The 56733-nt window shown below is 49.0% G+C and carries 55 protein-coding genes (1 of these 55 only partly in view); 16 read left to right on the top strand and 39 right to left on the bottom strand.

The genetic code is table 11. The features are described from left to right. Positions 1-413: 413 nt before the first annotated feature. On the bottom strand, positions 414-989 hold the full coding sequence (locus tag H6F90_RS22070; protein WP_199296100.1) for a GGDEF domain-containing protein: 576 nt from the start codon (positions 987-989) through the stop codon (positions 414-416). A 172-nt stretch (positions 990-1161) separates the two neighbouring features. Here H6F90_RS22070 and ilvC point away from each other — a divergent pair, with 172 nt between their 5' ends. Next, positions 1162-2157 (top strand): ketol-acid reductoisomerase, encoded by a 996-nt coding sequence (gene ilvC, locus H6F90_RS22075; protein WP_190431142.1) that lies wholly within the window; start codon positions 1162-1164, stop codon positions 2155-2157. A gap of 132 nt (positions 2158-2289) precedes the next feature. On the opposite strand, the gene H6F90_RS22080 is transcribed toward ilvC, so the two are convergent. The 3 genes from H6F90_RS22080 to H6F90_RS22090 all read right to left on the bottom strand — a co-directional run bounded on the left by H6F90_RS22080 (position 2290) and on the right by H6F90_RS22090 (position 4663). Then, entirely contained in the window at positions 2290-2508 is a 219-nt protein-coding gene (locus H6F90_RS22080) for a hypothetical protein (RefSeq protein ID WP_190554332.1), read from the bottom strand. A 143-nt stretch (positions 2509-2651) separates the two neighbouring features. Next, a complete protein-coding gene (locus tag H6F90_RS22085; RefSeq protein WP_199296101.1) occupies positions 2652-3371 on the bottom strand; it encodes an ABC transporter ATP-binding protein in 720 nt (239 codons plus the stop codon). Between the two features lie 74 nt (positions 3372-3445). Then, positions 3446-4663, bottom strand: coding sequence for an ABC transporter permease (locus H6F90_RS22090; protein ID WP_190554333.1), 1218 nt, complete (start codon positions 4661-4663; stop codon positions 3446-3448). A gap of 308 nt (positions 4664-4971) precedes the next feature. Between H6F90_RS22090 and msrB the strand changes: the two genes are divergently transcribed. Further along, positions 4972-5388, top strand: a complete 417-nt coding sequence (gene msrB / locus H6F90_RS22095; RefSeq protein ID WP_370527421.1) for a peptide-methionine (R)-S-oxide reductase MsrB — start codon at positions 4972-4974, stop codon at positions 5386-5388. A gap of 91 nt (positions 5389-5479) precedes the next feature. Here msrB and H6F90_RS22100 read toward each other — a convergent pair whose 3' ends face one another. Next, the gene (locus H6F90_RS22100; protein ID WP_190554334.1) at positions 5480-6547 is read right to left on the bottom strand and encodes an alpha/beta fold hydrolase; all 1068 of its coding nucleotides are present in this window, start codon (positions 6545-6547) and stop codon (positions 5480-5482) included. A gap of 333 nt (positions 6548-6880) precedes the next feature. Between H6F90_RS22100 and H6F90_RS22105 the strand changes: the two genes are divergently transcribed. Beyond that, positions 6881-7309, top strand: a complete 429-nt coding sequence (locus H6F90_RS22105) for a VOC family protein (protein WP_190554335.1) — start codon at positions 6881-6883, stop codon at positions 7307-7309. On the opposite strand, the gene H6F90_RS22110 is transcribed toward H6F90_RS22105, so the two are convergent. Beyond that, positions 7242-7910: a triacylglycerol lipase gene (locus tag H6F90_RS22110; RefSeq protein WP_190554336.1), complete on the bottom strand. Its 669-nt coding sequence runs from the start codon at positions 7908-7910 to the stop codon at positions 7242-7244. The two genes, H6F90_RS22105 and H6F90_RS22110, sit on opposite strands and share 68 nt — an antisense overlap. 372 nt (positions 7911-8282) lie before the next feature. Between H6F90_RS22110 and H6F90_RS22115 the strand changes: the two genes are divergently transcribed. Further along, complete coding sequence (locus H6F90_RS22115) at positions 8283-8771, top strand: hypothetical protein (protein ID WP_190554337.1); 489 nt, start codon at positions 8283-8285, stop codon at positions 8769-8771. A gap of 51 nt (positions 8772-8822) precedes the next feature. Here H6F90_RS22115 and H6F90_RS22120 read toward each other — a convergent pair whose 3' ends face one another. Together H6F90_RS22120 and H6F90_RS22125 are read right to left on the bottom strand one after the other, a co-directional pair. Further along, positions 8823-9902 carry a tetratricopeptide repeat protein gene (locus tag H6F90_RS22120; protein WP_190554338.1) on the bottom strand — a complete coding sequence of 360 codons (1080 nt, stop codon included), beginning with the start codon at positions 9900-9902 and terminating at the stop codon, positions 8823-8825. 13 nt (positions 9903-9915) lie between these two features. Next, entirely contained in the window at positions 9916-10728 is an 813-nt protein-coding gene (locus H6F90_RS22125) for a 16S rRNA (uracil(1498)-N(3))-methyltransferase (RefSeq protein ID WP_190554339.1), read from the bottom strand. Positions 10729-11175: 447 nt separating this feature from the next. On the opposite strand from H6F90_RS22125, the gene H6F90_RS22130 reads away from it, so the two are divergent. After that, the gene (locus H6F90_RS22130; protein ID WP_190554340.1) at positions 11176-13119 is read left to right on the top strand and encodes a PAS domain S-box protein; all 1944 of its coding nucleotides are present in this window, start codon (positions 11176-11178) and stop codon (positions 13117-13119) included. 15 nt (positions 13120-13134) lie between these two features. Next, on the top strand, positions 13135-14688 hold the full coding sequence (locus tag H6F90_RS22135) for a response regulator (protein WP_190554341.1): 1554 nt from the start codon (positions 13135-13137) through the stop codon (positions 14686-14688). Positions 14689-14702: 14 nt separating this feature from the next. Here H6F90_RS22135 and H6F90_RS22140 read toward each other — a convergent pair whose 3' ends face one another. The 4 genes from H6F90_RS22140 to H6F90_RS22155 form a co-directional block, all read right to left on the bottom strand. Continuing rightward, positions 14703-15104: a BON domain-containing protein gene (locus tag H6F90_RS22140; protein WP_190431154.1), complete on the bottom strand. Its 402-nt coding sequence runs from the start codon at positions 15102-15104 to the stop codon at positions 14703-14705. 258 nt (positions 15105-15362) lie between these two features. After that, positions 15363-17357, bottom strand: coding sequence for a sulfite reductase, ferredoxin dependent (sir, locus tag H6F90_RS22145; protein WP_190554342.1), 1995 nt, complete (start codon positions 17355-17357; stop codon positions 15363-15365). Positions 17358-18123: 766 nt separating this feature from the next. Further along, on the bottom strand, positions 18124-18654 hold the full coding sequence (locus H6F90_RS22150) for a hypothetical protein (RefSeq protein ID WP_190431156.1): 531 nt from the start codon (positions 18652-18654) through the stop codon (positions 18124-18126). A 456-nt stretch (positions 18655-19110) separates the two neighbouring features. After that, entirely contained in the window at positions 19111-20112 is a 1002-nt protein-coding gene (locus H6F90_RS22155) for a YegS/Rv2252/BmrU family lipid kinase (RefSeq protein ID WP_190554343.1), read from the bottom strand. A gap of 158 nt (positions 20113-20270) precedes the next feature. Between H6F90_RS22155 and H6F90_RS22160 the strand changes: the two genes are divergently transcribed. Next, on the top strand, positions 20271-20528 hold the full coding sequence (locus H6F90_RS22160; RefSeq protein WP_190431158.1) for a chlororespiratory reduction protein 7: 258 nt from the start codon (positions 20271-20273) through the stop codon (positions 20526-20528). 22 nt (positions 20529-20550) lie between these two features. Here H6F90_RS22160 and H6F90_RS22165 read toward each other — a convergent pair whose 3' ends face one another. Then, complete coding sequence (locus H6F90_RS22165) at positions 20551-21120, bottom strand: DUF2854 domain-containing protein (RefSeq protein WP_190554344.1); 570 nt, start codon at positions 21118-21120, stop codon at positions 20551-20553. Positions 21121-21250: 130 nt separating this feature from the next. Beyond that, entirely contained in the window at positions 21251-21403 is a 153-nt protein-coding gene (locus tag H6F90_RS22170) for a hypothetical protein (protein ID WP_190431160.1), read from the bottom strand. A 72-nt stretch (positions 21404-21475) separates the two neighbouring features. On the opposite strand from H6F90_RS22170, the gene H6F90_RS22175 reads away from it, so the two are divergent. Next, positions 21476-21733, top strand: coding sequence for a hypothetical protein (locus H6F90_RS22175; RefSeq protein ID WP_190554345.1), 258 nt, complete (start codon positions 21476-21478; stop codon positions 21731-21733). A gap of 193 nt (positions 21734-21926) precedes the next feature. After that, on the top strand, positions 21927-22109 hold the full coding sequence (locus tag H6F90_RS22180) for a hypothetical protein (protein WP_190431162.1): 183 nt from the start codon (positions 21927-21929) through the stop codon (positions 22107-22109). 65 nt (positions 22110-22174) lie between these two features. Here H6F90_RS22180 and H6F90_RS22185 read toward each other — a convergent pair whose 3' ends face one another. The 4 genes from H6F90_RS22185 to H6F90_RS22200 all read right to left on the bottom strand — a co-directional run bounded on the left by H6F90_RS22185 (position 22175) and on the right by H6F90_RS22200 (position 26056). Continuing rightward, entirely contained in the window at positions 22175-22579 is a 405-nt protein-coding gene (locus tag H6F90_RS22185; RefSeq protein ID WP_190431163.1) for a response regulator transcription factor, read from the bottom strand. A gap of 262 nt (positions 22580-22841) precedes the next feature. After that, on the bottom strand, positions 22842-25001 hold the full coding sequence (gene ppk1, locus H6F90_RS22190; protein WP_190554346.1) for a polyphosphate kinase 1: 2160 nt from the start codon (positions 24999-25001) through the stop codon (positions 22842-22844). Between the two features lie 66 nt (positions 25002-25067). After that, positions 25068-25274 (bottom strand): hypothetical protein, encoded by a 207-nt coding sequence (locus H6F90_RS22195; protein WP_190431165.1) that lies wholly within the window; start codon positions 25272-25274, stop codon positions 25068-25070. A 179-nt stretch (positions 25275-25453) separates the two neighbouring features. Next, on the bottom strand, positions 25454-26056 hold the full coding sequence (locus H6F90_RS22200) for a superoxide dismutase (RefSeq protein ID WP_190431166.1): 603 nt from the start codon (positions 26054-26056) through the stop codon (positions 25454-25456). On the opposite strand from H6F90_RS22200, the gene H6F90_RS22205 reads away from it, so the two are divergent. Beyond that, a complete protein-coding gene (locus tag H6F90_RS22205; RefSeq protein ID WP_190431167.1) occupies positions 26055-26207 on the top strand; it encodes a hypothetical protein in 153 nt (50 codons plus the stop codon). The genes H6F90_RS22200 and H6F90_RS22205 overlap by 2 nt on opposite strands. Positions 26208-26260: 53 nt before the next feature. Here H6F90_RS22205 and crtH read toward each other — a convergent pair whose 3' ends face one another. Continuing rightward, the gene (gene crtH / locus H6F90_RS22210; protein WP_190554347.1) at positions 26261-27808 is read right to left on the bottom strand and encodes a carotenoid isomerase; all 1548 of its coding nucleotides are present in this window, start codon (positions 27806-27808) and stop codon (positions 26261-26263) included. A 480-nt stretch (positions 27809-28288) separates the two neighbouring features. Here crtH and upp point away from each other — a divergent pair, with 480 nt between their 5' ends. The 3 genes from upp (at position 28289) to H6F90_RS22225 (ending at position 29796) form a co-directional block, all read left to right on the top strand. Beyond that, positions 28289-28939 carry a uracil phosphoribosyltransferase gene (gene upp / locus H6F90_RS22215; RefSeq protein WP_190431170.1) on the top strand — a complete coding sequence of 217 codons (651 nt, stop codon included), beginning with the start codon at positions 28289-28291 and terminating at the stop codon, positions 28937-28939. 67 nt (positions 28940-29006) lie between these two features. Continuing rightward, positions 29007-29336, top strand: coding sequence for a hypothetical protein (locus H6F90_RS22220; RefSeq protein WP_190431171.1), 330 nt, complete (start codon positions 29007-29009; stop codon positions 29334-29336). Between the two features lie 175 nt (positions 29337-29511). Continuing rightward, positions 29512-29796, top strand: coding sequence for a YggT family protein (locus H6F90_RS22225; RefSeq protein WP_190431172.1), 285 nt, complete (start codon positions 29512-29514; stop codon positions 29794-29796). A 51-nt stretch (positions 29797-29847) separates the two neighbouring features. Here the strand turns inward: H6F90_RS22225 and H6F90_RS22230 are convergent, their stop codons facing one another. Then, positions 29848-30282, bottom strand: coding sequence for a hypothetical protein (locus tag H6F90_RS22230; protein WP_190554430.1), 435 nt, complete (start codon positions 30280-30282; stop codon positions 29848-29850). Between the two features lie 170 nt (positions 30283-30452). Then, on the bottom strand, positions 30453-30596 hold the full coding sequence (locus H6F90_RS22235) for a hypothetical protein (RefSeq protein WP_190554348.1): 144 nt from the start codon (positions 30594-30596) through the stop codon (positions 30453-30455). A gap of 21 nt (positions 30597-30617) precedes the next feature. Between H6F90_RS22235 and H6F90_RS22240 the strand changes: the two genes are divergently transcribed. After that, the gene (locus tag H6F90_RS22240; RefSeq protein WP_190554349.1) at positions 30618-31247 is read left to right on the top strand and encodes a hypothetical protein; all 630 of its coding nucleotides are present in this window, start codon (positions 30618-30620) and stop codon (positions 31245-31247) included. An 89-nt stretch (positions 31248-31336) separates the two neighbouring features. Here the strand turns inward: H6F90_RS22240 and H6F90_RS22245 are convergent, their stop codons facing one another. From H6F90_RS22245 to H6F90_RS22255, 3 genes are all read right to left on the bottom strand, one after another. Then, positions 31337-32203 carry a shikimate dehydrogenase gene (locus H6F90_RS22245; RefSeq protein ID WP_190554350.1) on the bottom strand — a complete coding sequence of 289 codons (867 nt, stop codon included), beginning with the start codon at positions 32201-32203 and terminating at the stop codon, positions 31337-31339. A gap of 10 nt (positions 32204-32213) precedes the next feature. Beyond that, the gene (locus H6F90_RS22250) at positions 32214-32693 is read right to left on the bottom strand and encodes a DUF4332 domain-containing protein (protein WP_190554351.1); all 480 of its coding nucleotides are present in this window, start codon (positions 32691-32693) and stop codon (positions 32214-32216) included. A gap of 64 nt (positions 32694-32757) precedes the next feature. After that, a complete protein-coding gene (locus tag H6F90_RS22255; protein ID WP_190554352.1) occupies positions 32758-33186 on the bottom strand; it encodes a hypothetical protein in 429 nt (142 codons plus the stop codon). A gap of 113 nt (positions 33187-33299) precedes the next feature. On the opposite strand from H6F90_RS22255, the gene H6F90_RS22260 reads away from it, so the two are divergent. Next, positions 33300-33941 (top strand): MarC family protein, encoded by a 642-nt coding sequence (locus H6F90_RS22260; protein WP_190431179.1) that lies wholly within the window; start codon positions 33300-33302, stop codon positions 33939-33941. 7 nt (positions 33942-33948) lie between these two features. Here the strand turns inward: H6F90_RS22260 and H6F90_RS22265 are convergent, their stop codons facing one another. Both H6F90_RS22265 and H6F90_RS22270 read right to left on the bottom strand, forming a co-directional pair. After that, positions 33949-35940 carry an FHA domain-containing protein gene (locus H6F90_RS22265; RefSeq protein ID WP_242024590.1) on the bottom strand — a complete coding sequence of 664 codons (1992 nt, stop codon included), beginning with the start codon at positions 35938-35940 and terminating at the stop codon, positions 33949-33951. A 23-nt stretch (positions 35941-35963) separates the two neighbouring features. Further along, on the bottom strand, positions 35964-36536 hold the full coding sequence (locus tag H6F90_RS22270) for an FHA domain-containing protein (RefSeq protein ID WP_190554353.1): 573 nt from the start codon (positions 36534-36536) through the stop codon (positions 35964-35966). Between the two features lie 426 nt (positions 36537-36962). Between H6F90_RS22270 and H6F90_RS22275 the strand changes: the two genes are divergently transcribed. Then, a complete protein-coding gene (locus tag H6F90_RS22275) occupies positions 36963-37163 on the top strand; it encodes a hypothetical protein (protein ID WP_190554354.1) in 201 nt (66 codons plus the stop codon). Here the strand turns inward: H6F90_RS22275 and H6F90_RS22280 are convergent. The 13 genes from H6F90_RS22280 to H6F90_RS22340 form a co-directional block, all read right to left on the bottom strand. After that, positions 37126-38763: an acetolactate synthase large subunit gene (locus tag H6F90_RS22280; RefSeq protein WP_313930017.1), complete on the bottom strand. Its 1638-nt coding sequence runs from the start codon at positions 38761-38763 to the stop codon at positions 37126-37128. The genes H6F90_RS22275 and H6F90_RS22280 overlap by 38 nt on opposite strands. Before the next feature lie 22 nt (positions 38764-38785). Next, the gene (locus H6F90_RS22285) at positions 38786-40153 is read right to left on the bottom strand and encodes an NAD-dependent succinate-semialdehyde dehydrogenase (RefSeq protein ID WP_190554355.1); all 1368 of its coding nucleotides are present in this window, start codon (positions 40151-40153) and stop codon (positions 38786-38788) included. Between the two features lie 461 nt (positions 40154-40614). Continuing rightward, complete coding sequence (locus H6F90_RS22290) at positions 40615-41034, bottom strand: hypothetical protein (protein WP_190554356.1); 420 nt, start codon at positions 41032-41034, stop codon at positions 40615-40617. A 377-nt stretch (positions 41035-41411) separates the two neighbouring features. Beyond that, positions 41412-41624, bottom strand: a complete 213-nt coding sequence (locus H6F90_RS22295; protein WP_190554357.1) for a hypothetical protein — start codon at positions 41622-41624, stop codon at positions 41412-41414. A 186-nt stretch (positions 41625-41810) separates the two neighbouring features. Further along, positions 41811-44825: a zinc-dependent metalloprotease gene (locus tag H6F90_RS22300; protein ID WP_242024591.1), complete on the bottom strand. Its 3015-nt coding sequence runs from the start codon at positions 44823-44825 to the stop codon at positions 41811-41813. 69 nt (positions 44826-44894) lie between these two features. Then, on the bottom strand, positions 44895-47324 hold the full coding sequence (locus tag H6F90_RS22305; RefSeq protein ID WP_190554358.1) for a GH116 family glycosyl hydrolase: 2430 nt from the start codon (positions 47322-47324) through the stop codon (positions 44895-44897). A gap of 84 nt (positions 47325-47408) precedes the next feature. Beyond that, positions 47409-48995 carry a hypothetical protein gene (locus tag H6F90_RS22310; RefSeq protein WP_190554359.1) on the bottom strand — a complete coding sequence of 529 codons (1587 nt, stop codon included), beginning with the start codon at positions 48993-48995 and terminating at the stop codon, positions 47409-47411. Positions 48996-49063: 68 nt separating this feature from the next. Further along, a complete protein-coding gene (locus H6F90_RS22315) occupies positions 49064-50713 on the bottom strand; it encodes a hypothetical protein (RefSeq protein ID WP_242024592.1) in 1650 nt (549 codons plus the stop codon). Between the two features lie 114 nt (positions 50714-50827). Continuing rightward, complete coding sequence (locus H6F90_RS22320; protein ID WP_190554360.1) at positions 50828-51814, bottom strand: glycosyltransferase family 2 protein; 987 nt, start codon at positions 51812-51814, stop codon at positions 50828-50830. A gap of 35 nt (positions 51815-51849) precedes the next feature. Then, the gene (locus tag H6F90_RS22325; RefSeq protein ID WP_190554361.1) at positions 51850-53667 is read right to left on the bottom strand and encodes a DCC1-like thiol-disulfide oxidoreductase family protein; all 1818 of its coding nucleotides are present in this window, start codon (positions 53665-53667) and stop codon (positions 51850-51852) included. A 54-nt stretch (positions 53668-53721) separates the two neighbouring features. Then, a complete protein-coding gene (locus H6F90_RS22330; RefSeq protein ID WP_370588071.1) occupies positions 53722-54990 on the bottom strand; it encodes an NAD(P)/FAD-dependent oxidoreductase in 1269 nt (422 codons plus the stop codon). 160 nt (positions 54991-55150) lie between these two features. Further along, positions 55151-56113 (bottom strand): hypothetical protein, encoded by a 963-nt coding sequence (locus H6F90_RS22335; RefSeq protein WP_190554362.1) that lies wholly within the window; start codon positions 56111-56113, stop codon positions 55151-55153. After that, on the bottom strand, positions 56113-56733 hold the 3' portion of the coding sequence (locus tag H6F90_RS22340) for an MBOAT family protein (protein ID WP_190554363.1). It continues 843 nt past the right edge of the window; 621 of the gene's 1464 nt are visible here — the last part of the coding sequence; its start codon lies off the right edge, out of view; its stop codon occupies positions 56113-56115. Before H6F90_RS22340 ends, H6F90_RS22335 begins: the two co-directional genes overlap by 1 nt.

The raw sequence follows: 56733 nt of genomic DNA on the forward strand, positions 1-56733 counted from the left end.
GCAAAGCTTGCAGGCTTTGACGTTGGTAGGGAGTCGGCATCCCATCGAGCAAGTGATAGATTAGTTCTTGGGCGTGGGCAAGAATGTCCATTGTTCTTGCGGTCTATTAGTTTCACGCCCTTTCTGCCACCTTTTAAGCCTTGGTGCAAGATCTGAGTTGAGAGAAAACGGCGATCGCCTGAGCTTGTTGGTCTGCATTTGCCTCAACTCCCAGGAGCTTCAGCGTTCTAGGCAGTTCTGCTTCTAGCACCTGTTTGCGTGGGCAGTTCCCACCTGCATGCGAGAATGCAAACGCAGCCCTGAGAGTTTGAGTAAACCAAAGTTCCAGCCCTTGATGTGGTGCTCAATTCTCTGCTTCAGCCTCGATACAAAGTTAGAAAAGTTATCTGGTTGCAACTGGTTGACTAGATTAATTAGCAGCAATTATCTTCAAACTCTGCTACAACCAGCACCCCCCCATGCAACCGCTTACTGCCTTGCCACATTGCTGTTGATGCTGCTTCGTGTAGAGCAACAAAATTTTTGCCATGTGTTGGATAAAAAGCAAGTCCGCATGAAACTGTGAAAGCAGCTTGAATCTTGAGATAGCTTCTGTCGGGAAAACAGTAGGAGCGTTCCGCTGGGGGTATGAATGAAAAGTGCTGTCTGACCATGCCACAAACTTTCATTCCGATTGAGGCAACTTCTGCCATCTGTCTTCTATCTAGAAAAACTACAAACTCATCTCCACCAGAACGAAAAACGCTTGCATCTTCCGGCGTGACCTGGCAGATCAGATGGGCAAGCTGTCTGAGCTTGTTATCCCCTGCTTGATGACCATAGCGATCGTTAAGGAGGATAAATCCATCAATGTCTAACAAAAGCATTCCAAACTGATCCTGCTCACCCACCAAATGGGCAAAGTGCTCCTGCATTAACTTCAGAGTAGGTAAGCCAGTTAAAGGATCATGGTCTGGATGGTCCATTTTTGCTCTAGCAATGTATTTCAAGCTCAAATAACAACGTAACTCTGGAGCTGGTTTTGACGGGCGACAGGGAGTGCCTTGTTTTGCGATTTGATTAGAATTTAACCTTACTTGCTTGCAACGACCCTGAGACAGAAGTCTGATAAGATTAAGAGTTTGCAGAGAATCACGCGCATGCGGTCAGGAGACACCCGATATGGCTCGAATGTATTACGACGCTGATGCCAATTTAGACTTATTAGCTGGAAAAACCATTGCAATCATTGGCTATGGCTCTCAAGGTCATGCCCACGCTCTCAATCTCAAAGATAGTGGCATGAACGTCATCGTCGGGCTGTATCCAGGGAGCAAATCTGCTGCAAAGGCCCAAGAATCAGGCTTGACGGTTAAAAGCGTAGCTGATGCTGCGGCTGCGGCTGACTTCATCATGATCTTGTTACCTGATGAAGTGCAAAAGACCGTTTACAAAGAAGAGATTGAACCCAACCTGAAGGCAGGCAAAGTTCTCGCTTTTGCTCACGGCTTCAACATTCACTACGGCCAGATTGTGCCTCCTAGTGATGTAGACGTGGTGATGGCTGCGCCCAAAGGCCCTGGTCACTTGGTGCGTCGGACTTATGAGCAAGGCCAAGGGGTGCCTGCTCTATTTGCGGTGTATCAAGATGCGTCTGGTCAAGCTCGCGATCTCGCGATGGCTTATGCCAAAGGCATTGGTGGCACCCGTGGTGGCATTCTGGAAACTACCTTCCGCGAAGAAACTGAAACTGACTTATTTGGTGAGCAGGTGGTTCTGTGCGGTGGCTTGAGTGCGCTAATTAAGGCTGGCTTTGAGACCTTGGTGAATGCTGGCTATCAACCTGAATTAGCTTACTTTGAGTGCTTGCACGAAGTGAAGCTGATTGTGGATCTGATTGTGGAAGGTGGTTTGGCGAAGATGCGCGACAGCATCTCCAACACGGCTGAGTATGGTGACTTGACTCGTGGTCCCCGGATTGTCACCGATAGCACTCGCGCTGAGATGAAGAAGGTGCTGAGTGAAATTCAGTCGGGTCAGTTTGCCCGTGAGTTTGTGCTAGAAAACCAGTCGGGTAAGGCTGGGTTTACAGCGATGCGTCGTCAGGAAGCAGAACATCCCATCGAAGACGTGGGTAAGGATCTGCGGGCGATGTTTAGCTGGTTGAAGGAAGCCTAAGTGTAGGAGGACTTGGGGGCACCTGCCCCTAAATCCCCATTGAGGCCCCCGCTGAGGGACGGTTGCGTCCCCCAGACCCCCTCCAAAAGGGTTTGGTTTTCTTTCAGTTTTTCTATGGATAGGTTTTAGAGCTTAGGGAGCGCTTTGTTCTTGTTCTAGGGCTTTTTCGGTGCGTTCGTAGGGTTTGGTTTTGGGTCGCCAGGAAGGAAAGATACCTGCGATCGCGGAGTTCAGCGCCGTACGGGTGCTGAGGCTGGCTCCACTCAGGGGCTGAGGTAAAAAGCTGTTGCCCAGCGCTACGAATAAAATGGCGACTAGCAAAATAAAGGGGATTGGCAGTTTGCGAAACATGGTGGAACTTACCTAAAGGGAACGCGCATCCTCAATTTCAGTTTTCCCTTAAACTTCAAGCCATCCGTCTCATTAAGAGCGGCGTAATAATTATTTAAATTGCTGAGTCTGCTAGCAACTCAATTACGAATTGCGAATTAGGGTTATGCGGCTGCCACTTGGCCGAGTTCTTCAGGGTGCAGGTGGGAGTGCAGTACTTGACCGTCGCGGAACCAGACGATGCGCTTGGTGAGTCGGGCAACATCGGGTTCGTGGGTGACGATGACGATGGTGATGTCACTGGCGTTGAGTTCGGTGAAGATGTCCATCACTTCTTTGGTGGTGCGGGTGTCGAGTGCCCCTGTAGGTTCGTCTGCGAGTAATAGTACGGGGCGATTGACGATCGCACGGGCAATGGCGACCCGTTGTTGTTGTCCACCAGAGAGTTGGTTGGGCTTGTTGTTCATGCGATTCCCTAAGCCGACTCGTTTTAGGGCTTCTACGGCGCGATCGCGGCGTTCGTCGTTTGGGACGTTGGCGTAAACCATTGGCAGCATCACATTCTCTAAAGCGCTGAGTTGTTGCAATAAATGGAATTGTTGGAAGACAAACCCAATCTTGCGATTGCGGATATGGGCGAGTTCGGCATCTCCGAGGCGAGCAACATCGACACCATCCAGGTAGTAGCTGCCAGATGTGGGGCGATCTAGGCAGCCAATCATGTTCATCATGGTGGATTTCCCGGAACCGGAAGCGCCCATGATGGAGCAATATTCTCCTTTTTCAATCACCAAGTCTACATCTGCGAGCGCTCGGACTTCGGTTTCACCGGAGCCGTAGGTTTTTGCAATATCTTCTAGTCGGATAATCACAGAGTTTGGCATGGCGATCGCTCCTACAACTCCTTAAGCAATTCGTTTTATGTATTTCTTTTATGCGCTTCTGAGCGCCGTCACTCCTATGCGCTTCTAAGCGCCACAATGGGGTCTAGTTTAGCGGCTTGACGCGCAGGCACAACTCCGAAGAATAAGCCAATGCCACCCGAAACGCCCACTGCAACCAGAATCGCGACCGGGGAAACGCCTGCTTTTAAGGGAGTGACTGCACCCACTAACCCAATACCACCAACTCCGATAAAGGTACCGATCGCGCCTCCTAACGCAGCCAAAATTACTGACTCAATCATGAACTGAATTAAGATGTCTTGCTGGGTTGCGCCAATAGCTTTGCGGAGGCCAATTTCATGGGTGCGTTCTCGCACTGACACCAGCATGATGTTCATAATGCCCACGCCACCCACAAAGAGGGAAATTCCCGCGATCGCCGCTAGCATAATGGTCAGCGCTCCAGTGACGTTGTCCACTACCTCCAAGGCATCTTTTTGCGATCGCACCGTGAAGTCATCATCTCCGGCGATTTTATGTCGCAGTCTCAGCAAATTGGTGATTTGAAACTGAGCGGCTTCGACACTTTTCTCGTTTTTGGCCGAGGCGACAATGAAGGTTAAGTCGATGCCATAGGGAGACGTGCGCCCGACAATGCGGCTGGACATGGTGGTGAGTGGGATATAAAGCGTGTCGTCTTGGTTGTTGCCCAGAAAGGCTCCTTTCGCCTCCATGACCCCAACGACTTGAAAACTGACATCTTTAATTCGAATCTGTTTACCGACAGGTTCTTCACTGCCAAACAGCTTTTCGGCAATTTCAGCGCCCAGTGCAACGACTTGGTTATTGCGTTCTAAATCCAGCTCGCTGATAAAGCGGCCTTGGCCAACTTCAAAGTCACGGGCCGTGAGAAATTCTGGTGTGGTGCCAATGATGATGGAGTTGCTGTTCTTGTTGCGGTAGGTGATTAGTTGCTGACTGTTGATTTGGGGAGCAACGGCATTGACAGATGGAACTTGAGTCGCGATCGCCTGAGCATCAGCTAGAACCAGCGTTTTGGGAACTTCGAAGGTGGAGCGCTGGGCTTCTCTAGAACCAGGCACAATGAACAACACGTTCGGCCCTAAGGATTCAAACTGCTCGGCAGCGTACTTCTGGGCTCCTTGCCCGATTCCTACCATCGCAATCACGGAAGCGTTGCCAATAATGATGCCGAGCATGGTCAGGCTACTTCGCAGTTTGTTGGCAGTAAGGGTAGTAACGGCCATCTTGACGCTTTCTAGCGGATCCATGCTGTGACCTCACAAAGGGCTTGGTAGAACTTGAGCTGGCTACAACCTCACCCTAGCGTACAGGCGAGATGTCTTGTTCATTAGACTTGAATCAAGATCTTGGGGGCGCTTGCTCCCAAACCTCCGCTGAGGGACGGTTGCGTCCCCCAAACCCCCTCCAAAAAGTTGCTAGCTGAATTTAGCTAGCTGATCAGCCGCTTCATAGACTTCATAATGGAGGAATGCAGAGACGAAACTTTATCTGGGCGGGTGCAGCAATTGTTGGCTCGGCCTGGGGCTTATCTTATTTACGTGGGAACTCAAGCGCTATGACGACTACCAACGAAAATTTTGAAATTACTAAAACAGAAGCAGAGTGGCGGCAGATTTTGACGCCGGAACAGTTTCAAGTGCTGCGTCAGCATGGAACAGAACGGGCTGGCACTAGCCCACTAGACAAGCAATATGGTCAGGGCACTTATATCTGTGCTGGTTGTGAATTGCCACTATTTACTTCCGAAACTAAATTCGATAGCCGTACGGGTTGGCCTAGCTTCTATGCTCCGATTGAGGACGCGATCGCGACTACCACTGACAAGTCTTGGTTCATGACACGAGTGGAGGTACATTGCCGCCGTTGCGGGGGGCATCTCGGTCACGTGTTTGACGACGGTCCTCGGCCTACAGGGCAGCGCTACTGCATGAATGGAGTTTCCCTGAAATTTCTTCCTAGTCAGGCAACTTGAGATCTAACCCCCAGTCCCTTCCCTACTAGGGAAGGGGAGACAGATTTATAATTCTTTTTGGCTTGGGAGAGTGGATTGGGGGAGATTGGTCTTAGCGATTTTGGGGGTCGAGTCCCATGAGCAACCGATAGCGATTGGTTTCAGGGATATAGCGTCGCCCCCGGATTTCATCTGGGATTTGATTACGAATCACCTGTCGCATGTCAGTCACGACTCGCGGCACAGTCGTAAAATAGCCATGCTCGGTGGGATCGGTAATGCGGGAGATGATATCGGTGCAGTCGATTGGGTAGACGTTGCGAGGCAGTTGTTGTGGTTGCATAGGGCCATCGCTGCCCAAGCGGGGAGAGTTCCCTTTTAAGGTGTCGCTAGCCCACAAAGCTAAGTCGTTCCGGTTGAAGTAGACGCTAGTGCGACGAGTAATGCGAGGCAAGGAAAATAGCTTGTAATCGAAATCGAAGGCATCATCGTCTTCATCGGCTGCCGTCAGCAACACTTGATCAAAGATCCTAGGTAACTGAACGACTTGCTTTTTGACTTCTTGCAACGCAGCTCGCAACACATAAGCCCCCATACTATGAGCGATCAGGTGCAATCGTTGGTTGCAGCGGGGCTGAGAGTTCTGATTAATATCATTAATAAAATCAGCCATTTTTAAGAAGGCACGCGCAAAGGCGACCCCAGAGGCCGCAGCATCTAGGCGATCGTTTTTGTAGGCGACAGCATCGCGCGATCGCGGATTGGTCAACAGCAAGGAACCATCCGACGGCCAGGAAAAGACACACATGTTCAGCCGCAGGGGACGTGTCGGCTCAATGGGGTCGTTAGCTGTCAAGACTTGGTGTAGCCGAGCTGCCTGACTTAAAGCTCCGCGAAAGGAAGTATTGAAGCCATGAATAAAGATAATGGTATCTTCACCTGTCTGAGCCATGTGTTGACGTACCTGCTCAAAGATGGCTTGGCTACCCAACACAGGTGGGTCTGCCAATAAATCCTCAGAAGCGACTCGAATCTGAATTTGATCAAAGTTGCTGCCTGACACCTCGGCTCGACCAAAGCGTAAATTTGCTAAACCATCGTCGCTAAAGTTACTACCAAAGTCATCAGGGTCTACGGCTCGATTAGGACGGCGGTTAGTAGCAAAGTAAATTCTAGTCATAGACCAACTTTGAGTGACTGTTTTTTAGCGGTAACACTGTCTGCAATCATGTGGTTAAGTTAAGCAGAATTGAGCAGTCTACCTGTAAAAAATCAGACCATAATCTAGGGTGGCCTGGGAGAGATTGCACGCAGTTCTTAATACTTCTGTAGAGTTTGATGTAGTATCTGAAGCAGTGGTTTGAATATGTATTCCTAATTAATTCTTTTGTGTCTCACTTAACGAATTAATATTTTCTGGCACCATTCCAGGCCTGATTCAAACTCTAAATTCTAAAGAATATCTGGATCGCAAACTATCTTTAAGAAGGGTAGTTTGCTGAAATTAGAGTTTATGAATCCTGTCTTGTTTCACTTGGCTTTTCCAGTAACTGACATTGCTCAAACTAAAGCCTTTTATGCGGAAGGATTGGGATGTACGGTAGGGCGCGAAAATGCCACCTCCGTGATCCTTAACCTATACGGGCATCAACTGGTAGCTCACACGACTTCAGAACCACTCATGCCGCAACGGGGCATTTATCCCAGACATTTTGGGCTGGTGTTTACCTCAGAATCCGACTGGGAAGAACTGCTAGAGCGATCGCAACAACGGCAACTGCGCTTTTACCAAGAACCAAAACGCCGCTTCACAGGTTTGCCTTTAGAGCACCGTACCTTCTTTCTTGAAGATCCCTTTCACAATCTGTTGGAGTTTAAGTTCTACTGCCATCCAGCGGCAATCTTTGGCGATCGAGACTTTGCTCAGGTGGGCGATCGTTAGAGCCGGAACCCTTGAGTGGCGTTTGGAGACAGGAAGCAACTGCCTGCAAACTCTGGGGATGGGACACCATCCAAGCATGGCTCGGCACCCAAACTGGCACACTTTGACCCACAGGCATCAGCGAACTATTCGCAGGCACAATCATCAAGTCCAGAGGGGTCCAAATGGAGGTGAAATGGAGCTGTTTCAAGATCTCAGCGTCTTGATTCAAGTCTTGTAAAAAAGCACTTCCAGGCCGCATTTGGACACAACCAGGCCGCTCAGAGCCGTAGGCGAGCCAGGTACCTTGATGGGGTGAAGCAATGGTGACGAAGCGCTTGACTTGAGCGATGCCACCTAAGCGCTGCACGTAATAACGGCTAACGATGCCACCCATACTGAAGCCAACTAAGTCAAAGTGTTGCTCTGGTGCAAAAGTTCTAGCTACATAATTAGAAACTTGAGCTGCCAGATGTTCCAAGCCTAAATGACCGTTGTTAGGCGTTAAGCTAAGACTGTAGACTGAGTAACCTAATCGAGTTAAGTGACGAGACATGGAGTGAAAAACAGCTTCGGTGTCGTTAATGCCGTGAATTAGCAACACTGGATGGCGAAAACCCATGCAACTCCTTAATGTGTTCTGTTTACACTTCTAGCTTAGACAGTGGCGATCGCAATTTTGAGCTTGATTTAGGACAGCTAATAGACTGGCTAAAGACAAAAGCTAAAACCAAATAATTGATTCTGGGCAGCAACCCAAAAATCTGAAAAGCAGTTTGGCTTAATCTAGCTCTTGGAAAATAAGTATTTGTACTCCTTATGCTTTCAATAAACTTTTGTAAATTAATGTTGAGTAATCTTGTGCTTTTGAATCAGAAAATTTCATAATTTTCATAATTAGATGAATTCAGATGAAGTAGCTCTAAGTCTCAGCTAGCTTCAATCTTTCAGGTTTTCATTCAACTCATCAGGACCAACGGTAGGAGCGGGTATCATGTTCGGTTTTATTAAGAAACTAATCAATGGAATTTTGGCCTTTGTAACTAGCTTCTTTAACAAGAAGTCATCCGCAGATGCACCGAGTGCTGTGCCACAGCCTAAGCGGAAGTCAGGCTATTTCATGGAATTTGATGACTCCTCAGCGAATGGGCAACCTGCCAAGATTGAAGCTGCGAAAGCTGAACCCGTGAAAACTCAACCTGCCAAGGTTGAAGCTACCAAGGTCGAAGCTCCCAAAGCGCCAGAGCCCGCTGCTCAACCTGGGAAGGCTGAAGCCAGAAAGGCTGCCAAGGCTGAGGCTGCGAAAACTGAAGCAACGCCACCCGCTCCTGCTCAGCCCGCTCCTGTCGCTACTAACAACCAGAACGGTCAAAAGCAGTCTGAACCTGCGATCGCATTTTCTAGCTTTGGCGATCGCCGTCGTCCTGGCCCTAACATGAGTTCCTTCTTGGATATGGCTCGCCAAGTTAAAGTTCCTACCTAGTTGCTAGGTTTTGAGGCTCTCCTCTCCTAACTTGCCTCTTTTAAGTCTTTTTCAACTTGACTGCAAAAATACCAGAGCGCTATAAAGCTGAAAGGCAGGGTCCCAATGGGTCTCTGCTTTTCTTTCTATGTCAATTTGCGGTTTGATGCGGCTTAAGGGGGGAATATGGTCTGCGGTGGTTTCAGCAAAGCCTGTGAAGTCTGACCAAGTTTCTAAATTGGGCAATTTTTGATTCAGAAACGCGATCAGGTGGTTCCAGTTAATTCGAGTGGTGGTCTGGGGCGTTACCTGGTCAGCGATCGCAGCATCTTCTTGAAACAGATAGTTACTGTCGCAGAATCGTAGGATGGACTGGCGGCCCGGAATATGCAAGTCCCAAACATGCGCGTAGTCTTGGGTCTGTTCTTTCCATTGCAGCTTGCCCCAAGCTCCTTGATCAATCACATCACCAAAAATAGGCAGGAGTCCTTCAACCCGCCGCGTCACCTCTGACCACTCAAAGGTTAGCGACCCGACTTGATCAAATTCGTTGTGGCAAACGACAGTAATTTGGGGGGCAACTGATTGAAAATGTAGGACGCGAAAGACGCGCAACTTTTCGATTTCAGCTAAACCCGCCCAATACACAGGAATCTGAGCGTTACGTAGCTCTTGGCCATAGACTTGCAGTTCCCCAATGGGGCCAGTGCGGTACAGTTGCCAACTGCGACTGGGTAGTTGCATCCGGGCGGTATAGGCATCCAGCTTCATGATGCGAGCAAAATTCTGGGTGGCGGTGTTTCTGGTTTCCCCCGTCACTGGGGCCAGCATCAAAAATCCGAGTTCGGTGTTGGCAGGGTCAGCTGTTGCTTCAGCGATCGCTTGTTGCCGTTGCGCTTTTACAATCGCTTCCACTCGTTGTATCCCTTGTCGAGCTTGCGTCGCCACTTTGGGATGCAGTGAGTTGCGGAGGAGTTGCCGATAAACTGTCTCAGCCGCTTCTAGCTTCCCCGATACTTCATGCATGCGCCCTAGATACAACTGCACCCAAGGATTCTCAGGCATGCGCTGTAGCAAGGTTTTCAGCAATTGGGCGGCAGTGCGATAATCCTTGCTGTCAAAGGCAGCCGCTACTTGTTCCAGCTCAGTCATATATTTCTTCAGCTCACCCTGGCAATGTGGTGGAGATGGAACTCGGAGTGGCCTCAGCCACCGCAGCGACTAGAGAGAGGGCTACTAAAGGAGCGGTGACAGCTTTGAGAATGCGCTGTCCCAAAGACACAGGTTGATATCCTAGCGCGATCGCTTGCTCAACTTCCGCCTCTGTCCAGCCGCCCTCTGGCCCAGTCACAATTACCATTGAGGATAGCGCAGACAGCGACGCTTGCTGATTTCCAAACCCTAAATCTCTCTGTAAGCAGTGCAATAAATGAGGGGCATCGTAGCGAGTGACGCAGAAGTAGCCAACAACCTTAGGTGTGCCCGGAGTTGCCGCTAGCAATTGCTGAAGTTGGGGCAGTAGTGGGACGGGTTCCAGAATCGTAGGCACCACTTGTCGCTTGGACTGCTCTGCTGCCTCTTGAGCAATGCGCCGCCAACGTTCTAGCTTTTGGGGGCTGGGATGCAGCAAAGTGCGATCGCTAATCACAGGCGCGATACAGCTAATGCCTAGTTGGGTGGCTTGTCGCACCACCTCATCAAATCCACTGCCTTTCGGTAAAGCCACGACCAATGTGGTTGCTACAGGCAACTCAGTATCAACCGTTAAGGTTTGAATAATCTGCGCCTGTAGTGATTGATCTGGGCTCGCCAATAGCTCTGCCAGCCACCACTGGCCTTGTCCGTTCATAGCAATAAAGCGATCGCCAGAGCGGAGCCGCAAAACTCGGCTCAAGTAATGTTGCTGCTCTGCGGTTAAGCAAATTTGTTCTTGATGCAGTTGAGTGGGCGCGATCGCCAATCGTTGCAACTCAGCCAAGCGATACTCCTAAGCCAACTTTTCTATCCTGCCACTTAGTGTTCTGATTTATCTATTTTTCGGCCTATTTTAAGGTTCAAAAGGTTTCTGGAACTGAGGTAGGTTCTGACCAGTGCTTAAGCTCGCTTTACATTCGCGTGAATCTACATAAGCTTTTTGCCAGAGCAGGGAAGTGAATCCAAAACATAAAAAAGAATGAAGTGGTTGATTACTCAATGACTTCCGTACGATTACGGCTGTACTGGGGCGGTTGATAGAACAAAGTTTGAGATAGAACAACCTCTCTAATCCCTAGAATTCAAACTTTATAATTTAGATTTCTTGGTTCAGGAAAACTACTAAAGATCCCTTTGCTTTTAGATAAAGTCAATCCTGGTAATGCCCATCATGAAGCAAACCAACTGATGATTCAAAAGCTGAATTCATGAAAATAAGATAATAGATTTTATGTGGGAATTTTTTGGCAATTTTTTGTATTCGGATCAATTTATTCCACATGGGCATTGCTATCTATGGCAACCTCACTTAGTTTGGCTGCATGTGATTTCAGATTTAGCGATCGCCCTAGCTTATTACTCAATTCCTGTTTTGTTGCTTTACTTTATCCACAAGCGCCGCGACATTCCTTTTCCGTGGATTTTTCTGCTCTTTTGCGCTTTCATTATTGCTTGTGGCACCACCCATATCTTAGAGGTCTGGACCCTCTGGTATCCGATTTATTGGGTGTCTGGCACAATCAAGGCTTTCACCGCCATAGTGTCTCTCTTCACCGCTCTGGAACTAGGCCCACTAATGCCGAAACTCCTGGCCTTACCGAGTTCTGCCCAGTTAGAAAAAACTAATCGGGAATTAGAGCAACAGATTCTAGAACGTCAACAAGCGGAATTAGCACTTCAATCCACTCATAGCCAACTAGAGATTCGGGTGACAGAACGCACTGCAGCGCTCGCTCAGGTCAACAAGGAACTGAGATTAGAAATTGCTGAGCGGCAACACATGGAAGCCACGCTGAGAGAGAGTGAGCAACGGTTTCGGGCAACTTTTGAACAAGCTGCGGTCGGGATCGGCCATGTTGGTTTGGATGGGCAATGGTTGCGGGTTAATCAAAAGCTCTGTGACATTGTTGGTTATAGCCGCTCAGAGCTACTCAATCTGACCTTTCAAGACATTACTCACCCCGATGACTTAGCCGCCGATTTGGGACATGTTCACCAAATTTTAGCTGGGACAATTTCGACTTTCTCGATGGAAAAGCGGTACATCTGCAAAGATGGCTCTACAAATTGGGTTAATTTAACTGTTTCACTGATGCGGGAAGCGACTCAGCCCAAATATTTCATTTCTGTGATTGAAGATATTTCTGAGCGGCGGCAGGCTGAGGCAAAACTACAAAAGTCTTTGAAAGAATTATCAGATATTAAGTTTGCTTTAGACCAAGCGGCGATCGTGGCTGCCACTGACCAAAAAGGTACGATTAATTATGTTAATGACACGTTCTGTGAACTATCCCAATACAGCAGAGAGGAACTGATTGGGAAAAACCATCGCCTGATTAACTCTAGTTATCATGACTTGGATTTCTTCCAAAACTTTTGGGCCACGATCTCCAAGGGCAAAGTCTGGAAAGGGGAAATTAAGAACCGTGCTAAGGATGGTAGTTACTACTGGGTTGATACGACCATCGTGCCTTTCCTTAATGAACAGAGTCAGCCGTTTCAGTATCTTTCGATTCGTTTTGACATTACTAATCGTAAGCAAATTGAAGAAGATATGAGAACGTCGCTCCGAGAAAAAGAAGTTTTACTAAAGGAAATTCATCATCGGGTTAAAAATAACTTGCAAATTATTTCCAGTTTGTTGAACTTGCAAGCTCAGTATCTGAACGATAGTGCGGCGCTGGCTATTTTTAGGGAAAGCCAAAACCGAATTGAGTCAATGGCACTAATTCACGAGAAGTTATATCAGTCAAAAGATATGGCTCGAATTAATGCTTCTGAGTATATTTATGATCTTGTGACTAATTTGTTTTACACCTATGAAATTAATTCTGAGGCGATCGCCTTAAAAATTAACATAGATGAAATTTGGTTGGGTCTGGATACTGCGATCCCCTGCGGCCTAATTATTAACGAATTGGTATTAAATGCACTCAAGCACGCATTTCCCAAAGGGCACACTGGAGAAATTTGTATTTCTTTTGGTCTTAGAGATGCTCATCACCTGATGCTTGTGGTCAGTGACACTGGAGTTGGTCTTCCAAGAGATTTAGATTATCAAAACACCGATTCTTTAGGTTTGCAGTTAGTGAACGCATTAACTCAGCAGCTTGAGGGGGTTATTGAAATTAATCAGAGTAATGGCGTCAAATTTGAGATTGTGTTTTCTAACTAAAACTCACCTAGGAAAATGACAACTATAAACATAATGGTGGTTGAGGATGAAAGCATTGTCGCCAAAGATCTGCAAAACAGATTGAAGAAATTTGGCTATGCAGTGCCTGTGGTTGCTGCTTCTGGTGAAGAAGCTATTTTGAGAGCGTCTGAGAGTCACTTGGATTTAGTCTTAATGGATATTCGCCTCAAGGGTGCGATCGATGGAATCGAAGCAGCTAGACAAATTCACCACCGCTTTCAACTACCAATTATTTACTTGACGGCCTACGCTGATGACGACACCTTAGCTCGTGCTAAACAAACTCAGCCGTACGGCTACATATTGAAACCCTTTAAAGAACGAGAACTAAATACAACGATCGAAATTACTTTAGCCAGGCATCGGTTAGAGAGGCAGTTGCAAGAGCGAGAGCAGTGGCTGTCAACTGTTTTGAGAAGCATCGCTGATGCTGTGATTACGATTGACACGACAGGGTTGATTACGTTCATGAACCCCGTGGCTGAAAGTTTGACTGGCTGGCAGCAAGCCCAAGCTCTTGGGAAGCCCGCGATCGCTGTTTTCCAAACCGAGGATGAAGCCACACAGAGCATCCTCCAGCAGCCCATCAGCAGCTTCTTTGACGCCAGCCTGGGCATGAAAACTGCGGTAGAAACCAGCCTCAGATGCAGTGACGGACACGATATTCCCATTGAGTACAGTATTACGCCGCTACAGAACGACCAACACTTAGTAATGGGCGCTGTTTTAGTGTTTCGCGATCGCACAGAGCAACTCAAAGCCAAGGCAGCAATCCGCCAGCAGGCTGAACAAGCTCGGCTCGTAGCAGAATTACAAAAACTGAATCAACTCAAAGATGACTTTTTGAGCACGGTGTCCCATGAGCTACGGACCCCGATGTCAAACATGAAAATGGCGCTGCAAATGTTGACGATCGCTACCAACGCTGAACGCCAACAGCGGTATTTGGAAATCTTAAAAGCAGAATGTGCTCGTGAAATTGACCTAATCAACGACCTACTGGATTTACAGCGTTTAGAAGCAGCATCTTATCCCACGTTTCTCGTAGAGGCGCTCAATTTACAGGATTGGTTGTCTAGCCTAATTGAGCCTTTCCGTTCCCGCCTGCAAGAACATCAACAGGTGATCAAGATTGACCTGCCAGAAAACTTTCCGCCCTTAATTACCGATCGCGCCAGCTTAGAGCGCATGTTAGTCGAATTATTGAATAATGCTTGCAAGTACACCCCGGCGGGTGGCCAAATTATTCTGAAGGCAGAGCAGGTGACTAGTACTTCACCACCTTTTGAGTCAGTTCCTCTCACTTGCCTAATTATTCAAAATCAAGCCGAAATTCCCCCAACAGAACTTCTGCGAATTTTTGATAAGTTTTATCGGGTTCCCCATGCTGACCCGTGGAAGCAAGGAGGTACTGGTTTAGGCCTAGCCTTAGTCAAGCGGCTCGTAGAGCAGCTACAAGGTAACATTCAAGTCGAGAGCAGCCACGGGTGGACAGTTTTTACGATGCAGCTACCACCCTTGAATTTAGTGACCAATCCAGAAAGCTAAGGCTCAGGATGGGCTTAAGCTACGCTGACTTGTGAAGTGTCTACTGCCTGGGTGCCATCTACTTTGGCTGCCATACCTGTGATGTGTTCCAGAATCTCTGAGTTAGGCACAGAGCCTTTGAGGATAATCGTGCCACCGTTCTGGTCAATTTCTAAGCTATCAATTTCACTAATCTGGGGATCACGATCGAAGGCGATCGCAACTCGCTTCGACAAACCCGCCGGGTCATATTCACCTTCAAGCCCCATATGCTCTGGAGCGGGCGGAGGTTGATGCATACCCGCCTTCTCTCGGAGTTCTAAGTCATACTCACCTGTAAGCCCAGGAGTCATCCCCGCTTCGTCTGGGTGCTTCTGAGTCTCCGACTGGAATTTTTTACTGCACTCCTGCCCAAAGTGCCGTTCTAGCCAAGTCATAATTCCACCCCATAGGAGAGATAGGTTCTCGTATCCTCTATTACAAACTGGATGAGCCTAGTGTGGCATCTCTCGTTTGGTATGAGATGAAGGCAGAAAGAAGTCGGGAGTCAAGAAGCGAGAAAAGAAAAATCTCGAAACACTTACAATTACGTTCGTTTGCAGGGGGTCTGGGGGACGCAGCCGCCCCTCAGCGGGGTTTGGGGGCGAGTGCCCCCAAGGTTCGGATTTCGTAGACCTTAATGTAGATCTTAAGAACTAGAGATTTTGGTTGGCTTGCACATAAGCTGCGATCGCTTCGGTAGCCAGTTGAGACACCTTTTTACCTTGCTGAGTGGCCATCGCTTGCAGACTGGCATAAAGGTCTTCTCGAACCGTGATGCGGCGGCGGATTTTGCCAAGCCCATCAGTCTCGCTCACAGTAGCGATCGCTTCATCGTTAGCAGTGCTGATGGTAGCGGCGTAGCTACTCACAAGCTCAGGCGGTTCAGATTGGTAAGCTACAGCAAACTGCCGAATTGCCTCTAAGCCAACGCGATCGCAGAAATCGCCGAAGCTTTCTTCGGGTGTGCGAGATTGCTTGAAGTAGACAAAAATTGGTTCTAGCCCAATTTCTAAGTCATTGATGTGGAGCTTCTCCACATAAGGCTGAGATAAGCGGGTTTGGTTCGGAGAAGCCCCCAGCCAAACTTGGTAATGCTCCGGAGCACTGCCCACAAAACCGAGTTCTGCCAGGTAAGGACGGGCGCAGCCGTTAGGGCAACCTGTCATCCGAATAATAAAGTGCTCCTGCTCTAGACCCACTTTGTCTAGCAAAGCGCGAATCCGCTCCAGGATCTCTGGCATAATTCGCTCAGATTCGGTGACAGCCAAACCACAAGTCGGCAAGGCAGGGCAAGCCATCGAATAGCGCACTAGAGAGTCGATCTGATCGGGATCAACTTTTACGCCACAGCGATCGAATATGGCTTGAATGGCGGCGCGATCGCTAGGAGCAATGTCATACAACATCACATCTTGGCTACCCGTCAGCAAGATGGGCAGATTGTACTGCTGCACCACTTCTCGCAACGCAGTTCTCAGTTGGAAGGCACCTTCATCTTTGATGCGGCCATTCTCCACAGAGATGCCGAGAAATAGCTTGCCATCTCCCTGTTCTTGCCAGCCGAGAAAATCTAGATACTTAAATTCGGGTAACGGCTTGAAGGGTTGCAATGGCTTGCCAAAGTACTGCTCCACCTCGCTGCGGAACTTGTCAACCCCCCACTCTTCCATTAGGTATTTTAAGCGGGAGTGACGGCGATCGCTGCGGTTGCCATTGTCTCGCTGCGTCGCCACGATCGCTTTGACTGCCTCGTAAATGTCCGCTTTATCGACATAACCTAGCGGATCGGCAATGCGAGGAAAAGTGTCTTCTTTGCCGTGGGTACGGCCTAAACCGCCACCTGCCAGAATATTGAACCCCTCTAACTCGCCTTGCTCATTGGTAATCACGACCAAGCTCAAGTCTTGCGAGTACAGGTCGATAGAGTTATCTCCTGGAATCGTGACCGCAATTTTGAATTTGCGAGGCATGTAGTAGGTGCCGTAGATCGGCTCCTCACTGTCATGAAAAATGGTGCCATTACCGTTTTGTTGCCGAGCCGCCTTGACCTCTGGACGCTCCTCAGCACTGACAAACTTTTCGCCATCCAACCAAATTTCGTAATAAGCGCCTGTTTGGGGGGTGAGTAAGTCGGCAATGCTGTTGGCGTACTCATGAGCGTAGATATACTCAGGCCGATTCTTGTAGGGCGCGGGCGGTGCCATGACGTTGCGATTCAGGTCGCCACAAGCTCCTAGTGTGGAACCCATACTCTTGACAATCGAGGCGATCGCGGCTCGCAGATTTTTCTTTAGGATGCCGTGGAGTTGAAATCCTTGGCGGGTCGTAGCACGCAAGGTGCCATTGCCATAGTCGTCTGACAATTGATCCAAAGTCAGGTAGAGCTGGGGAGGAATAAAGCCACCTGGACTCCGAGTCCGCAGCATAAACTGGTAGTCTTTCTCCTGCCCTTTAACCCGGTTGTCCCGATTGTCCTGCTGATAGGAACCGTGAAACTTCAGGATTTGAATCGCATCTTCTGTAAAACAATTAGTATCGAGTAGCAATTCACTGGCAACAGGTTCACGTAAAAATTGGCTACGTTCCTTAAGACCTTCTACTTTAGAAGGTTTGCGAGCCACGGGAGTCGGAGTCGGAGTTTTAACCATCGGAGTTGCGGTACGAATTGAAAATAGTCAGAGGTGTGGAATACAACCAAACGTTGCAGTTAAAGTCAGGTCTGAACCATAAAGCCTTTAGTTAGTTCAGAGCCTCAGTAGTTCTAAGCTTTTTGATTCCCGGTAATCCGCCCGGAATTACGGTCAATCTATTTATTTTATCATTGCATTTGCTGGGTCAACCTGCTTGTCAGGAATTTTGCATGAAAGTCCACCCTAACTTGAGGGAAAAGGGAGTTCTAAACCAAGCAGATTCAAGTCTAACGTTAGCCAACTTTACCCATTCAAGTTGTAACCCAGTAAGTTGATGATATCGCTTCAGAATTTCTCTGTAAACTCATGTGAAGCAAAGCGAGAAAGCAAAGCTACAACCAGCGAACTCAGCATTACATTGACAAGCACTCCTTATCTTTCGGGGTAAGGTGCTCAAAACAGATATTTCGCTGTTATACAACTGCTGTAAGCAAAATGCTTAAGTTAAAGTGACGGCTGAGTTTGTTGTTGAAAATTAAGCCATCAAAATCAAAAATATTATTTATTAGACTAATTTTTGGTAATTAAAAAAGCTCCTAACTTTGATGTTAGGAGCTGACTAAAGCTGAGTTGAATTACTATTCAGTCTTGCTGAGCTGATGTAGAGTTGCTGAAAGGCTGCATCAGAACTAACGGTTAAAAACTAGCAGATGAATGCCTACAACTTAGCCTGTTGTCATAGCGGTCTTCGAGGCAATATTAAGCCTAAGTAGCTTCAGTGAGTTTAGAAGCGTAGACCTGCACCAGCTTGGAAGCTTAGAGAATCAGCAGGGCCATTTTGGTAAGCGTTAATGCCCCACTTGGTGTTACCGTAAACCACCACATCTTTGGTGACTTTGGATTCAACACCAGCAGTTAATATAACTGCGTCATCGTTCCCTACTGGGGTTGGCTGGCCGTTTGCTTCCACAAAGGAATAGCCAACACCGCCATAAACTTGGGTATTTTTAGTGATCCCTTTGTCATAGGTGATCATCGGAATGATAGCGCTAGTGTCATCGCTGTAAATAACAGAACCGCGCAGAGAAACGGGAGCTTTGCGGAGGCCGAAGCGACCATCAATCGTGCCGCCAAAGGTTGCAGCATCGTTGTTTTGGCCACCGTTGGTGACACCTGCTGCTACACCTGCACCGACATAGCTATCACTGAATCCTTTTCTAGGTTGAGCAGAAGCAGAACCAGCAGAAAGTAGAGGTGCGATCGCAATAACAGACAAAGCAGAAAAGGCAGCAATAGATTTTAGAGAGAGTGTCATTTTGGTTCCCTCAAAGGGTGAAGTTAGTGTTTGCGTTCCTGAATTTATAGTCGGAGAACCTGCTTGGAAAGTTCCAGGATAAATTCACTTAATTTCAAATTTCTGGAGGTAGCAGATGTGGGGTTTTTGACTCTCTAAAAAGACTGGCCAGCTCAAAATTTTCACCTTCAAAGCAAAAAAACCATTATCTATATTTTCTAGATAAAGGTTTGCTGGATGTGATCCGATATTTCTAATCTAGCGTGTCGGATTAGTTTAAGTTGGTTGACACAGTCGCTTTCTCAACTGGCACAGATAGCATCAAGTCAAATTAATAGATGCCACTAGCAAGAAGCTACTCCGAGCACTAGGTTTTCTGATGAAGAATACATAATATCCAAACCAAGAAATTGGCCTCCGGATATTTATTGAAAATAGATTAATTAGATTGAGAAAATAGATGGAAGTCTGGTGAGATTACCGAACCTCAGCAGATTTTTCGTCGTCCTCTGACTCTAATTGCGCTTTAGAAACCACAACTAAGTTAGGCAACCCATCTAACTTTTCTTCGATAACGGTTTCAGGCGCGGACGGTGCAAAAATAGTTAAACCCTGCGGGACACACTCTAGTTCGATGGGAGTTGTACCAATTAGTTCCCCATCCAAAACTACCTTCTGGGGAGGCTGAGTTGAAACTTTCAGACGCTTCGCTCTCAAATAGCCAATGTCATCCCGCTCGGTGGCGTTGCCAGTCAGGGCAGATTGCAGCAGATGATAGGAAGCGGCGATCGCCCCTGCTACATTGCGGGGAGCCACTACCGTTAGGTCAAGCAAACCATCATCAAAAATCACCCCAGCCGGTCCCTGCGCCAGAATTGAAGTGGGTGGGGCTGCATTGGCCACGGTAATCGCCGAAGCGGAAACTTGAATAATTTGGTCATCTGTTTCAATTTCTGCGTCAAAGGCAGGTAGCTGCCCCAGTTGCTTGACTCCGGCTAGGATATAGGCCAGCATACCCAAGCGATTTTTAGAAGTGCGGTCTGCTTGTTCAACCGTCTCAGCTTCAAAGCCAATCCCAGCTAGCAGGAGCATGGGTTTGCCATTACAGTAAGCCGCATCTACCTTTTTAGTTTCTCCGGCCAAGATGGTGGCGCAAGCGGCTTCAATGCTGTCAGGAATGCCGAGCGCATTGGCAAAGGCGTTGGCGGTGCCTCGTGAAATCACCCCCAGAGGAATATCGGTACCTACCAGAGCGGCTGCGGTTGCGGATAAAGTGCCATCCCCACCAGAGGCGATTAAAGCTTCTACGCCTCGCTGCACCGCGTTATAGGCAAGTTGATCCGCATCGACTGTCTTGGTCGTCGATAGAATCTCTAGCTCCATCTCTGGCTCCAGCAAAGCCCGAATTTTAGCTAAATCTTGGGCTGGGTCGCTTTGGCCAGCGATGGGATTGAAAATGAGGCAAGCTGAGCGGATCATAGGGATGCAGACGGGGGCTGTAGATGAAAGGTTGCAAACGTCTCTATTTCAAGTCTTAGAACTTGAAAGCTAAACGCCATCCTTCTCGGGAGGCGTTGTTAGGATATCTGTATGAGCGCGATCGCCCAAAAAGCTGAAACTCTCAATTTATAAAGCTTATGCCCGACCCATTAATGTACAGGCAGGACCATTTTGTGGTTTTGGCAGCTAATCAGCCAGAACAATTTCTCACGGCTGCTGAACTGCTCAGCAAGCTGGAGGCGATTTTAGCCCAACGCCAAGACAGCCTGCCTCAAGATTTGCAGAAGCTTAGCTCTATCCCAGACCAGGCCCAATATCTGCTAGACACTTCTTGCGAACTCGATATGGGGCCTGGGGATTTTTTGCAGTGGTATGTAGTCAGACTGGAAAAGTAAGGAACGTGGGGGTTGCAATTGCTCAGTCAGTGGCTTGAGGCTGGGCTGGGGGTGCAGTAATCAGAGCCACTTCAATCTGACGCTCTACTGGTTGGGTTAGTTGGACTCGAATGCCAGGACCAAAAAAACCTTCTATTTTTGCTTGCCTCTGCTGCCAAGTTTCCAAGGAAATGAGCGGAGAATTGAACTCCAAAACCAAGGCATAAGCGGCATCAATTTGCGTTTCCCGAATGCCAATCAGCTCAGGACGCTCCTCATTGGTAGGGCTTAACCCTAGGTGGCTCAGCGAAGAGTCTAAATGAGCAGATTGGCCGTACCGATAGCGAGTCACATCTTTACGAATCTGATTCTGGGTTGTGGTGGCTTGCTGATCCCGTAGCTCAGCGATCGCTGGTGGTGTGGGTTGTGTATAAGGAACTGGCTTGAGTTCTGAAGCTATCAGCGCCAACCCTCCTAGAAGTAGCGGAATGCCATAGAAGAATCCCACAAGATTTAAGGTGGCGTTACTAGAAAAGTAAGCTACAAAACCGATTAAGGTTAGAGCCCCACCTACTCCTAATCCCAGCGTTCCTAGAGAAGTTTGACGTAACATATTTGTTAATGAGATGAATTAAGCGGTGTGCAAAGTTAACCTTTATATCATTACCTTTACAGGAAGTTTGGTGGACCTAAGCTCCGACAATTTTTCTCTGAAGCCTAAAGTTTCTTGCCAAAAAGCAGAGCTAGAGGCCAGAAATCAGAGCTAGAAGATTGTGGTTAGCAAAGTGAGCGTTCATGAATAGCGAGATATGCTGGAGGTGCCGAGGCGCGATCGCCCACTTCAGCGGGAGGTATTCTGGCGAAGCTTGGCCATCTAACTCGTCTTTATGATTCATCTAGATAGTATGAGTGCCACTCTCAGCGAATGTGATTCAGTCCCTCTTTACGGTCTTCAGTAGGTCCGAGCCATGATCAAAGACGAAAAGCAGCCATCCGCAACCAAGGGCAAATTATTAGAGCAGATTGATTCTCTCAAGCGAGAAGATGAAACGCTCTACAACATCTTGGCCGTGGATGTTTGGGCACTGGCTAAAACTATGGATGAGTTCCAGCCAGGATTTTGGGCCGCTTTTATGAAAAACCGCGAGAAGGCCCTCAAGCGCTTCATCACTGAAGTAATGCGGACTAAGACAGGTGATAGCAAGCGACCACCTTTTCTGCACTAGTTCTGCGCTCGTCTATCCTGAGACTGAGGTGTGTCTATATTAATTAGTGTTACCAATTCAAGGTAAATCATAGGCTGAATCACAGTGACTTGTAGCTCTTAACTGGGCTAGGTCATAAGAATAGAATTGAGTCCGTGACTAGGGCCGAAGATGGTTTATCTTACTTAATAGAAGTAAATATAAAGATACAAAAATGAACGCCGAAACCATTAAAGAGCGGATTACGCTGATTAAGAGCAAGCGGGAAACTTTACTAAGATTACTAGAACAGCCTGATTTAGGAACTCTGAGAATTGATGTGAATCAGGCTTTAGAAGAGATGGATGATTTGATTGACGAATTTCAACGAACCTTCCCAGAAGCAGGAAACCTCTAAACCTCCATCGCCTTAACCCCTTGCCTGGAACGACTTATCTTCCAGGCAGTAAAGGTTGTGGATGCTTAGGCACTCGCATTCTTAGCTGCTTGCCCTAGTTCTTTCACCAAAGCTACAAGTTCATGAGTCGCAACGTCTTTCTTGCAGAAAGCGTCAATTTTGGCTGTTTGAATCATCACCTCTGTTTGAGGATCGTCTACTGATGAGTAAGCGATGATGCGAATATTGGGAGCAAAGCTTTTAATCTGGGTGGATGCGCTTAAACCATCCAAAACTGGCATTTGTAAATCAATAATAATTACATCAGGGTGCTGATGCTTAACCAGCTCAACTGCTTCTTGACCATTACTCGCTAGACCAACCAGTTCAATGTTGGATTGGTTCTGTAAAGCCAGCTTGAGGCTGAGTCGAGTCAACTCATGATCATCGACAACAAGGACACGGAGGGCAGAGCGCATACAGGATAACATGACTACTCAGTCAAGTAAGAGACATTTCAGATTTAGACAATTTTAGTCTAGTAGTAGGCACTACTGAAATCCCTCTACCGTTGGGGCGAATCGCAAGAAGGAATTTCTGGCTAGCGGGTGACTGCCAAAATTACAGTGGTTCAGGTGGGATTTTATACCTTGAAAACTATTTTTGATGGTCTTGATAGTTGTCTCATGTTTAGCAGCTTAAGCATTGAGTTATACAGGTAAGGTGGCGTTCCTAAGCCGCTTCTTAAGTTGCTTAAGTTGTTGAGCTGGCTGCCATCTCCATGAGAATTTTTTGCGAGCTGAGTTCTGGACAGTCCGCTGCGGGGCGACGTTGAATGTAGCGGCCATTTGGTTGTAGTTCCCAGGCATGGCGGTTGTCGGAGAGCATGGTTCCCAAGATTTCTTGTAAGTCTTTTTTCAGGTCTGGGTCTTCAATGGATACGACTGCTTCTACACGGCGGTCTAGGTTGCGTGGCATCCAGTCGGCACTGCCAATAAAGACTTCATCCTCCCCTCCGTTGTGGAAATAAAAGATACGGGAGTGCTCTAGGAAACGGCCTACGATACTAACAACACGGATGTTGTCGCTGACACCTTTGATGCCAGGTCTGAGACAACAGATGCCACGAATGATCAGGTCAATTTGGACCCCTGCTTGAGAAGCTTCGTATAAAGCCACCATAATTCGCTTGTCTACCAAAGCGTTCATTTTGGCGACAATGCGACTAGGCAACCCGTTTTTGCAGTTTTCAATTTCTCGGTAGATCAGGCTCAACATGCGATCGCGCAAGTTAACTGGAGCGACTAACAACTTGCGATAGGACTGTTGGCGGGAATAGCCCGTTAGATAATTGAACAGATCGGTTAAATCAGCTCCTAACTCATCGCGACAGCTCAACAAACCAATATCGGTGTAGATGCGTGCTGTTTTGGGGTTGTAATTTCCGGTACCAATGTGGACGTAGCGACGAATGCGGTTCTCTTCCCGGCGCACTACCAAGGCAATTTTGGTATGGGTTTTCAGTCCTACTAGGCCATAAACAACGTGCACGCCGACTTTTTCCAGCTTGCGGGCCCAGTTGATATTGTTTTCTTCGTCAAAGCGAGCTTTGAGTTCTACTAAAACAGCTACTTGCTTGCCATTTTCAGCAGCAGCAATCAGGGCGTTGAGAATGGGCGAGTCTCCAGAGGTGCGGTAGAGCGTCATTTTGATCGCCAGCACGTCTGGATCATGGGCGGCATGGGTAATGAAGCGCTGCACCGTCCCCGAAAACGATTGGTACGGGTGATGTACCATCAAGTCTTGCTTCCGAATCAAGCTGAAGAAATCTTCGCCATCTTCTCCTTCTGAGCCATTGCGATCGCTCGTAGGTTGACTCAAGCGCCGCAAACGAGCTGGGACAACGGGAGACCAAGGAGCATCTTTAAGATCTGGCCGTGGCAAGGCCAGAAAGGACATCAGATCGCTCAGTCCCAGCATGCCTTCCACTTCGTAGACATCGCTTTCCTCGAGCGACATCTCTTGAATCAACATTTCTCGTACTGCTGGGGGAGTGGAAGATTGAATCTCCAAACGCACTACGGAACCGCCAAACCGCCGCTTCCGTAACTCCTGCTCGATCGCAAGCATCAAATCATCGGCTTCATCTTCTTCCAGTTCGAGGTCGGCATTGCGGGTAATCCGGAAGGGATAGTACTCTTGGATGTTCATGCCTGGAAACAAAGACTCCAGGTTATGAGCCACCACTTGCTCCAGCGGTACTCCTGTCCAAGCTCCGCCTTGGCCCTTGTGCTGTAGCTGTAAGTTTTCTGGTAACTGCAAGAAGCGGGGTAGCACTTTAGGAACTTTGACACGGGCGAAAAATTCTTCCTCCGTCTCTGGGTCTTGAATCACCACCGCCAAGTTGAGGCTGAGATTGGAAATGTAAGGGAAGGGATGGCTCGGATCAACCGCTAGAGGCGTGAGCACTGGAAAAATCTGCTCTTCAAAGTAGCGCTGCAAATAAACCCGCTGCTCTTGGTTTAAGTCCATGTAGTCGAGCAGATAAATGCCTTGGTTGGCGAGTTGGGGCCGCAAGGCTTGCTCAAAATGCCGATGCTGCTTGATCACCATAGGTCGCAGGCGATCGCAGATGGCATCCAGTTGCTCTTGAGGATTGCGCCCCTCTGAGGTGAGCTGGCTGACCTTCGCTTCTACCTGCTGCTTCAGGGCCGATACCCGCACCATAAAGTACTCATCCAAGTTAGAGCTAAAAATGCCCATAAACTTGAGGCGCTCTATCAAAGGAGTACGAGGGTCAAAGGCTTCATGCAAGACCCGGTTATTAAACTCCAGCCAACTCATCTCGCGGCTGAAATAATACTGGGAGTCAGTGAGGCTGGGCTCAGCAATGATCTTTTTAGTTTTCGGCATGGTTCTGAGGCAATCACGGCAGCGTTATCTGGACAGCAGGAGTAGCAGCGTCACAAGCCAGCTCGCTTAAAACACTTGGTCTTCCATCCCTATCCACCATTCTCCTAAATTCATTAGAGATTGGTGGATGTCAGCTAGCTCATTGGCATATTCATCGGCGGGTATGCTGTCTCGCCGCTCTTGCAGTTTTTGTAAGCGTAATTGCAACAGTAGCCAGGGCTTGGCCATACCATTGGTGGCCTCAATGTACTGAGCGATCTCGTTGCTATTCATTGCTAAATTTATAATTAATTTTCTTAAGCTATTTCATTGTAAGGATTGATGCTGCTGAAACACGGCCAAACAGAAAACAGCCACGAAATAAAACGTGACTGTTTGAGTGTGGTTACAGTTGATTTGGCTCAGCTCATGACTGAGAAAACTGTCAACTGCTGCGATTGAGAGCCAGTCGTTTAAGCCGCTGCTGCCAAGTTTTGAGAAACGAAGTCCCAGTTCACCACATTCTCTAAGAAGGCTTGAATGAAATCAGGACGACGGTTTTGGTAGTCGAGGTAGTAGGCGTGCTCCCAAACATCCAAGGTTAAGAGGGGAGTTTGGCCGTGAGCGAGCGGGTTTTCAGCATTGGGGGTCTTCGTGACCTTGAGGGTGCCGTTATCAAGCGCCAACCAAGCCCAACCGCTACCAAACTGAGTTGTGGCTGCGTTCTTGAACTCTTCAACGAACTTATCGAAGCTGCCAAAGTCAGCATTGATTTTGTCCGATAGAGCGCCGCTGGGGGAACCACCACCGCTGGGCTTCAGGCTGTGCCAAAAGAAGGTGTGGTTCCAGACTTGAGCCGCGTTGTTGAATACACCGACTTTGTCTGGGTTTTTGAAGGTGGCCTGGATCACTTCTTCCAGCGATTTATCCGCCAACTCAGTGTCTTGGGTGAACTTGTTCAGGTTAGCGACGTAACCTGCGTGGTGCTTGTCGTGGTGGAACTCTAGGGTGCGCGCTGAGATATAAGGTTCTAGCGCGTTGTAGTCGTAAGGTAAAGGGGGAAGTTCAAAGGCCATGTGTTCAATCCTCTCCGAATGGCTGGTGGAGCGATCGCGGGTAGCAAGCCCAGTTCAATCGGCGATCGCTTCTGTCCAATGCTGCATGACAGCACTGGTAGAGACAGCAATTTACGATAGGATTTTATATCAAAAGTCCGGTGAGAGCTAGAGCAAACCCGGAATCCTAATCATTTAGCCTATTTCAAAGCTTTATTCAGGGCGTTAAAGCTTTAAGTCGACGGCAATTCGATGGGCACAGGCAAAGCCAGAGAAAGCGACCGCATTAAGTCCTTGCCCCGGAAAAGTGCTGTCGCCCACACAGTACAGCCCTGGCACCGCAGTACGATTGAAGGGCATACCCAACAGTCCCAACAATTTGCGCTTAGGGATAGGGCCATAGGTGCCGTCTTGCCGCCCTAGGAAGCGACGATGAGTCCGAGGGGTGCCGACTTCTTGGTAGTCCAACGCTTGCTCTAACCCAGGAAAAATCTTCTCTAATCGTTGTATTAAAGTTGCTGCGGCTGCTTCTTTCTTTTCTTCGTAGTCACTAGGGGATAGTCCTTGCCATTCCTCCAGGTAACTGGGGGTAAAGGTATGGATGATGTGATGACCTGGAGGCGCTAAGTCAGGGTCGAGTAAAGTTGGGATCGAGACGAAAATTGTACTTTGAGACTGCTCCATCTGCTGCCAGTCTTCCAATAAAATGTGATGGCATTCCGTACCAGTCGGCAAGGCTTCGGCTTTCACGCCTAAATGCAAGCTAAGGAAACTGGGAGATTTTTGATAGCGTTGTTGCCACTTCTTCTCAGCAGTGGGCATTTTGTCGGTTGGCAGCAAATGCTCGAAAGTGTCCCAGCGGGTGGCATTAGAGACGATTCGCTTGGCTCGATAAACCTTGCCAGAAGCGAGTTCTACTCCTACAGCTCGGCCATTCTCCATCAGGATTTGCTTGACTCTGACTTTGTACTGAATCTGACTCCCCGCTTTCTCTAAGCCTTCGACCAATTTTTGGGCAATTTGACCGACACCGCCTTTAGGGTAGTTGATGCCGCCATAGTGGCGATCGCTAAACACCATCCCCGCATTGATCATCGGAGTTTTATCAGCCGGAACCACCGACCAGCAGTAGCACTCCATGTCGATAAATTTCAGCAGCGCCGGATCTTTGATGTAGCGGCGGGCAATATTTCCGACATTTTGGGGCAAATACTGGACCAATCCCAAACAAGCCAAGGGATGCTGAAAAAACACGCGCGTCAAATAGCGAGGTTCTTCCAACGACAGCAAATCCATCGCATTGAGACAGTTAAAGACTTTCCAGCATTCATCGTAAAACTGCCGAATGCCCTCGCGCTCGTGGGGAAACTTGGCAATTAGTTCTTGCAAGAACTTCTCATAGTCTCGGTGAACTTTTAGATCTAATCCGTCGGGTAGGTGGTAGTGAATTTGCACTGGGTCTGGAATCGTTTCCAGACTCATATCCACCGCTTGCAAGGCTCGCGTCAGCAAATTTGTAGTGCCTTGCTGACCAAAGCCAAAAATCATCGAGGCTCCCACATCAAACCGATACCCAGCCCGCTCGAAATAGCCAGCGCTCCCCCCAGGAATCAAGTAACGCTCTAAGACTAATACTTGGGCTCCTTTAGCCGCGAGTTGGGTCGCTGTTACTAAACCGCCAATCCCAGAGCCAATGACGATGGCATCAAATTCTGTGGACTCAGCAAAGGCACTTTGACCAGAAGCAACGGGAGATGTATTGAAAGCAGGCATGACCCAAGGAGATTGCAGAACAGTGCAGGAAGCAGGTAATCAGGACTAAAACAACGAGTTGGCGATCGCAACTCACCTTTGCCAGTCCACCCGCTCCTCTGTTCAGTGTATCTGAGTCTGTATATCTATAACGGCGATCACCATAACGGCAATCATGGCCGTGATCAGCAGTGATCAATCGGGGCGATCGCTAATTGATAACGAAAATATAACCAAAAAAGAGGGGACCAGTCTGCTGCCGCTAACCGATCCCACCTGCCGATCCTTAGAGAGGAGAACACTTGAAGCTAATATAATCTTATTGAAAATGATTGTCAATCACTAATGAAAATGAGTTGCAACAAGTATGATGAATTTCCGGTGGCGATTGCATCAGAATCCGATGAAGTGCCCTTAGTGGTTCGCATCTATGCAGAGGGGAAAGGAGTATCATAGTGAACGCTTGAGACCTGGCAATTTCTACCTCTTTAACTTCTGGCTATGGCTTTGCAACTGCGAGTTTATGTTCCGCCCCATCCTTTAATTAAGCACTGGCTCGCTGTAGCCCGTGACATTTCGACTCCCCCCGCTCTCTTTCGCAGTGCCATGACTGAGTTAGGGCGCTGGCTAACTTACGAAGCCATCCGGGACTGGTTGCCTACCGTAGAAACCACGGTGGAAACTCCTCTCAGTCCCTGTGCTGCCACGTTTGTAAATCCAGAAGTACCGGTTGTGGTAGTGCCGATTTTGCGGGCAGGTTTAGCACTATTAGATGGAGCGCAAGCTCTGTTGCCCTTGGCCTCAATTTATCATTTGGGTTTTGTGCGAGATGAAACTACCCTAGAAGCCAGTTGCTATCTCAACAAGTTGCCAGAAGTATTCCCACCCGAAACCCATGTCTTAATTAGTGAACCGATGTTGGCAACGGGTGGCACCATTATGTCAACAATGGCAGAATTGACCCGCCGAGGAATTGATCCAGCCTTCACCCGCATTATTTCTGTAGTGACGGCTCCTCCAGCTTTACAAAAGCTGAGCACCGCCTATCCCAGCTTGACGATCTACGCGGCTGCCATTGATGAAGGGACGAATAGCCACGGCTTTATTGTGCCAGGGCTAGGAGATGCGGGCGATCGCACCTTTGGCACTTAGGGCTGCCCCTACTCCATGAATTCGTAGTAGTTACGCTAAGCTGAACACTAAAGCAGGACAGTACGAGATGAGCAATCGAGACGGTTTCACAGGCGGCTTTATCGCAGGAGCCCTCTTTGGCGGCATTGTGGGTGGTATTCTAGGCACCCTCCTGACTTCCAATCGCTTGCAAGAGTCGCTTCCCGGTGATGACGCTTTGAGCGGTAAAGGTAAAAAACGCAATCTCAAGCCTCCCACCGAGCAGAGTATTGAAGCGTCCCGCCGTGGCTTAGAAGACAAAATTGCCCAACTTAATGAAGCCATTGATGATGTGCGCGAGCAACTCAGCACCGTAAACGGCAGACCAGAAGAACGCGAGGTCGTGGGTTGGGAAGAGCAGGCCCAGCGCGATCGCTAACCGAAGCGTGTCAAACCAAAAGTTTCAAATAGTTGTCCTGCCAACTCAAGCGACAAGCTGTAATACTTCCCAAGGTGTAACTTCTGCTTGACCAATCTCGAAGGCACTGATATTCGTTAAAGTAAATTCAAGCCTAGATTGCTTGTATCTCTTCTAGAAGGAAGCCAGATTATTTATGAATTCCTCAGTAGCGCTGCTGACTGATACCTTTGCTACTTTCTTGAATATCTATGTGGTTCTGTTGATTTTCCGGATTCTTTTAAGCTGGTTTCCTAACATTAGCTGGTCTGATCCACCGTTCTCCATCGTGAGCCAGTTAACTGATCCTTACCTCAACTTATTCCGCTCTTTTATCCCTCCCTTGGGTGGCATGGATTTCTCCCCCATTTTGGCTATTTTCCTGCTGCAATTTTTGGCTCAAATTTTCAGCAGCTTGCAGCAGGGTTCCTACGGGATCTAAAAGTGGAATTAGAGCTGCCTGTCGTTAAAGCAAGTTGCCTCAGTCGCTCAACTAACGACGGACCTTGCCAGTAAAACCTGCTGCCTTGAACTGCTTTAGCTTTAAAGGAGTAGGTTGGCTGGCTGGAACAGTAATTCTCAATTGAAAATCGCTGACACCCGGTGGTAACTCATCAATAGAACCCAACCGGGTACGATTTTGCATGACTAGATCATTATTGGCATCGTAAATGCGGCCAAAGATATCTGCATTAATCACAGGCTTGCCGGAATCGTTTTGAGCTTTGCCAGTTACCAGAAAGCAGTTAGCGGGCATGGCTGCACCGCCACTCGTGACAGTTCCCTCGGCTAGCTCCGCTGGACATTCGTGATAAGAAATGTCAAACAACTTAATTTGGGTGAGTGCGATCGCAGCAGGACTCACCAGCCAACTGCCTACCGAGAATAGGCAAGCAATCACAAGGACAGCAAAGGCCCGAAAGCGCATAAACTTCACTGTAATGACTCAATAACGACTAGGTGAGCTGATTGTAAAGCAGCCTAAACTCAGCTTAGCGTGAATTGGCTCTAAACCTTTTCAGTTCACTGAGCCTGCTTCGCTGAGCCCTTCTGTAATAATAGAAATTTAATCTTCGCTGTAAAAAGTTAATATTTTTATTAATGATTGGTGCGAAGTTCAACTCCTAAAAGCTCATCAAAAACGCCGAAGATGACTCCCAAAATTTTGGCAATTTGATAGTAAAGCTGATTGATCAGCGCGGAGTGATGTAGAAATAGAGATTGGTTTTGAGGTTGGTTCATCCACTTTAGCTACCATCTGCCATGACCAAAGCTGAGATTGAAGCGGTCCTACAAGCAGCATTTAGCCGATGTGATGCCGTCAACTACCCGCTCAATGAGCAACAAAAGCAAATTCTGCTGGGCCTGGTAGTGGAATTAGAGCGTTTACAGCGCCAAAGTAACAATGGCGATGATCACAGTGAAGGGAATCCGCTGGATGAACTGACCGGTGAACAACGACGCACTCTGCTCGAATTTGTCAGAGAGCAAGAGCAACAAAACCATCCCTGGAAAATTAAGCTACTCAACGATTGGCTACACAATCGCAACTCCGCCTCAATGCAATTTATTCGTGAATTGTACGGCCCGCAGTGGCTTAATCGAGTTCAACCTAGGCACGTTGCGGCCTACGCCGAGCTAGACAATTGCGAAACCTTAAAGGTCAAAGTGGGCGATCGCATTGAAGTTTGCAATAGCCTCTGGGAATGGGTCCAAGAAGCAGGCCCCTGCGCCCCAGAATGGTTTCCTTGCACCGTTATTGGCATCGCTGAAAAAGATGACAACGGCCAAGCCTACACCAGTTGCTTGATTCGCTTCGACAGCGGCATGGAATACGAAATCCAAGGCATCTACCGCTGGAACCGCTACAACTGGCGCTGGCCTAATGCATAAGTTAACTTTTTGGAGGGGGTCTGGGGGACGCAACCGTCCCTCAGCGGGGGTTTGGAGGCAAGCGCCCCTAAGAATTCGGTTTTAGTAACCTACAAGCCCAAATAATCCCGCAGCGCTTGCCGCATCACCTCCCCCGGAGCCGACTGCCCTATCCAAATCTCCAGCGCCGCTGCCCCCTGCTGCACCAGCATTTCCAACCCATCGATCGCGATCGCTCCTTGCTGTTGAGCCTGCCGTAAAAACTGCGTGGGACTCGGCGTATAGATCAAGTCATAAGCGATCGACCCTTGAACAATCTGAGTTGCGATCGCATCCTCCAATGGCGACGCTTGATCATGGGGATGCATGCCAATCGGCGTACTGTTCACAATCAAACCTGCGTCAGGCAAAAGACTCGGCAACTCGTCCCAAGTATGAATCGAAAGCTCAACTGGAATTGGAGAAGTAACCCAACTTTGTTGAAACGCCGCTAACTTTTGGCGATCGCGCCCCACGACCTTCACCGCCGCGCAACCCAACTGAGCACACCCTGCTACGACTGCCCGCGCCGCACCACCATTGCCTAAAATCACCGCCGTTGTTTGGCTCCAATCGCGATCGAAGGTTTTGAGGGGAGCCAGAAAACCAATCACATCTGTATTCGTGCCGCTCCAGCCTTGCTCTGTGCACCAAACCGTGTTCACGGCCCCAATCGCTTGAGCCACGTCCGACACCTGATTCAACAGGGGAATGATGGCTTGTTTGTGCGGAATCGTGATACTGAATCCGCGTAGGTCAATGGCAGCAAATCCAGCGATCGCGGTGGCTAGATCTGATGGCGCTACAGGCAGAGCTACGTAAACGTAATCCAAACCCAGTGCAGCGATCGCCGCATTGTGCATCACGGGTGAGAGAGAATGCTGGATTGGGTCTCCAATCACACCCAAAAGTTTAGTTGTGCCTGTTATTAACTTCATGCCCTGCTAGCTATTTAGATCCTGTTGTCAGAATAGAGCTAGCTGTGAGCGATCGCGCCTGTTGCATCCAGATCGCCACTGCTTCCACAGGAGGGCACAAATCAGGTCGCCGCATCATGGCAACTTGCAGCCGCATAATTTGGGGGTGTAGGCGATGCAAAGGGGTTTGAGCCAGTTGAGCGCAAGAGGCGATGCCTGCATGCAGCAACAGACCGCAGTATTGACAGCCCACATTGGGAATTTTTGCCAGGTCAGCTAAAGCCACCCATTTGTTGACATGCTGAATATGGATTTGCAGTTGAGCCGCTAGGTGCTGTTTCTGAGCGGGTGTAGCAGCTTGTTGCAATAGCTGTTGAGTAGTGTGAATGCCGTGGCCTTGTAAGCGAGTTTGGTCTTCTTGGTTTAGACCTGGCAGTTGTTCAATGGGCCAGCTACAGGGCCTTAGGGGTTGAGGACGAGACCCGGAACGATGGCGATCGCGCGTACGCATAGTCGTGTCACTGACAAAGAATCCTATTCTGGCGCATGTTGCCCGGATCTGCTGAGAACAGCGCTCAGAATAACCACTGCCCGCCCCGGAAGCGCGATCGCGGAAACAGAACTCGCATCAAACTGTGAGCCGCTAGATAAATCGCGAGCCAAATTGAGCTGTAGTGCCACAAAAAACCGGACATGGATAAGTTGCGATTAATGCCAAATAAACCCACTGTCTTTAGGAGCAACACAATAAACACCGCTTCCCATAGCCCCGCTAACAGTTGCAAGGCTCCCGGCCAGTCGCGGTCCCAACGTAACTTTTGCAAGTAGGTGTATAAGGCATCCCACCCTAGCCCAAACAGCGCTGCATAGAGCAGCACCCAGAAAAACTGGGCACTCGCACCAGGGCCAATGTAGCCAAGCCCAAACGGCAGAGTCACCAGAACACCGACTGTGGCGAAAAGAAATAACCGAGTTTGCCAGCGTCCAAATAAGGTAGGTGTCATACTTTTACCCTCAACTTGAGGACCTCAGCCACTAGGTTGATGAAAAACTAGTAGGTAAAGGATATTACAGAACTGTTGAATCTAATCTGCTATGGCTGAGCATATCGAGTTTCATGCAGCAACTTCTAGCTGAAGTCACCGCTACTTTTCTGGCTCTACTCCCCATTGCCAACCCCGTTGGGGCGGTACCTTTGTTCTATAGCTTAACCGCTTTAGATTCCAAAGCTTATCGTCAGGCGCAGGCTCGGAAAACCTCATTGAATGTGATTTGCGTCTTGATTATCTTTTTTCTAGCGGGCAGGCTGATTTTAGAATTTTTTGATCTTTCCTTAGGAGTCTTACGAATTGCGGGGGGCTTGCTAATCGCACACACGGCTTGGGAAATGGTGACTGTACGACCCAGGCTCACTCCCCCAGAACGAGAGGAAGTTGCAGAAAAAGAAGATATTTCCTTCACGCCAATGGCTGTGCCCATGTTGAGCGGTCCGGGTGCGATTGGTGTAGTGATGGGTTTGTCAGCGAGATCAAGCCATTTGCTGGACCATTTAGGCGCTCTGATCGGAATTCTGCTACTAGGTGGCATGATCTACTTTTGCCTTTCCGTAGGCGATCGCGTCATGGCTCGTTTAGGTAAGAGTGGCGTGGGCGCTTTCAACCGCGTTTTAGGATTTTTCATTTTGGCGATCGCCGTACAGTTCATTGCCGAAGGGACGATCGCCCTCCTCAAAGATTCGCTTCCGGAGCTATTCAACTAGGTGGCTGTTAAGAGGGAGGTTGCCCAATCACCCACTTGAACCACTGATTCAGCGATCGCACAGGGTGTAAGCGTTGCAAACTAGGAGCGCGCATTTTTGCTAAGTCTGCCACTGCGCAAAGAGCCGCATATTGTAAGCCCAAGAAACTATCGACCGCTGCATAGGGGCCACCTAGCGTCATAGCTCCCGCTGCATACATGCGCCCTCGACCATTCCGCATTTCTACCAGCTCAAAATCATTAGCTACACTCAAGCGACCTAACGGATTGAGCGGCAAACTGTACTGCGTCACCAAATCATCTAGAAGTGGGTTTGTTTTGACCTTTGCTTCTAAACCTGTTGCATCAATGACAAAATCTGCTTCCAGGCGCATCTGCCCCTTCAAGTTTTGTTCTTGAATGTAGGTCACAGGGCGATCGCGAGCATCCTGTTCTACCCGCTCGACTTCCCCAAAAGTAATTTGATACCAACCTTGACTCAGCCCCTCTTCTACCATGCGTCGCCAATCTCCGCGATCGGCTGTAGTCGTGCCACCCCAAACTGCTAAAAGACTCTGCCGCTGTTGCGGATCGGCTTGCTCTAGCATGGTTCGCAACTCCCCGCTCCAGCAAGCTTTCGGCCAATTGAACGGTTGAAATTCGTAATGATTTTCGACGTGGCGTTGGCCGAAGCCAAACTTGTTGCCTTGCGGTTTGGGCGATCGCATCAAATGCAAAACCGCAATGTGAGGATTTTTTTGCCGAGCTTCGTAGAGCCGCTGCACAATCCGCGAGGCTACAATCCCCCGCCCTCGAATCAATACAGTGCCCCCCTGCCGTTCCAAGTGTTCATACACATGGTCGTGATTTTCGTAAGCATTCACCACCGATTTAAAGTCTTTCGTTTGCTCGCGATAAGCTTGCAAGTCAGGCAAAAACTGAATCGCAGGGTATCCGGTGGCAAGTTGCACATAGCGGGCCACTAGGAAGGCATGATCGCGTTGCTGCGAGGTTGAGCGAGAATAGGCGATCGCGTACCGTCCATCATTGGTTTTGCGAATTCCCCGCACCCGCCCGTAGAGAAACATTTGCTCCCAACCGATCCGTTTAGCTTCGCGATCGAGAGATGCAAAGACATTGCTAGCCCGTGGGGTATAGGTTTCAGCAAAGGTTGGCTCAGCAAATACCTGCCACAGATATTTCAGTGCTGCAAGAGGTCTGCCTTTGCTTAAGTCGTGCCAAGCTTCCCGCAACGCATAACTGGGCCAGCCCCAAATATTATCCGGACAAGAATCAGAGTTGGAGCGTAACCGTTCATGCGAGGGAATCTGAGAGTTGAGGCAGAGACGTTGATAGCGAGCATGGGGCTGAGGCTCCATGCCTAAAGCAATAATTTGCGCTGTGTGGACTCCACAAATTCGCAACAAATCAACCCAGCAAAAGCTACCTAACCCTGCTCCGATCGCAGCGTAGTCAGTTTCTTGAACGGGTAACCCTGTGGCAAACAAATCTTGTACTGAGACTTGCTGATTTTGAAACAGAGCGGGTGGAAAAGATGCATCAGTTAGATTGACCTCGTCGGGACTCGGTAACTCTGTGACGGCAAAACGAGGATCAGGTAACTGAGTTGCCGCCAGAGAAGGTGGAGTTGAAGGAGATGCGGCAGGTGCCGGAGGAGTGACGGCGAAGGAAATGGCGATCGCATAGGGACCAATCTGGATCGTGTCGCCGTTGGCTAAGAAACTGCGATGATGCAGCACTCCGTTGACTAGCGTGCCATTAATGCTGCTTTGATCGGTCACGACTAAGCCATCTGGCTCGAAGGTGATCAAGGCATGGAAGCGGGAAATATCGTCACTGGCTAGAACAACTCGGCAAACTCGTTGTTCTCCCATCAGAGCGGGCATGTGAGAAAATTCTCGTCCCAGAGCGATCGGCACCGTCAAAACTGGCGATCGCCGCTCCCCGGTAACAGGTTCTTCCCAGCTCAATTGAATTTGGAATGGTGCAGCCCCCATCATGGGCAACTCCTATCACCTGATGGCTACGTTGGCGACAGTATGACACTGACTGCCGCTGCTAAGGAAGCCCCACACCAATGACACCCTGCCGCTACATGCTCATAGGCCAAAACTTGGTGGCATTTGGGGCACTTGAGGCCGTAGACAGCACTAGCTACTGGAACCACAGCGAGCAGTGGACTGGGAGCAGGAGTGTGAACAGGAGTAAGAGCAGGAGTCATAGGAGTAGCAAAAAACTGGGGTTCTAGAAGCAGCGTAGCCATAATTGGCGCGATCGCAGTAACGGTCAGATCTACTTGGCCTAACCTAATCTGGCTACCTACCTTGAGCGCTGCCTCGCCCTGCATCAAAGGCAAACCATCAATTACAGGAGGATTTTGATCTCGCAGATTGCGCAAATAATAGTGCTGCTGGTGCGGTTGCCAGAAAATCTCAACATGCAAACCGGAGACGGTCGGGTGCGGTAGGATCCAATCACAGCGCTCTGGATCACGCCCAACCCGGAAAACACCCGCATTTTTGGTGGGTTGAAAGGGATGCAGCGTTTGAGTTTTGGTCTGACCTGACTCAGTCCAGACGAAAGTGATTTCGTACATCGTCCCAGCTTTTAATGACTTGCTATCAATTACCTCAGCTGTAGCGGGTGCAATTCCCTATTCTGGTTTGCCAGATTTATGAAATGGCTCGGATTCACAAGTCTGAATCTTCTGCTTACTTTGTGTTTTCTAATGAGTAAATTTGCTTATCAAAGTTCGGCTGGTAATCTTGATATTGCTTTTTTTAGGAGCGCAATAAAAGCAGCGGATTATTTTCTTGTTTAGGTCTAGCAATCCTAAGTGGGGTGCGTCTCTCGCAACCCAGCAAATTGATAAATCATTTAGGATTTCTATATTTCTTTTAGATAGAAAAGTACAAAATTCTTTTGATTGTGATGTGTCTCACAGCAAAATTAATTAAATCTTTATTAAATATCAAAGAGATTAACTCAGTCCGTTGTTGTAGCTTTTCACGGAGCATAACTTATGGCTACAAGTGGCGCTCCCAAACGAGACAATATTAACCAGGATGAGGTGACTAAGTTTTGGGGGCGCGAGATGACAGACCTCGCCCCCCGAGAAAAAGAACTGGTGGTGATGCTCTGGCAGAAGCTCAAGCAGCGCCGCCAGAACCCGCCCAAGTCGCCAACTACATCGCACAGCTTAGATCTCCAGCTTTTTGGGTAAAGCGCAGATTTTCGCTGTAGTCCACTGGGCAATCGATCACGGCTGGGACATCCTGAGCTAAGGCCGTTTTCAAAGTAGGAATCAAATCGGTTGCAGATTCAACTCGGTAGCCTTTCAAGCCCATGCTTTCAGCCAGCTTCACAAAGTCAGGATTGGTGAATTTAACAAAGGCAGAATGGCCGTAGTAGTTCTGTTGTTTCCATTCGATTAAGCCATAGCCACCGTCGTTAAAGATGATGGTGACGAAAGCGGTGCCGACTCGTAGCGCGGTTTCTAGCTCTTGGCAGTTCATCATAAAACCACCATCTCCAGTTACCGCGACTACCTTACGGTCTGGGTGCACCAGCTTAGCCGCGATCGCCCCTGGTATGGCAATGCCCATCGCCGCAAACCCATTGGAGATAATGCAGGTGTTGGGGCGATCGCAGTGGTAGTGTCGCGCCATCCACATTTTGTGTGCACCCACATCAGAGATCACCACGTCCTCTGGCCCCATGACTTGCCGTAGGTCGTAGACTAGCTTCTGGGGTTTAATGGGGAAACCGTCATCCTTGGCATACTGCTCGTAGTCAGCTTGAATGTCTGCCCGTAAGCTAATGGCATAAGGCTCTGGCTGGCCTTGGCGGTTAGAGCGCTTCAATATTTCTTCTAGAGAATCAGAAATATCTCCCACGACATCGGCGATCGGCATATAGCTGCTATCAACTTCTGCGGTGGTTTCGCCAATATGCACAATCGGAATCGTGCCGTTGGGGTTCCACTTCTTGGGTGAATATTCGATTAAGTCGTAACCAATCGCAATTACTAAGTCAGCGCGATCGAAGCCACAACTGATGTAGTCGCGCAATTGCAAACCCACTGACCACAAAGCTAAAGGATGGGTGTAAGGAATCACCCCTTTGCCCATAAAGGTATTCGCCACAGGAATGTTGAGTTCTGTAGCGAACTTAGTCAAGGTTTCGCTAGCATGCGCCCGAATTGCTCCGTTACCTACCAGAATGATCGGGTTTTTAGCATTAGCGATCGCCAATGCTGCTTGCTCAATGCTGTGGAATGAAGCGTAGACTTTCTCCATCGAGCACTTGGACAGGGGTTGCCCTGGAGCCGTCATGGCGGCAATATTTTCTGGGAAATCGATGTGAACGGCACCTGGTTTCTCGCTTTCAGCGATCTTGAACGCTTTGCGGACGATTTCTGGAGTATTGCTAGGGCGAACAATTTGGGCGTTCCACTTGGTTACAGGCGCAAACATGGCCACCAAGTCGAGGTATTGGTGTGATTCAATGTGCATGCGATCGGTGCCAACTTGCCCAGTGATAGCAATTAGCGGAGCACGATCTAGATTGGCATCTGCTACACCAGTCATTAAGTTGGTGGCACCAGGGCCGAGGGTGGAGAGGCAAACTCCCGCTTTCCCCGTCAACCGACCATAGACATCTGCCATGAAAGCAGCGCCTTGCTCGTGACGAGTGGTGATGAACTGAATTGAGGAATGGCTTAAGGCTTCCAGCATGTGGAGGTTTTCCTCTCCAGGTAAGCCAAAAACGTAGCGAACTCCCTCATTTTCTAGGCACTTAACCAACAGTTCAGCAGTGTTGATTTGACCTGTCGTTTCACCCATGTCATTTCACCCAAACGGTTTTGATATTGACGAATTCATGAATGCCCTGAATGCCTAACTCTCGCCCATATCCCGATCGCTTAATGCCACCAAAGGGCAGGCGCGGATCGGATTTGACAAGCCCGTTAATAAATACAGCACCCGCGTCTAGTTCTTCGATCAGGCGGCTGGCTTCGTCTGCGACTTGGGTCCAAGCACTGGCTCCCAAGCCAAATGAAGTGCTGTTAGCGAGGCGAATCGCTTCATCGATATCTTTCACCCGAAATAGCAGTGCCACCGGACCAAAAAATTCTTCTTGGTCGGCAGGGGTACCAGGAGGAAAGTCGGTGAGAATTGTGGGAGCGTAGAAATTACCAGGGCGCTCTTTTATAGGATGCCCACCCACTGGCGCTCTTGCACCTTTTTCTAGGCAAGCCTGCACCTGATGGTCTAAATCTTGCAGGATGTCAGGGGTGGCTAAGGGACCAATATCGGTGTCGAGATTCATTGGGTCGCCCACTTTCAGCGCCTGATACTGCTCGACTAAGCGGCGCTCAAACTGATCGGCGATCGCCTCAGCAATAATAAAGCGCTTGCCAGCAATGCAAGATTGGCCGTTGTTCATAAGACGCGCAGTTACAGCGGTGGTTACTGCTGCTTCTAGATCCGCACTCCCTAAGACAATAAATGGGTCACTGCCACCCAACTCCAATACCGTTTTTTTGATTTGCTTGCCACAAGCAGAGGCGAGACTAGCGCCTGCATGTTCGCTTCCCGTTAGGGCGGCTGCTTTGACGCGGTCGTCGGCAACTAGAGCTGCCACGCGATCCGAGCCGATCAGCAGCGTTTGGAATACTCCAGGCGGAAAACCAGCTTTATCAAAAACGTCTTGGATGGCTAAGGCGCACTGCGGCACGTTTGAGGCATGTTTAAGCAAGCCAACATTTCCGACCATCAGAGCAGGTGCGGCAAAACGGAAGACTTGCCAAAAGGGAAAGTTCCACGGCATCACTGCTAGCACTGCTCCAATGGGCTGGTAGCGCACAAAACTCTGACTGGCATCAGTTTGGGCTGGCACATCCGCCAAAAACTCTGCGGCGTTTTCTGCGTAGTAGCGACAGACCCAAGCGCATTTCTCTACTTCAGCGATCGCTGACTTAAGAGTTTTGCCCATTTCCAGGGTCATGATTTTGCCGAAGTGCTCTTTGTTTGTCTCGAGAATCTGCGCGGCGGCCTGCATCCACTCCGCCCGTTGCGCGATCGCAGTTTTTCGATACTGCTGAAAGGCTTGGTCTGCTTGCTGAAGTTTAGCTTCTAGTTCTGCGTCTGTAAGGGGTTCAAATGTCTTGAGCGTCTCTCCCGTGGCTGGGTTAATCGTTGCGAGCCCCATATCCAACCTCCCGTTGAACACAAATGAGGTAGCTCATCTAGCTCGCCTTGGCTGACTCAAATACCCCAAGTGCCTCAAGTGTCTGATTCTGCTCAATTCATAGACGCTCAATGCGTAGAAACAGACATGGAGCCAGCAGTTCTAGAAAATTCTCAGCTTTCGCAGCGTGTTGAGAAGAAGTTCATCTGCTGTAAAGAAATGGCAGTCAGTTGGATACTTGGAGGGTAAGAGATTAGTCAATGTGCTTACTAAATCAGTTGTGTAGCTACCAGCTGCTAGCACGAGTCTAACAACAAATTTCTTGAATGGCGGATATTGAGCCCTTGATCCCTATCCCAAGTAGGAGACAACCTCCAACCCGGAGGCCAGAGGTTGTTTGATCAAGATGCAGATCTGGTAAATCGAAATTAGCGTTACCTGGCAAGGCAAGGTCTGAGCAGAGGCCTAGGTTTCGTAAACGCTTACTTTACGGTGTTGATCTCAACTGAAGTAGAAGTTTGACTGGTGGAAGTTGTAGTCGTTGAGGGCACAGTTGTAGAACTGGAGGGTAGCTGCGGTAGACCTGTGCAGGCATTTGGCACTTGCCCTGCTAAGCGCTGCTGCTTTTTAGCTTGGTTGAGTTGATGCACATACTGAGCCCGCGCTTGACCGCGCAGTTTTCCACCCTTGTTAGAACGTAGGTTAGCAGCCTTACTCTCAGTGCCTAAAGGGCTTTGTTGACAAATTGGCTGAAGATTTGGATCGGTTGAGCTAGACTGCTCGGAAATTTTCTCTGTTTTTTGCGGCTTCTGCTGCTTCTGGGGTTTGCCTTTAGCCATTGCAGGCATTGTCACGGTGGCGAGGCAGACAATGATCAGGCCCGAATACAATAATTTCTTCATAGTTGTCTGGGGAAGCTTAAGAATGGGTGATGCTCTAGCGATCGCGAATTGCAGCGGGAACGAAGCCTGAAACCTGAACGAAGGGAAGGGAAATCTCTCTTATACAGGAATAGACGAAGTATAAATTTATACTGTTCCTGAAGAGTAAAAAATTGCAGAAATTGCTCTCGTCTGGAAGGCTTGGCCCACAGATAAAGGCTCAGAGTCCAAGATTCAGTATGCCCAACCTCGCAGTAAAAAATAATCGCCGCTTTGTCTAGGGGGATGACAAAGGGCGATCGCTAGAAAGTATTTAATTTGCAATTGTGGGTGAATCTTGGTTGAGGCTGCCTTAAAGCCTGAGTGATGGTTTCTGGCGTTGCTGCGATTGAGTGTACTTACACACCAGCTGATTCATCGTTAATAGAATCTGAAGCATTCCAATCAACGCCCCAAGAGTAAGCAAGTAGCTCCGTCCAGCTTTCAGCATCGCCATCAATGGCTCCAAAGCTGAGAAATGGATCAAAGGCACCCGCAATATCGAGTGGGGAGTCTTGCTCGGGGAATTTGTTTTTGTCTAGGAGTGCAGTTGGCTTGGAGTCTGCAAACATGGTCTTCTCTTGAATTCGTCATTCCATGTCAGCCCATGAAGTGTCGTGACACGAACTTGAGCCAATAGATATTTCTAAAGATGCGCCAAGACTCCGGACAAATCCTGTCTCGAAAGGCTAACGTGCTCCCCTTCTCAGGTTCAGTATAAATTGAGGGGAGCTGTCATGCTTACGGAGGACAAGCACTCAGTTAGTTTGCAATTGAGCTTCTAGGGTTTTAGCAATGCGATCGCGAGTTTCCTCTAAGTGAGCTTTGGTGTATGTGTCTAGCTTGCGGCCTTGTTTGCGTAAGGTATCGCTCAGTGAGCCATGTAATTGTCGTAGCTCATACCAGGCTAGGGTTCGGGCATCTTCTGGGGCTTCCCGCTTTCGCAGCACCATCGCAGTTAAGAGATTCAGATGTTCGCGTTGCAGGGCGCGATTGAGGCTGGAGAATTTCATCGGCTGGTCACTAGGCCGCACCACTCCTTGCCAAATGCTGGTTTGAAGGGTGTCAAATAGTTCTGGCAGCGTTAAAGCTTTTCCAGGTTCGGTTTTGAGCTCTGTGTCTTGCAGTCGGCTGAGGCGATCGGCAGAGAGGAGATCTCGCAGCACAATGCTTTGGAGAAACAAGACGCGATCGTGAATGGGATAATCCAGATTAAACACTGGAACGTTGGTGCCCCAATGGTTCCAGCGTGAGGGCGCTAACTTGTTGAGGAGTCGGGGCGAGAACTGGAAGGACTCTTCATTGAACACATATTTCTGGACCAGGGCCAAGGCTTGCCGCTGTTTTTCCACCGGAATCGGTTCTAACGGTAGACGGCCAGCAGCATCTCCCCCGTGGTAACGACTTAAGGATTGACCACCAATGAAGTTGTTGGCATTGAGGGCATAGCCCAAGTAGTAGAAAAAGATAGTGTCGAAAACGTCCCGAACTTCGCTATAGCTTTCTCCTGCTACGGGATAACGCTTGTCGAGCCGTTTCCACATTTCACGAGCGTTGTCCATCTGCCATTGTGAGTAGAGCAAAACATCGCCACTCAAATCAAAGGCGTTTACCTCTGGATCGAGACCTGCGATGACGTCTTCGTCGGTGGCATAGGCTAGGTGAGCTTGCGGAGCGCGTTGGGCGATCGCTTGTAATCCCCGAATTTCTGCCTGCGGTACCGTCGCGACAATCGGCTTGTAACCGTACTCGATCGCCCACTCATCGTAGGGACCGACCACCTCAGTAAAATAGTCGCCCTGCTTGCCGCCTTGAGGAGCTAGGTTAGCAGCGTTGTAGTCCATCACCGAGGCAACTAGGCCCTGAGATTGGGTGAGTTTAGTATTATTGAGGTCTTGGGGCGGAACCATTGTGCTGCCGTGGAAATTATGCCGCAACCCCAATGTATGCCCGACTTCATGAGCAATCAGCTCTCGCATGAACTGATGGATATATTTCTGCATTTCTGCCCCGCTGGGCATAGCATTCTGCAACAAGGAGAGGGAGAGGTGCCCAGCCGCAAATTGGTGAGCTAGCTCCATGCCATAACAAGCATCTTGCTCGTGGGTTTGCTGCACGATCCGAGCCACCGCAGGGGGAATGGCAGGCTGAGCGATCGCAGAGTCAGATTGCATGGCCCGCAAATAACGAGGCTGCACTCCGCCTAGCGCACACAAGTTTTTGGCAGTGGCTGGGCCAGAAGGCTGACTAGAGGGCTGCCCGGAAGGTTGGCTTTGGGACACCAAGGCCTGAAAACCTTGCTTGAGATAGCGAATGAAGTTGCCATCGACAATAATGTCAGCGTCGAGAATTTCGCCTGTGAGGGGATTGACGCGAGAAGGCCCCATCGCGAAGGCGCTGTCGAAGGAGTTGAACCAGCGAATCGTGTTATAGCGAATGTCCGCAGGGTCCCAAGTGGCGTTGTCAGGCATCTGCTTGACTTCGATCGCATTCAGGAAGCCAATTTTCTCAAAGGCCCGATTCCACATCAGTACGCCTTCTTGGACTGCCTCGCGGTACTCCAGCGGCACTGTGTTCTCAATCCAGAAGACAATCGGTTGCTTGGGAGGTGACAGAGCTGCATCTGGGTCTTGTTTCTGTAAGTCCCAGCGGTTGATGTAGCGGACGAACGGTTCTCGGCGGTTGTCATCCGAAAAATCTTGATAGGCCGTGATGAAGTAACCCACGCGATCGTCTGCAATCCGAGGTCGATAGGGATTGTTTTTGGGCAACTCCGAGAAGCTGTAATGAACTCGTAAGGTCAAGGCGCGGCTGTCAGGTAACGCATTGATATAGGAGGGAGCACCCTCTCCGCCTCCGCCAGAAAAGCCATACACTGACTCGATTTCCACATTGAACGGAAACGCCTTAGCTGGACCGAAGTAAGACTTATTGGAATCAATGCTGTAGGGGCTTTCTAGCATCCAGCTTACAACTGGAGAGAGGCTGGCAAAGTCATTGAGTAGGAGGGGACCTAAATCGACCAAGACTGTCTTGCGTTTGGGATGGATACTTTTGATCGGTAGGGACGCGAGGACAGAATCACTAAAGGATCGGTCAAGGGATCGTTGGAGTGGATCACCAGCGCGGGTGCGGAAATAGGTGTTGGGCACCACGAAATGAATGTTCTGATTGACTCGGCGAAACTGAAAAAGAAAGTCTCCGGTGGGCAAACCACTGTAGAGCCCGCTTTCCCCGATTCCAGATTCTAAAGTCATGGTGGCCAAGAAGTTTTGGTTCAACTGTCCTGGCTTGATTTCAGCGTAGAGTTTACCTGTCTCTTTGTTGCGATAGAGGGTAAACAGCCCGCTGATTTTTTGAGTTTTCTTAATGACTTTATCGAAGGGTTGCAGATCGGGTAGGTCTGATGCTTCGTCTGCATCTTTGGAGGACTCGTCCGCTGCGGCGATCGCGAAGGGTTTGGAGTCAACCAAGCTTTCAGCATTTCCTACGGCCTGATCCAAAGCCTGATTTATGGTTGGCTCGACCAGGAGTTGGATAGTGGCTGGATCGCTCGTTACGAGTGTGGAGTTGGGTGCGATCGCTGCATTGGTGCTGACATTGGGTTCGTAAGCCTGGACTAGACCTACTCCTAAAAACAGAAATAAGCCACAGAGAAAAGCGATATAGAACGAAAACTTTTTCATTTCACCCACGACGCCCCTACTGCCAATGACGAAAAGGTAAACGGTGCGGGAGGGTAGGGTAAACTCCTGCACCATTAAATGAAGCATTCATACTAAAGCTATCCCCAAATAACGGGGGAAATAGCGCAAATTTAAACAATCTACGGATTGTCCTAACTAGGACTCTGTATCGAATCCAGTCAACACGCCATAGATCGCCCAAATCGCCATTGCCCGCAAATAATGGCTAGCTCGGAAGGTACCATTCGCAGTGATGGCTTCGGGTGTGCGGAATTGCAAACCGTGAGTATAGATTTGCTGGACTACTGCCTCGGTCAGTTGGAATGCTTCAGCCTTCCTCTCCATCTGTAGCAAAAAAGCAGCGAGTCCGAAGTTAATTCCAGTCCAAACTTCTAACGGATGGGTGGCTTGAGGATTTTCTGGTGAGCCATCGGGTTTGACTCCATTGGCCGCTCCAAATTTCCCCTCAAAGAACTTCAAGAAGCAGGCTTCGTAGACGGTGTTTAAGGCTGACTGGGTGCAGTCTAGAGGGACGACATCTGGCAAGCTGAGCAACCGCGCGTAGAATTGGCCGCAGAGCTGGTCGGCCATCACTACATCCGAGCCACTTTCACTGTCGAGGCGGTAGTATTGACCATTCCAGAGTTTGGCTTGGTAGAGGGGACGTGCTTGAACCAGCCAAGTTTGATAAGTTGCGATCGCCGCTTCAATCTCTGCATCAGAGGTAGCTGTGTGCTGATTAATCAAAATCTGGCCAATCGCGATCGCGGCTTCCAGGGCAGCAATCCACAAAGCACCGCAGTAAGCACTAATTCCCTGTAGTCGCCAATCATCAAAGGTTTGGTCGGGAGCACCGGAGTTTTCCGGGATGCCATCGCCATCGAGGTCAAAGGTTTTGAGATAAGCCAAGGCAGCCACAACTGAGGGCCAGCATTCTTCTAAGAACTGAATATCCTTGGCTCCGGTTAGCAGGTAATCCCGGTAAACCTGCAAGACAAAATCGGAGGGCAGGTCTTTCCAGAGGTTGCAGTCTTGGTAGCTGGTGTAGTTGGTTTTCTCCCAGACATGCTCATTGGGAGCCCCTAAATCGTGCGGAGTGGCGTTGGCAATTTTTCGCAATGCCGTTGGGCTTTCTGCACCAATAGTGTAGTAGTAGCCAATCACACGAGTGCGATCGTCAGCAGCAGGAATAGCGCGGGCAAAGGCTCGCATCACGGATTTTTCTAGTTCTGGCCACAGCATCAGCAGCCCGAAGGAGCCATACAACCGCACATCTAAGCTTTCGTACCAGCGGTAGTCAATACATTCCAAAACCGCAAACTGGCCAATGGGGTCGCGATCGCTTGCCGCACTCCATAACGCTCCGCCATCCGTGAGGTCGTACAGCTCATTAAACAGGGCCATCTTGAACCAGTCGGGCAAATCGGCTCGCTCTAGAATCGGTTGCTGCCACGCTTGAATTTTGGCGTTCCAGTCTTCGTACTGCTTGAGCGCTGTCCGAACCATGGACCAAGCATTTTGCCCACTGCGCCCAAAGAAATCGGTATAGCGGCGGTAGTACTCCACCCCAGCAGCAAATTCGGTAACAGGGAAATCCCAAGCCAAGACAAAAGGAATCTGCCGAGACTCACCAGGCGCAAGAGTAAAACGGATGGCGATCGCTGCACCGACTTGCTCTCCTGCTGCCGCTGGAGTCTCGTCGCTACAGTCTGCCAAAGAACCATCTTGGGCAAAGGTCTGCCAAACGTCAGCTCCGTCGCCCACGGGGTTCCAGCGGGTGTGGTAAAACACTTCTGAGGTGTAAGGAGGTGCGAGAGAAGCGATCGCCCACTGCCCCTCTCCTTCCTGCGGGTTGGCGTTAGGGTCTCGACCTGCACGATCTAACAAGCACCCCACCCGATGACGATCCACTACCCACTGATTGAAGTTACCTTGGCTCTCGCCTAAGCGCGGCTGGTACTCATAGACAGGGCTACCATCATCTCGCACCCGGACATCTGGTGACTTGTTGGCATTGGTGAACCAACCCACCATGTTTTGCCAGGTCAGCATGATGCTGAGGGTGATTGGTTGATCAGTGGGATTATGGGCAGTCCATTCAAAAACCGCGATCGGATAACTGGCTTCCTGGTAGTTGTGTGCCCAAATCGGTGAGAACTGCTTGCAGGTTAATTCGGCTTGAAACACACCAGAGTAGACAAACCAACTTCTGGGATAAAGTGCGTGATAGGTGCCAGATTGTTGGGGGTACCATTGCCAGTCGCTGAGGCTACCGTCTGTAGGGGGTTCGGTGCAGAGGGCATAAGCTTGAGGGGTGGCTGTGCCAACTTGCTCGAAAACACTAAACTGGCAGGCTGGAATCGATTGAAAAACATGCTCACCGCCGTCGATGTGCCAGAGATTGGAGTCTCCCCGTGAGGAACGACCGATACACCCAGCCCCAAAGCCGCCTAAAGGCATGCCATGCCAGGGACCATCATCTAAATTGCTAGGGTAGCGAACGGTGTAAGGCTTGTCCCAACCTAGACCAATAGGCCGTTGCCAAGCACAAGCAGGAATTGCTGAAAGAGGATGCTGATTCGTCATCTCCCGATTTTAGAGGCTGCTGCCCCACTTGAAAATTCGGGAGTTGAAATTGTAGAAAATTCGGGAGTTGAAATTGTAGAGAATTTACTGAAAACGATACACAGAAGTCGTGGGTGTTTCCCAAAGCAGCGTTGCATTTCCTGAAAAGGGTTTAGTCGGCGCAACCTTAAGCGCAGGCCACAAATTATCTTCTAAAAACTGGTAGTAAAACTTGGAATGTAGAGCGTAACTGCCTGGTTGACACTCGGCGGTAATCTTAAAAGATCTCTTGGTAATGTATTTGTCAAGATAACGGTATGGATGATTAACTTTTCTCCATCCTCTGATGTTGCGATCGCAAATCGTGGAACCAGCAGGTAATTGATTCAATACCTCCACCATTTCTTGCGTTGTAATTACCCGATTGGCTCCATACTTGCCAGACATATACTCATAGTCCATGTTGAGATTGATGCCAATTGAAACCACGGTGCCTAAAAGCAAAGAGAAAATCGTGAGATTGCTAACTAGGGTTTTTGGTTGGGAATTAGTGCCAAATGCTGCAAGGCTGAGAACAGTAAAGATAATCGGACTAAATAAAATTGGCATCTTAAAGTGGATAGGATACACACCCGTATGGTTAGAGGCGGCGTAGAAATAGACCAACCAGGTGAAGGCTAAAAAAGCAAAGATAGTTTTGTTGCCTTTAAGCTTAAAGCTACCTAAGATTAGAACTAGAAATAGAAATATGAGAGCAATAATAGTAAACAGCCAAGAAGCATTTAGAAAATAAGCTTGTCTGCCTAATTCTGCATAGTTGAACAGAATTCTGCCGGCTTTCTCCCAGGGTGTATAAGCTTGAACTTCTCGATTGGAATTGAAGACAGTGAGGAGGATTTCCTTTGTGTTTACCCAGCCACGGCTGACTTCACCTTTCCAGTAAGGCAACAAACAAATGATTGCTGACATAACGGAAATAAGGGGCAGTAAGCACTGCCGCGATCGCTTCCGATTTTTAGCAATAAATAAAATAGAGCTGGCAATGAAAACGACAGGCATCACAAACATGGTGCTGGAGTGAAGACTAGCCAGAATCGCTAAAACCACGCCATAAGCTGCCCAAGAAAGTATTTGAAGCTTCGTAGAAGCGTTATTTTCTAGCTGAAATTGGTAGAGTAGTGCAAAACAAACTAAAAAGAACGGAATTGGACTAGGGTTCCATTCATAGGTGCTTAAGTAAATGTCAACAAATAAGCTGCTATACCAGAATCCTGCTAAGCCTGCCAAAAACAATCGTTTTGCCGGAGTTAGATTTTCTAAAAGTTGATAGACCAAATAGATTAGAAATGGAATTGATAAAAAAGAAAATAAAGCATTAGGTAAGGCTTGAAAAACTGGCTCAGGTCCAAAGATGGTAAACGGAAATACCAAATAATAATAAAGTGGCAACGTATTATAACCGCCAATTGAAGAGGCTGGCCCTAAACTTGGCCAAACTCCTCGCCACATTTGCATGTAGATATTGGCATCTCGAACTTGATCGGGAGAGAATCCTACATCAAAAGTGTTGTACTGAAACACACTCACCACTCGGCTAAAGAAGCCAAAACCGATCGCTAGAAGAATGAGAATTTTTCCAGCTAATTCGGTTGGATTGGCTGTGTGCGTGAGGAGCAGTTTTTTAAGTCTCATTGCTAGCTCAAAAGTTATGAGTGATTTAGGTGTTGATGTAGAAGTTAACCCTGTGAACTGAAGATGATTTAAGCAACTGGAACGAACAGAGGCCGAAGATACAAGACTGTACTAACGATCGCGATCGCTACCACAACTCCCCAGATCACCCATAAAGTCTTAGCGATCGGTGCTAGCGTTGGCTGAGTTTTGGCTTGCTGACTGAAGCTAAAGGGCAGAAGGCTGATTACGTTATATTCCTTCAGGTGATCACTGATTTTTGGCGGTAGTTGGCTTGGACAGCGATCGGAGATAGAGCTATTGGCTAAGCAGGCAATATTAATCGCCCGTTGGCCCAAACGGAACTGGAGACGTGAGCCTGGTGCGCCAACTAGAGTTTGGGTTTCCTCCATTTGTCTGGGCATCGCCACTGAAGTAAGTTGAATTGCGATCGCCAAAACAATCAAACCCCGCATCACCCAAGCTGTGAGTTTTCGGCTATAAAGTAAGCGCTGAATAAACAGGGCCAGCAGGGGAATGAGCAGAAGATGAACAGAGGTGACGTGATATCTCGCTCCCCAGGCGGCATCTCCATGCCAAAATACAAAGCGACTGTAAGCCAGGAGATGCAGCCCTAAGTTAATTACGCCAGCAACTAAGTAAAACTTGAGAAATGGATGTAGTTTGCGCCATAGAACGACCCCTAAAATCAGACAGGGAATGAGGAGTGGGTCATAGAGAAAAATGCTTTTAGCGGGAGAGAACAGCGCCCCCAAAATACCGATGGAGGGATGATTGATTAACGGATAATTAGCTGGTAAATCTGGCAAGCCCTGCCATACAGGATCGGTCGTAAGTTGTTGTTGCTCGACAAATTTACCAGTCGCCCAAAAGTTACCATACCGCCAGTAGTCTAGGATGCGGCTCAGCAGGGCTAAGGGTAAAAAGCCCACAAACCAGAAGCAGACAGCTTGTGCAGTTTTAGTAAGATTACGGCTTTGGTAAAACTCACAACTGGCTAAAAAGAGTAAGACGGTGACGACGTGTAAAGTGCTGGTAGAGCGAATCAGTAAGGCTGCGCCTAAAGCTAGACCACTCAGAAGCACAAAGTAACGTTGTCGATGGTGTATATAAGCCAAAGCAGCAGCGTATCCGAGCGTCACCAACAGCAACAACTGATTGTTGTGTTGGGGGATTTGGGCGTAATGCAGTACTGTAGTCGCGAGGAACAGTGTGGCACTGGTCAGCCCAGCCACTTGCTCGTCAAAGTTAAATAAACGCAGCAGCCAGAAACAGGCCACAACAGCGGCGGCATTCAGGGGAATAAAGATTAGAAAGTTAACGGCTAAAGTACGCCACTGGAAGGAATCGATCGCAGGAAACAGCCGATGCAGTTGAGTGCCCACCCAGTCTCCAGGCAACATCAACATTGACTGCCCCACTTCATAGGCGATATACCGCTTTCCACCTGCGCCCATGACACCAAACCGGATATCGCCTCTGACCTTGGGCGTCATATCCGGCGTGATAATAACTTCTTCCGTTCCGGTCCACCAAGCATGAGCCATTTGTAGCCGCAAATCTGTGTCTAGCCCTATCGTGTCTGAGGTGACAGCGATCGCCCAGAGCGAAGCAATCAGCGCGATCGTCAGGATGGTCTTGACGGCAGTTTTTCCAGCCAATCTTGGTGGCGTATCTTTGGCCTTAGTGAGCTTGCCGAGTGGGCTGAGCCGTTGCATGTTGGTGCGCTCCAGTAGATCTCAGGGGGCTAGAACTTTGATGTAGTGGATGATGCAGTTAAGTTTTGAGTTCTGGCTGTGATGTTGTAAATCTGTGCCAGGTTTAATCTCGCCTTACTGATGGATCAACTCAGAGGTGCCTGGGGCTGGATAGGATAAATAAACCATGCGCTTGGCTTCCCGTCGTCCTCTTGCTACGGAGTCCAAGACCATGCCACAGGTCAGGCTCAGAAAAGCCAGCAGCATAACCGAGGCGGAGAGGATGGCTGTCGGAAATCGCGGCACTAATCCTGTTGCTAAGAAGGTGGACAGAATTGGAATACTCAAACTAATCGACGTGAGGGCTAAAAGGAGAAAAATTAGACTGAAAAATAGGAGCGGTCGTATCTCCTTAAACAGCAGTAAAGCAGTCCCAACAATTCGCCAACCATCACTAAAAGTTTTCAGCTTGCTGGTAGAACCAGGAGGCCGAGATTTATACCAAGTCGGTTCTTCCGCAAAAGGCATTTTTAGCTCTAGGGCATGAATGGTGAATTCAGTTTCAATTTCAAAACCATTGGATAGTGCCGGGAAGGATTTGACAAACCGCCGCGAGAAAACCCGATATCCCGAAAGCATGTCGGAAAATCGAGCACCGAATAGCATCCGGACAAAATAGGTCAACATCAGATTGCCACCCCGATGCCCGAGCCGATAGGCGGCTAGTTCGCTAGGGGTACTCCGGCGCATGCCCACCACCATATCTAATTGATGCTCCAGTAAGCGAGCAACGAGATGCCTGACGGCTCCAGCTTCGTAGGTGTTGTCGCCATCTACGATCACATAGATGTCGGCTTCAATGTCAGCAAACATCCGCCGAACCACATTACCTTTGCCAGGAATCGGCTCATAACGCACGATCGCGCCTGCTGCATCTGCGATCGCGGCTGTATCATCTACTGAGCGATTATCGTAGACGTAGATTTTGGCTTCTGGCAGCGATGCCTGGAAATCCGCAACCACTTGGGCGATCGTCAACGCTTCGTTATGACAAGGAACTAAGACCGCCACACTAGATGTCAGGCGAGCTGTGGGTTGAATGGTGGAAAACTGTTGCAGCATGAGCGGATGTCCTTAAATGTGAATGATTCGTGGGGCTACGAACAGGACTGTTGCCAAGTTGTTTTTTGATCTACTGGTTGGGGTTGACCAGGAGGGACGGTTTTCTCGTTTACAAAGTGGATTTCAAAGTTTTTTAGTTGCTTCAGCCCTTGATGGCGGGCATTCCAACGACGACAGAGATACTCGCCATAGTAGGGATATAGTTTCTTGCCGATACCTCGATTCAGATTAATGAAATAGGTACGCCATTGCATGTTGTGATAGATGGCGTTGCGCGTCTGGACAGTCGGTTTTTCATAAGAAACAGCGCTGCCATCCCTAAGCAAATCAACTTGTGTGCCATCAGCAAGCTGACCGGGAATCACATACCAACCATCATCTCTGGGGGGAGAAGGGGCAAAAATACTCCACGATTGATTGAGACGAGTGACGCGGCTAATCCAATCTACAGAGTTAAGCGTTCTCCGATTAAAGATTTCCGGGGCAAAGCTTTTGAGATTCCAAATAAAGGTATAGGCAAACAGCAGTAGCGTAATTAGATTCAGGGGACGAGGCGATCGCACCTCTATCGGGCGGAACTTGAGGGGTTTGGTGAACTTTCCAGCCGTGCGACGGTTGGAGGCAACGGTTTCGTAGAACTTAGTGCCAACTGACATCACAGGTCGCCATCGTAGTACCGGAGTCAAGAACTTGAATACAGGGGACAGCGAGCAGATGTAGGCGATCGCTTCAAACTTATAATGTCTGCGTTCTTGCCAATCGACGACCACCCAAGAATTGTAGGTTTGCATATCTGCAAAAATGCTGGGATCATCCTGCGCCATCAGTAAGGGGATATTGGGTAACAGGAGAAAGGTGCGGAGGAGATGGACTACTTTCTTGCAGAAGCCACATTCGCTGTCATAGTAGATCCGCAACCCTGCCCGCTCTGGCGTGTACAAACGTTTTCCCCAACTATCCCAAACCTCACTAGGGATAAACACTAACCAGCAAAAAACACTTAAAACTGGAAAGATACCGATCTGAAGACTGAGACCAAAACCGATGTGAAGTGAGATAAACGTGAGAATGGTGGCGCAACGAAACCAAGTGGTGCGGAACGGCACGAAGAGAAATAAGGGCCCAATCCACTCCAGCCAGAGCGTGCTCAAGGTAAAGAAGGTGAGCAGCGGTGGAAACTTCAGCAGAAATTGACCAAAATGAGTTGCATACTGGTCAAAGCTCAAGGCGTAGTAAACTGCGTTTCCTTGCGGCCACCAAATTGCGCTGGTGGTTTTGAAAGCGGCAGAAAACCAGTAGACAAAGCAGATTTGCAGAGTGAGCGCTAAGGTGGCTCCCGAAAGGATGCGTTTGGGTAGAGGTTTAGGGGAGGTGTTGAGGGCACGCTCGATGGAATAGTAGGCTCCCAAGGGGAGAAACATGCACCAAAATAGCAGCGCTCGCAACACATCATCAGCCGCGAAGATTAGCGCTGGATTGCGGTTATGGAGAGAAACAACCAATGCCCAAGAAGCGATCGCGGCAAGGCGAGTTTGGTAGCCTACCAAGAGCGCTAAAGCCATGCAGCCAGCCAGCAAGAAGATCAAGGCTTGGACGAGGGGCTGACCGCTGATGGTATGAATGGACCAATACCCTGGCTTCCATAATTCCTCTGTTAAGAGCGATCGCGGCAACACACCTGCATCGGTGTAGTGAGCTACTAGATCTCCCGAACGAATGAACAAATCTGTGAGCAGCAGTAGGGCGATGCCGATGCGAAAGAGAGCCAAGGAACGCAGGTCTAAGCCAAACAGTTCTTCTAGCTTGCTCCTGGTTTTGATTAAAGATTTAGATTTTTGCGCCTCAGCCACCATACTTCAACCTCAGAAAAATCTTTTGTTAAGTTCGCGGAGATCTCGTTGTTATTTTTAGTAGGGCAAACGTCGAGGATAATTAGTGACCGTGCGTCGCGATCGCCTGGTTAATCGCTGCCAAGCTTGGCGCACAGGCTGTCGAGTTGGGGTGGGCAACCAGCGCAGGAGACCACTCGCCAGCCAATGCCCCATGACTCGCAAACGATGGCGCACCGTTGGCATGCGTTGGAGATAAATCCAATGGCGCATTACACAGGCGATCGCGCCTTGTAAGGTGAGACCAAAGCTACAGACCACAGCGGCGTTGGTACCCAGCGTTAACATCTCTCCTAAATGCAGATAGCGAAATGAAAGCAGTGGCTTCTCTGTCATCACAGCCCGGAGATTACGAGCAGCACAACTGGCTTGTTGGTAAGCGGCTTGAGCAGTCGCCGGAACCAGCGGTCTTCCCGCATCTTGAATCGCGGCTAAATCTCCCAGCGCAAATACCTCTGGATGATCTACAAGTTGCAGCGTGGGTAACGTCAGCAGTTGCCCTTGGGTATTTTGTTGGCAAGGGAGATTCCGGACCCAATCGAGCGTTTGGGTGCCAGCAGTCCACAAAACTAAATCTGTATCTATCGTGTGGGTTTGCTTTTGCTGGGTTAACGTGATGTGGTTGGCCGCGATCGCCTCAATGCCAGTGTTTAGCTCAACCTGTATCCCTCGTTGTCGTAAGGCTTTGTAAGCTGCTGCTCGACTAGCACCTGAAAAAGTTTTGAGGATGCGATCGCCCCGCTCAATCAGCCGCACCTGGCCTCTAGTCTTGAGGCGATCGGCTAGTTTACAAGCGAGTTCTACGCCATTCGGCCCTCCTCCCACCACCGTAACTCGGATGTGATGTTGCCTGGATGCTTCCAGAAACCGCAATCTCTCCTTTAAATGCACAGCATCCGCCAAGGAGCGAAAAGGAGCAGCATGTTCTACAGCGCCAGGGATGCTACCTAAGCAAGTTTCTCCGCCTACCGCCAAAACTAGATAATCATAGGTGAGAGAGTCACCATTACAGAGATAAACATAACGAGCTGTTAAATCAATGCTAGAAACGGCTTCCTGGCAAAATTCAACCTTGGTATGAGCCAGCAAGCGGTGATAGGCGGGAGCAATTTCCCAAGCTTGTAGTTCACCTGTCACTAATTCATAAAGAAGCGGCGTAAATAGAAAATGATCTTTCGGTTCAACCAGCGTTATTTGATAGTTTTTGAGCTTCTGCCCTAAAGTGCGCTGCAAATACAAGGCGGTGTAGAGTCCTCCAAATCCTCCTCCCAGAACACAAATCTGCACAGGATCCAGACCTGAGCGTGAACGGGGTGTTTCGGGTTGATCTGCAAGCCTATCTTTTTTGCAGTACATCATCTTTTCAGCTAATTGTGTGTAGCAGCGCAGGCAGTCCGACGAAGCAAAACGGATAATGGTGACTTGACTTTGCCCAAGAGAATCATCACTATTGCAGCGGTTGATTGGTCGCTGACGATGCGAGCTGATCTCCCATCACTTGCTTAAATTGTTGGGCTAACTCGACAGAGCGTATCCTTCTAGCAGGTTGATTGAGGTGATAATGGGTGTCCGCAAACAAGCTAGAGTCTGTTTTGAGATTGAAGGAAGACTGGTCGTAAAGCAGAGGAGCGATCGCCGCTAGTTTAGCCGCGGTTTTCTGCACATTCTCAATCGTCTGTGGGTCATCACTGGCATAGAGCCAAGGTAGTCCCAAGACTAAAGTGGCTCCTTTGGCTTCTACTTCTTGGCGAAACTGCACAATGCGCTGATAGGCGTAGTCAGAGATGGGAGCCTTGATTTTCATCTGCCACCACTTAGACTTGGTGCGCTGCTTCAACACCGTGGGGTCGCCATTCTGGGTGATCGGGTCAGAGTAGTAACCTGTCAGCTTGCCTTTCTCCACCACATCGAGGGAGGATTTGGTCAACGCGCGTAAAGTTGGGGCTCCTACCATCAGTGTGTCTTGAGCCAGTTGTTGAGTAGGAATTCCGCCTAGCCCAGGCTTGCCGATCGCGATGCCAAACTGCCCAGAGCGATCGCCAAAGCCATCCTCATCCAGTAGCAGTAAGTATTCTGGAATTAGCAGCACCACATCTCCGGGTCGAATCTTATCTTTAACGCTCGGAAGAATCACATCTAAACCAATGGGACCATCCAAACCCAAGTTCAGCACAGGTCTGCCTAGCTCTTGCTGCATCACGCCCGCATCGACTGTGTAGTGTGCCCCAGAGCCACCCAAGATCAAGACTCGTTTGGGTCCCTGCACTTGATCAGCTAAGGCCATCTTTTGCTCATACATGATGCGTAGCCAGCTCAGTTCACCGCCATAGCGGGCGTTGTAGATGTAGCCAGCCGTCCAGGCTAAACCTGCGATCGCCACCCAACTGGTGAGGTTTAGAAGTTTTCGCATTAGAACTCAAAGTAGATAAATTGCGAGGGAGTATTGGCAGCCAGTAGAACTGTCAAAGCGAGTAAGGCTCGTGAGACCCAAGGAGAAGTGAGCAAGTCATATTCAGACTCACGTTTTTGCCAAACCGCTATATGTTCAAGTAATAACACTAAAGTTGCGAGTCCCAGGGTTAAGGTCAAGACGGTGGCTTCATTACCGCTGAAAGAACTAAAAGCACTGCCAATGTTGGCAAAAGAGTACGCTCCTGGGCTGACCAGAGTTTGTAACTTGGTGGCTAAACGATGCACATTGGTCTCCATGAAAAACAGACATCCCAAGATGACTGAGCCGAAGGTCAAGATCCAGGAAATGAACTGAGGCATGAACAACCGCTGACCGACAAAGCTGTAAAAAGGCCGCCCCGCATAGCGCAGCACTAACAACAGCAGACCGTGATAAGCACCCCAAAGGATAAAGTTCCAGGCGGCACCGTGCCAAAATCCCGAGAGAGTAAAAGTCAGAAACAAAAAGAAAGGTGCCCACTGTTTCCTAGAACCCATCAGGGGTAGAAACACATAATCTCGGAACCAAGTGCTAAGAGTGACATGCCAGCGTCGCCAGAATTCGTTAATGCTTTGGGA

The sequence above is a fragment of the Trichocoleus sp. FACHB-591 genome, assembly GCF_014695845.1.
Classification (GTDB): domain Bacteria; phylum Cyanobacteriota; class Cyanobacteriia; order FACHB-46; family FACHB-46; genus Trichocoleus.

Bases quoted from the DNA above. Each gene is read 5' to 3' on its own strand.
- ilvC (WP_190431142.1), top strand. From the start codon at position 1,162: ATGGCTCGAATGTATTACGACGCTGATGCCAATTTAGACTTATTAGCT.
- H6F90_RS22080 (WP_190554332.1), bottom strand. From the start codon at position 2,508: ATGTTTCGCAAACTGCCAATCCCCTTTATTTTGCTAGTCGCCATTTTA.
- H6F90_RS22085 (WP_199296101.1), bottom strand. From the start codon at position 3,371: ATGCCAAACTCTGTGATTATCCGACTAGAAGATATTGCAAAAACCTAC.
- H6F90_RS22090 (WP_190554333.1), bottom strand. From the start codon at position 4,663: ATGGATCCGCTAGAAAGCGTCAAGATGGCCGTTACTACCCTTACTGCC.
- msrB (WP_370527421.1), top strand. From the start codon at position 4,972: ATGACGACTACCAACGAAAATTTTGAAATTACTAAAACAGAAGCAGAG.
- H6F90_RS22100 (WP_190554334.1), bottom strand. From the start codon at position 6,547: ATGACTAGAATTTACTTTGCTACTAACCGCCGTCCTAATCGAGCCGTA.
- H6F90_RS22105 (WP_190554335.1), top strand. From the start codon at position 6,881: ATGAATCCTGTCTTGTTTCACTTGGCTTTTCCAGTAACTGACATTGCT.
- H6F90_RS22110 (WP_190554336.1), bottom strand. From the start codon at position 7,910: ATGGGTTTTCGCCATCCAGTGTTGCTAATTCACGGCATTAACGACACC.
- H6F90_RS22115 (WP_190554337.1), top strand. From the start codon at position 8,283: ATGTTCGGTTTTATTAAGAAACTAATCAATGGAATTTTGGCCTTTGTA.
- H6F90_RS22120 (WP_190554338.1), bottom strand. From the start codon at position 9,902: ATGACTGAGCTGGAACAAGTAGCGGCTGCCTTTGACAGCAAGGATTAT.
- H6F90_RS22130 (WP_190554340.1), top strand. From the start codon at position 11,176: ATGTGGGAATTTTTTGGCAATTTTTTGTATTCGGATCAATTTATTCCA.
- H6F90_RS22135 (WP_190554341.1), top strand. From the start codon at position 13,135: ATGACAACTATAAACATAATGGTGGTTGAGGATGAAAGCATTGTCGCC.
- H6F90_RS22140 (WP_190431154.1), bottom strand. From the start codon at position 15,104: ATGACTTGGCTAGAACGGCACTTTGGGCAGGAGTGCAGTAAAAAATTC.
- sir (WP_190554342.1), bottom strand. From the start codon at position 17,357: ATGGTTAAAACTCCGACTCCGACTCCCGTGGCTCGCAAACCTTCTAAA.
- H6F90_RS22150 (WP_190431156.1), bottom strand. From the start codon at position 18,654: ATGACACTCTCTCTAAAATCTATTGCTGCCTTTTCTGCTTTGTCTGTT.
- H6F90_RS22155 (WP_190554343.1), bottom strand. From the start codon at position 20,112: ATGATCCGCTCAGCTTGCCTCATTTTCAATCCCATCGCTGGCCAAAGC.
- H6F90_RS22160 (WP_190431158.1), top strand. From the start codon at position 20,271: ATGCCCGACCCATTAATGTACAGGCAGGACCATTTTGTGGTTTTGGCA.
- H6F90_RS22165 (WP_190554344.1), bottom strand. From the start codon at position 21,120: ATGTTACGTCAAACTTCTCTAGGAACGCTGGGATTAGGAGTAGGTGGG.
- H6F90_RS22170 (WP_190431160.1), bottom strand. From the start codon at position 21,403: ATGAATCATAAAGACGAGTTAGATGGCCAAGCTTCGCCAGAATACCTC.
- H6F90_RS22175 (WP_190554345.1), top strand. From the start codon at position 21,476: ATGATCAAAGACGAAAAGCAGCCATCCGCAACCAAGGGCAAATTATTA.
- H6F90_RS22180 (WP_190431162.1), top strand. From the start codon at position 21,927: ATGAACGCCGAAACCATTAAAGAGCGGATTACGCTGATTAAGAGCAAG.
- H6F90_RS22185 (WP_190431163.1), bottom strand. From the start codon at position 22,579: ATGTTATCCTGTATGCGCTCTGCCCTCCGTGTCCTTGTTGTCGATGAT.
- ppk1 (WP_190554346.1), bottom strand. From the start codon at position 25,001: ATGCCGAAAACTAAAAAGATCATTGCTGAGCCCAGCCTCACTGACTCC.
- H6F90_RS22195 (WP_190431165.1), bottom strand. From the start codon at position 25,274: ATGAATAGCAACGAGATCGCTCAGTACATTGAGGCCACCAATGGTATG.
- H6F90_RS22205 (WP_190431167.1), top strand. From the start codon at position 26,055: ATGTGTTCAATCCTCTCCGAATGGCTGGTGGAGCGATCGCGGGTAGCA.
- H6F90_RS22200 (WP_190431166.1), bottom strand. From the start codon at position 26,056: ATGGCCTTTGAACTTCCCCCTTTACCTTACGACTACAACGCGCTAGAA.
- crtH (WP_190554347.1), bottom strand. From the start codon at position 27,808: ATGCCTGCTTTCAATACATCTCCCGTTGCTTCTGGTCAAAGTGCCTTT.
- upp (WP_190431170.1), top strand. From the start codon at position 28,289: ATGGCTTTGCAACTGCGAGTTTATGTTCCGCCCCATCCTTTAATTAAG.
- H6F90_RS22220 (WP_190431171.1), top strand. From the start codon at position 29,007: ATGAGCAATCGAGACGGTTTCACAGGCGGCTTTATCGCAGGAGCCCTC.
- H6F90_RS22225 (WP_190431172.1), top strand. From the start codon at position 29,512: ATGAATTCCTCAGTAGCGCTGCTGACTGATACCTTTGCTACTTTCTTG.
- H6F90_RS22230 (WP_190554430.1), bottom strand. From the start codon at position 30,282: ATGCGCTTTCGGGCCTTTGCTGTCCTTGTGATTGCTTGCCTATTCTCG.
- H6F90_RS22235 (WP_190554348.1), bottom strand. From the start codon at position 30,596: ATGAACCAACCTCAAAACCAATCTCTATTTCTACATCACTCCGCGCTG.
- H6F90_RS22240 (WP_190554349.1), top strand. From the start codon at position 30,618: ATGACCAAAGCTGAGATTGAAGCGGTCCTACAAGCAGCATTTAGCCGA.
- H6F90_RS22245 (WP_190554350.1), bottom strand. From the start codon at position 32,203: ATGAAGTTAATAACAGGCACAACTAAACTTTTGGGTGTGATTGGAGAC.
- H6F90_RS22250 (WP_190554351.1), bottom strand. From the start codon at position 32,693: ATGCGTACGCGCGATCGCCATCGTTCCGGGTCTCGTCCTCAACCCCTA.
- H6F90_RS22255 (WP_190554352.1), bottom strand. From the start codon at position 33,186: ATGACACCTACCTTATTTGGACGCTGGCAAACTCGGTTATTTCTTTTC.
- H6F90_RS22260 (WP_190431179.1), top strand. From the start codon at position 33,300: ATGCAGCAACTTCTAGCTGAAGTCACCGCTACTTTTCTGGCTCTACTC.
- H6F90_RS22265 (WP_242024590.1), bottom strand. From the start codon at position 35,940: ATGATGGGGGCTGCACCATTCCAAATTCAATTGAGCTGGGAAGAACCT.
- H6F90_RS22270 (WP_190554353.1), bottom strand. From the start codon at position 36,536: ATGTACGAAATCACTTTCGTCTGGACTGAGTCAGGTCAGACCAAAACT.
- H6F90_RS22275 (WP_190554354.1), top strand. From the start codon at position 36,963: ATGGCTACAAGTGGCGCTCCCAAACGAGACAATATTAACCAGGATGAG.
- H6F90_RS22285 (WP_190554355.1), bottom strand. From the start codon at position 40,153: ATGGGGCTCGCAACGATTAACCCAGCCACGGGAGAGACGCTCAAGACA.
- H6F90_RS22290 (WP_190554356.1), bottom strand. From the start codon at position 41,034: ATGAAGAAATTATTGTATTCGGGCCTGATCATTGTCTGCCTCGCCACC.
- H6F90_RS22295 (WP_190554357.1), bottom strand. From the start codon at position 41,624: ATGTTTGCAGACTCCAAGCCAACTGCACTCCTAGACAAAAACAAATTC.
- H6F90_RS22300 (WP_242024591.1), bottom strand. From the start codon at position 44,825: ATGCTTCATTTAATGGTGCAGGAGTTTACCCTACCCTCCCGCACCGTT.
- H6F90_RS22305 (WP_190554358.1), bottom strand. From the start codon at position 47,324: ATGACGAATCAGCATCCTCTTTCAGCAATTCCTGCTTGTGCTTGGCAA.
- H6F90_RS22310 (WP_190554359.1), bottom strand. From the start codon at position 48,995: ATGAGACTTAAAAAACTGCTCCTCACGCACACAGCCAATCCAACCGAA.
- H6F90_RS22315 (WP_242024592.1), bottom strand. From the start codon at position 50,713: ATGCAACGGCTCAGCCCACTCGGCAAGCTCACTAAGGCCAAAGATACG.
- H6F90_RS22320 (WP_190554360.1), bottom strand. From the start codon at position 51,814: ATGCTGCAACAGTTTTCCACCATTCAACCCACAGCTCGCCTGACATCT.
- H6F90_RS22325 (WP_190554361.1), bottom strand. From the start codon at position 53,667: ATGGTGGCTGAGGCGCAAAAATCTAAATCTTTAATCAAAACCAGGAGC.
- H6F90_RS22335 (WP_190554362.1), bottom strand. From the start codon at position 56,113: ATGCGAAAACTTCTAAACCTCACCAGTTGGGTGGCGATCGCAGGTTTA.